Raw genomic sequence first — 55,467 nt, 5'->3', positions numbered from 1 at the left:
CAAGAGTTGGCGTGACGGCGGCGATCGCGAAGCCGCCCACCGCCTCGTGACCTCGCACCTGCGTCTCGTGGCCAAGATCGCCATGGGCTATCGCGGCTACGGCCTGCCGATCAGCGAAGTGGTGTCCGAGGGCAATGTCGGCCTGATGCAGGCCGTCAAGCGCTTCGATCCGGACAAGGGCTTTCGGCTGGCCACCTACGCGATGTGGTGGATCAAGGCGGCGATCCAGGAATACATCCTGCGCTCATGGTCGCTCGTGAAGATGGGCACCACCGCCAACCAGAAGAAGCTGTTCTTCAACCTGCGCAAGGCCAAGGGCCGCATCTCGGCGCTCGACGAGGGCGACCTGCGCCCCGATCAGGTCCAGCAGATCGCGACCTCGCTCGGCGTGCCGACGCAGGACGTGATCGACATGAACCGCCGCCTGTCCGGCGACACCTCGCTCAACGCGCCCCTGCGCGAGGAGGGCGAGGGCGAGTGGCAGGATTGGCTGGTGGACAACAGTCCGAGCCAGGAGACCGTACTCGCCCGCGAGGAGGAGGGGCGCAACCGCCTCTCGGCCCTGCGCGACGCGCTCGGCGTGCTGAATCCGCGCGAGCGCCGCATCTTCGAGGCGCGGCGGCTGGCCGACGATCCGATCACCCTGGAGGATCTATCCGGCGAGTTCGGCGTCTCGCGCGAGCGTGTCCGTCAGATCGAGGTGCGGGCTTTCGAGAAGGTGCAGGAGGCGGTCAAGCGCAACCTCGCAACCCGCGAGCTGCCCCGGACCGAGGCGCGGATCTCGTAAGGCGGCGCGGCAGCGTCCACACTCCTGCTCCTATCCGAGAATGAGAAACCCGGCCCCTCTGGGGGCCGGGTTTTTCCATGTGAGCGACCGTCGGCGCTCCAACGCATCAACCCGAGAGGCGGGTGCAGCCTCTCGGGATCCTGCAAGGTCAGAACATCGAGCTTCAGTCGCGCCACTGCGCGAAGGCGCTCTGCAGCGCCTGGGTGCCGGCCGCGCCCTTTTCGAAGCTGATGACCGCCCGCTGGCCGTTCGCATAGGTCAGGGCCAGATCGAACCAGTTCTTGTGCAGCAACAGCTCAGTGTTGCGGTCCACATCGCTCTTCAGCGACGATAGGCCGATCAGGAACAGGTTCTCGCGCACCCGCACCGGCAGGCCCGAGACCGGTGAGCCGCGGGAGGCTTCCTCGTCCTTGAGCTGGAGCAAGCCAATATTCTGCACCGCGCGCTTGGCGCCGGCCTCCGCGTTGTTGGTGAAGGCGAGTTCGACGGTGTGAGACGCGGGCAGCGTCGCATCCGAATTCTTGCGCATGGTCATCGCCAGCGTCAGCCCCGCCTCCGGGAACTCTACGTTGACGCGAAGCACCGTCTGCAGGGGCTCGCCCTGTTCGCCGTTCACCGCTTCCAGCCGCCAGACCGTATGGCCGTTGGTCGCGATCGGCTGGGCGCGCGTGTCGCTCTGGTTCTCTTCGTAGAGAATCGCCCGCTGTGAGACGGTCACCTCCGGCTGGGCCGGGGTGGTACCGGGAGCGGCGGGCTTCGGCCGGGCTTCGGCCTCGCTGCGCTCGGCTCCGACCCGATCCGAGAACTTCGCATCCGGCTGCTCGGCCGGCGTCTCCCGCTCGGCCGCGCTCTGTTGGAGATCGGAGGGTTGGTCGCGCAGGAAGAAGGCCGCCACCGCGATCAGCGCGATCACCGCCGCGAGCACGCTGCCCACGAACAGGTTACGCAGCAGGCGTGAGCGGCCTGTGGGCGGCGTCACCACGTCGATGCGCGGGCGCTGGCGGCCGTTGCCCGCCTCGTTGGCACCGTTGGTCTCGGGCGACGGATCGGCACTCGCATCGGCCTCTGGCGCGACGGAGGCCAGTTCAGGCTCGGCAACCGGCGGGACAAAGCCGTCCGCTGTCTCCGGCGCAGGCTTGGCGGCCTCGTCGGTCCTCGCCCGGCGGGGCGGCGGCATGAAAGGCACCGTCTCCGCCGGCGGCTTCGGTTCGGCAGGTCCAATGTCCGATCCGATCCCGGCCGGCACCGAGGCCGGGGGCAGAACCAGCGGCTCGTCGGAATGCTGCGGCGGCTCCGGTTCCGGCAGCGTCGGCGGAAGGGGGCCGGGCGAGAGCGGCTCGGGCCGGGTCGGCTCGGCCGGCGGGGGAGGGGGGGCCTCCGGTGCGGCCGCTGCAGGCGCCTCGGCCGGTATCGGCGCCGCGGCGGGCGGCGTCTCGTACTCCGCCTCCAGGCGGCCGATTGCCGTATCGAGCGCTTTGCGTTCGAGGTCGATGTCGGCTTCCGGCACCGGCGGATCGAGCGAGCGGAGCTGCGCGATCAGCGCACTGCGTGCACGGTCGTAGACCGCCCGGCGCAGGGCCGGGGAACGGTCGGGCAGGGCGTCGAGCGCGCGTGCCAGCAACGGATAATAGTCGGCCATCGTGCCCGGATCTGCCTGTCTCTCCCCGTCGTTCCGGGACTTCAATCCTCGAAGGGGTTGTGCATGAGGATGGTGTCGTCGCGCTCCGGCGAGGTGGAGAGCAGCGCCACCGGCGCGCCGATCAGCTCCTCGATCCGGCGCACATACTTGATCGCCTGCGCCGGAAGGTCGGCCCAGGAGCGGGCGCCCGCGGTGGTGCCGCTCCAGCCGGGGATCGTCTCGTAGACCGGAACGGCGCGCTGCTGTGCCGCCTGGCTCGCGGGAAGATGATCGAAGCGCTGCCCGTCGATGTCGTAGGCGGTGCAGACCCGGATCTCGTCGAAGCCGTCGAGCACGTCGAGCTTGGTCAGCGCGATGCCGTCGATGCCTGAGGTCTTCACGGTCTGGCGCACGAGGCAGGCGTCGAACCAGCCGCAACGGCGCTTGCGGCCGGTGACGGTGCCGAATTCATGGCCGCGCTCGCCGATGCGCTGGCCGATTTCATCGTGCAGCTCGGTCGGGAACGGGCCCTCGCCGACGCGGGTGGTGTAAGCCTTGGCGATGCCGAGCACGTAGCCGATGGCGCGCGGGCCGAGGCCCGAACCGGTCGCCGCCTGTCCCGCCACCGTGTTGGAGGAGGTGACGAACGGGTAGGTGCCGTGATCGACGTCGAGCAGCGCGCCCTGTGCGCCCTCGAACAGGATCCGCTTGCCGCCCCGGCGCGCCTCGTCGAGCAAGCGCCAGACCGTGTCCTGATAGGGCAGCACCCGCGCGGCGATCCCCGTCAGCTCATCGAGGATCGCCTGCTCGGAAATTTCCTCGAGCGCGAAGCCGCGGCGCAGAGCGTTGTGATGGGCGAGCAGCCGCTCGATCTTCGGCGGCAGGGTCTCGGGCTCGGCCAGATCCATCAGGCGGATCGCCCGGCGGCCGACCTTGTCCTCGTAGGCCGGGCCGATGCCGCGCTTGGTCGTGCCGATCTTGGTGCCCGGCGCCCCGTCCTCGCGCAAGGCGTCGAGTTCGCGGTGGAGCGAGAGGATCAGGGTGGCGTTGTCGGCCACGCGAAGGTTTTCGCGGGTGACGGTGACGCCCTGGCCGGCGAGTCGGTCGATCTCGGAGGCGAGCGCGTAGGGGTCGAGCACCACGCCGTTGCCGATCACGCCGAGCGTATTCGGGCGGACCACGCCGGAGGGCAGCAGGGAGAGCTTGTAGACAGCCTCGCCGACCACGAGCGTGTGGCCGGCATTGTGACCGCCCTGGAAGCGGACGACGACGTCGGCCTGCTCCGAGAGCCAATCGACGATCTTGCCCTTGCCCTCGTCGCCCCACTGGGCGCCTACGACGACGACGTTCGCCATGCGCGTCTGACCTGTCTCGAACTCGCGGGCGCGGGCGCCAAGCGGTTGCGCCACGCGCGAAAACCCCGGCCATCAGGTCGGGGATCGGGCATACGGGCGCGTCTTCGGCGATCTGAGCAGGCAGGTCAAGCGAAGCGGGCCCGACCTCTGGGGACCGCTCCGCATGGCTGATGTGTGGTCGGGCGTTATCTGGCGTTGCCCGGCGGCTTGATCACGGGAGTCGAGTTCGGTGTCGGCTCGGGTGCGATCGTCTTGATCTCGGGATCGACACCGGCGGGCGGCTTGATCACGCCGTCGGATTTCTCGAGCTTCTCGCTCAGCGTGGCGCCGGAATTGCCGCTTTCGGGTCTGACCTTTTCCGGCACCTGCTCCTGCGGGGCGGGCAGCTTCGGGTCGCTGTCCTGCCCGCGCTGCGGTACCGACGGATCCTGGGCGAAGGCTGCGTTGCTCATCAGGCCGGCGAGCAGGGCGGCAGCGCGTACCGCATTCTTGGATAGTGTCATTGCGTCCTCGGTGGTCCTTCGAGAACCAACGGGTGCGCGCACCTTCGCGTTCCTGTCAGGCCAAGCCAGACTTAAGACTCGGACCGTTCGGCGAAGGCGAAGTACAACTCGCGCAGGCGCCGCGCCACCGGGCCGGGCCGCCCGTCGCCGAGCGGCGTGCCGTCGATCTCCACCACCGGCATCACGAAGGCCGAGGCCGAGGTGTAGAAGGCTTCCGCCGCCTCGGACAACTCGCCGACCTTGATAAGCCGCTCCTCGAAGCTGAGGCCGGTCTCCTCCGCCAGCGCCAGCACCGCCTTGCGGGTGATGCCGGGCAGCACCGCATGGGAGAGCGGGCGCGTCACCAGGGCGCCGCCCTTGGTGACGATGAAGACGGTGGATGACGAGCCCTCTGTCACGACGCCGTCCTCGACCATGAAGGCTTCGGCGACACCCGCCTCCGAGGCCTGCTGCTTGGCGAGAACCTGGGCCAGAAGCGCCACCGACTTGATGTCCCGCCGCTTCCAGCGCAGGTCCGGCACGGTGATCGCCTTTGCCCCGGTCTCGGCCATCGGGTTGTTCACGATGGATTTCTCCTGCGTGAACATCACCACGGTCGGGGCCACGTCCCCCTTGGGGTACGAGAAGTCGCGCTCGGCCACACCCCGCGTCACCTGGATATAGACGAGACCCTCGCGCACCCCGTTCTTGGCGACGAGGTCCGTCTCCAGCCGCTCCCATTCCTCGGCCGTATGAGGATTGCGGATGCCGATCTCGGCGAGCGAGCGGTCGAGCCGGGCGAGATGCCCGGCATTGTCCACGAGGCGGCCGTGCAGCACGGCGGCGACCTCGTAGATCCCGTCGGCGAACAGGAAGCCGCGGTCCATCACCGGCACGCGGGCTTCGTCCAGGGGCAGGAACTGGCCGTTGAGATAGGCGGTGCGGCTCATGGCAGTCCTCGATCGTTCGACGTCGGCGAGCGCGAAGCAGGTTCCGTGCAGGACCGATCAGGCTTCCCCGAACACGCGCGAAAAAATCGTATCGACGTGCTTGAGGTGGTAGCCGAGGTCGAAGCACTCTTCGATCTGTTCCGGCTTGAGCACGGCGGTCACCTCCGCGTCGGCCTTGAGCAGGGTGAGGAAATCGCCCTCTCCGCGCCAGACCGGCATCGCGTTGCGCTGGACCAGCCGATACGAATCCTCGCGCGAGAGGCCGCCCTGCGTCAGCGCCAGCAGCACCCGCTGCGAGTGGACGAGGCCACCGAGCCGGTCGAGGTTCTTCTGCATCTGCTCGGGGTAGATCAGCAGCTTGTCGATCACGCCGGTGAGCCGGGCGAGCGCGAAGTCGAGGGTGACGGTGGCATCCGGGCCGATCATCCGCTCGACCGAGGAATGCGAGATGTCCCGCTCGTGCCAGAGCGCGACGTTCTCCAGCGCCGGGGTGACGTAGCCGCGCACCATGCGCGCGAGCCCGGTGATGTTCTCGGTGAGCACCGGGTTGCGCTTGTGCGGCATGGCCGACGAACCCTTCTGCCCCTCGGAGAAGAACTCCTCCGCCTCCAGCACTTCCGTGCGCTGCAGGTGGCGCACTTCCGTCGCCAGACGCTCCATCGAGCTGGCGATCACGCCGAGCACGGCGAAGAACATCGCGTGGCGGTCGCGCGGGATCACCTGGGTCGAGACCGGCTCCGGTGCGAGGCCCATCTGTTCGGCGACGTATTCCTCCACCCGCGGGTCGATGTTGGCGAAGGTGCCGACCGCGCCCGAGATCGCGCAGGTCGCGACTTCTTTGCGCGCGGCGATGAGCCGGTCCTTGGCTCTGGCGAACTCGGCATAGGCCTGGGCGAGCTTGAGGCCGAAGGTGACGGGCTCGGCGTGGATGCCGTGCGAGCGGCCGATGGTCGGCGTCAGCTTGTGCTCGAAGGCACGCCGCTTCAGCGCAGCGAGCAGCGCATCGAGATCCTTGATGAGGATGTCGGCAGCCTTGGTGAGCTGCACGTTGAGGCAGGTGTCGAGCACGTCCGAAGAGGTCATGCCCTGGTGGACGAAGCGCGCCTCCGGCCCGACGATCTCGGCCAGATGCGTGAGGAAGGCGATGACGTCGTGCTTCGTCACCGCCTCGATCGCGTCGATGCGGGCGACGTCGAAGACCGCGTCGCGGCCCTTCTCCCACACCTTTTCGGCGGCCTCCTTCGGCACGACGCCGATATTGGCCAGGGCCGTGGTGGCGTGGGCCTCGATCTCGAACCAGATCCGGAACCGGCTCTCCGGCGACCAGATCGCGGTCATCTCGGGACGGGAGTAGCGGGGGATCATCGTTGTCAGCGCCTCGGACGTGTCGCGATTCCGCGAAATCGCTCCGCGCGTAGCACGGCGCGGCCCGGCGCCTCAACGCATCGCCCGACCGGGATGTGCATGGCTCCCCCGCGACGTCAGGCAACGGTTGACCCGTGCCAGCCGTGGGACAACATCGGCAGCATGACCAGCGAGCCGACGCCCCGCGCCTTCATCCCCCTTGCCATTGCCGTGCTGACGGTGTCCGACACCCGTGTGCTCGCCGACGACCGGTCCGGCGACACCCTGGTCGCCCGGATCACGGGGGCCGGGCATCGCCTTGCCGCCCGAGACATCGTTCCGGACGAGGCCGTGTCGATTCGCGAGAAGGTCGAGGGCTGGATCCACGATCCCCGCATCGACGTCATCCTGACCACCGGCGGCACCGGCTTTACAGGGCGCGACGTGACGCCGGAGGCCATCGAGCCGCTGTTCGAGAAGCGGATGGACGGCTTCTCTGCGGTGTTCCACCGCATCTCCTACGACAAGATCGGTACCTCGACCCTGCAGTCGCGGGCGACCGCCGGCGTCGCGGGGGCGACCTACATCTTCGTGCTGCCGGGCTCGCCCGGCGCCTGCAAGGACGCCTGGGACGGCATCCTCGCCAGCCAGCTCGATTACCGCCACCGCCCCTGCAACTTCGTCGAGATCATGCCGCGCCTCGACGAGCACCTGCGCCGGGGCGCGGCGGCGACGATCTAAGCCGCCCGGTGCCGCCCTCCGCGACGTGACGCGGGCACGCATGGCTCGCCGCGCAGGTGCTGCGCGTCAGCCAGATCGGCTGCACGGCCCCACGCCCGCGTGATCCAAAAAGACGCGGCGGCACCGTGATTTGGCGGCACTTCGCGTCACGGGTGGCGTTACGATCCGGGACGGCCGGACTTCGAGCCCCTGGATCGCGCCAGGGCGGGTATCCCCCGAAGACAGCGCCGCGCCCTTTTTGTTCACGGAGTCGCTGTCCTTGCCCCCGCTTTCCGTTCGGCTCCTTCTCCTCGCGGCGTTGATGCTGAGCGCGCCGCTCGTGCCGGCTTCCGCCGCACCGCGGGTCGACGCGCGGGCCAAGGCCTGGGTGGCCGGAATCGTCAACCGCATCGGGACGGCGGATCGCGCCGCGGCGCCGGGGCGGGGCGGGCAGGTCACGGTTCGGGTGCGGATCGAGGCCGATGGCGCGCTCGGCGGGATCGTGCTTGAGGAGGGGCCGGCGGTGCTGGGCGAGCGCGCGGCCCGCGCCGTGGAGGCAGCCGCCCCCTTTCCGCCGCCGCCCGCCGGGCTGCTGACCCTCGAAGGTTTCACCGAACTCAGCTTTCCCCTCACGCTGCGGTGACGGCGCTCATCGCCATCATGTCATCGAATCGTCGCGGATGGGCCGGAAAGGCTGGGTTTCCGTTCGTGAGAAGAGCCGCACTCCATGGATTTTCACCGCCGCTTCACCGTGCTGATGTGCACCCCCGCCTTCGATCCGGACGATCTGGAGGGCGCGCGGGTCGATCAGATCGTCGCGGCGGTGGAGAAGCGCGGCTTCGAGGTGGTGCGGGCGCGGCGCGTCGAGGATGCCTCGATCGCGGTGCAGACCGACTCGGCCGTCGGTTGCCTCGTGGTGGATTGGGGCAAGCGCGGACTCGAGGGCAAGGCGGCCGCGCTCATCGACATGATGCGCAAGCGCGGCCTGGAGATGCCGATCGTCATCATGGTCCGCCGCAAGCGGCTGGAGGACATCCCGGTCGAGCTGCTCGATTTCATCGACGGCTACATCTTCCTCGCCGAGGAGACGCCCGAGTTCATCGCCCGCGGCCTTGTTTCCCGCGTGACGCAGTATGCCGACACGCTGAAGACGCCGTTCTTCGGCGCGCTGGTCGATTACGCCGAGGAGGGCAACCAGCTTTGGACCTGCCCCGGCCATAACGGCGGCATCTTCTACAACCGCTCGCCGATCGGCCGCATCTTCGTCGAGCATCTCGGCGAGGCGATCTTTCGCGACGACCTCGACAACTCGGTGCTCGATCTCGGCGACCTGCTAACCCACGAGGGCCCGGCCCTGAAGGCGCAGAAGGAAGCCGCGAAGATCTTCGGGGCGGAGAAGACCTACTTCGTCCTCAATGGCACCTCGGCCTCGAACAAGGTGGTGCTGGGCTCGCTGGTCGCCGAGGACGACCTCGTCCTGTTCGACCGCAACAACCACAAGGCCGCGCATCACGGCGCGCTGCTGCTGGCCGGCGGCATCCCGATCTTCCTCGAGACCGACCGCAACGCCTACGGCCTCATCGGCCCGATCTACCACGAGGCCCTCGACGAGGGCCGCATCCGCGAGAAAATCCGCGACAACCCGCTCGTGAAGGACAAGGAGGCGTGGCGCAAGGAGCGCCCGTTCCGCTGCGCCGTGATCGAGCAATGCACCTATGACGGCACGATCTACGATGCGCAGGCCATCGTCGAGCGCATCGGCCACCTGTGCGACTACATCCTGTTCGACGAGGCCTGGGCGGGCTTCATGAAGTTCCACCCGCTCTACCAGCGCCGCTTCGCCATGGGCCTGACCGGGCTCGACGAGACCTCGCCGGGCATCATCGCCACGCAATCGACCCACAAGCAGCTCGCCAGCTTCTCCCAGGCCTCGCAGATCCACACCCGCGACGGGCATATCCGCGGCCAGACCCGCCGGGTCGAGCACAAGCGGCTCAACGAAAGCTTCCTCGTCCACGCCTCGACCTCGCCGTTCTACCCGATCTTCGCCTCGCTCGATGTCGGCGCGCAGATGATGAAGGGCCGCTCCGGCGTCGTGCTGTGGGACGACACGATCCGGCTGGGCATCGAGTGGCGTAAGAAAGCCCGCGCCATCCGCAAGGAGTTCGAGGAGCGCGAGGCCGACCCGAAGCGGCGCTGGTTCTTCGACCCCTTCGTGCCCGATGTGGTGAAGGGGCCCGACGGCACGGAAATTCCGTGGGAATCCGTGCCTACCGACGCGCTCGCCGCCGACGCCCGCTACTGGGAACTGACGCCGGGCGCGGCGTGGCATGGCTTCACCCATGTCGCGCCGGGCTTCGCCATCACCGACCCCAACAAGCTCACGGTGCTCACCCCCGGCTTCGACCGGAAGACCGGTGCCTATGCTGAACACGGCGTGCCGGCGCCGATCGTCGCGCAATACCTGCGCGAGAACCGGATCGTGCCGGAGAAGAACGACCTCAACTCGCTGCTCTTCCTGCTGACGCCGGGCGTCGAGTCGTCCAAGGCCGGCACGCTCATCTCCGGCCTCGTCGCCTTCAAGCGGCTGCACGACGACAACGTGCCGCTCGAAGAGGCGATGCCGGAATTCGTGGCCCGGCGGCCCAAGCGCTATCGCGGCGTCGGCCTGCGCGATCTTTGCGCCGACTATCACAACTTCCACCGTGAATCGGGCACCTCGGCTCTCCAGCGCAAGCAATTCATGCCCGAGCACCTGCCGGAGATGGTGATGGCGCCCAAGGCCGCCGCGCAGATGCTGACGCGCAACCGGGTCGATTACGTGCCGATCGCGGAAGCGGAGGGGCGCATCGCCACGACCCTGATGCTGGTCTATCCGCCCGGCATCGGCACGGTGCTGCCGGGCGAGCGGCTCGACGAGCGGGCGAAACCCATGCTCGACTACTTCAAGATGTTCGAGGCGGCCGCGAACCTTTTCCCCGGCTTCGAGGCCGAGATTCAGGGCGTCTACCGCGAGACCGACCCGGACGGGCGCATCCGCTTCCACACCTACGTCCTGCGCGAGGGCGCCTGATGGCGGAGGGCGCGGCGGCGATTCCCTCTCACGCGGAGGTGGTGATCCGTCCCTCGTCGGATGCCGACGTGTCGGCGATGATCGCGATCTACGAGCGCCACATCCGCCGTGGCGTCGGCGATACCGGCGACTTCGAGGAGGAACGCCTGCTGCCCGACGAACTGCGGCGGCGGCGGAAGAACATGCGCAGCAAGCGTCTGCCCCATCTCGTCGCCGAGCGGGGCGGGCAGATCGCCGGCTACGCCTACGCCGTGCCGTTCCGAAAGCGCCCGGCTTACCGCTACGCCCTCAAGCACTCGATCTACGTGCACCCGGACCACCTGCATGCCGGCATCGGGCGCCGCCTGCTGCCGGCGCTGATCGAGGCCTGCGCCGCGGGCGGCTACCGGCAGATGATCGGCTACATCGACGCGAGCAACGAGGCCTCGTTGCGCCTGCACGAGGCCTGCGGGTTCGCCCGCGTCGGATACCTTCCGGCAATCGGCTACAAATACGGGCGCTGGAGCGACAGCGTCATCGTGCAGTGTCCGCTCGGCACCGGTGCGGAAGACCAACCCTCCGCCTGGCACCGTTCGGAGCGGCCGCGCGCCTTTCGGTTGTCGTCGACGTCCTGACGTTCTGGCCGAGCCGGCTCGGTGAAATCGGTGACGAATGCCGGCCTGCCCCTATCAGCGCCGGCTCTTTTTGCGTGAAGCCAACGCGCAACTTTCCGTCCGATGCACTAGATCGGGTGAAGGACGCTTCTCCCTCCCAGGACCGCCCGCGGTTTTCGCGGGGCGGCGCCGTGTTCGCTTCGAGCCGTTCCATGACCCTTCTCGCACCCTCGATCCTCGCCGCCGACTTCTCCAAGCTCGGTGAGGAGACGCGGGCGATCGCGCAAGCCGGTGCCGACTGGATCCATCTCGACGTGATGGACGGGCACTTCGTGCCCAACATCAGCTTCGGCCCGGCGGTGGTGAAGGCGCTGCGGCCCTGGACCGACAAGGTCTTCGACGTCCATCTGATGATCGCCCCGGCCGACCCCTACCTCGCCGCCTTCGCCGAGGCGGGAGCCGACGCGATCACGGTCCATGTCGAGGCGGGTCCGCACATCCACCGCTCGCTTCAGACGATCCGATCCTTGGGCAAGCGCGCGGGCGTGGCGCTGAACCCCGGCACGCCGGCCTCCGCCATCGAGCCGCTGCTCGACATGGTCGATCTCGTGATGGTGATGACGGTCAATCCCGGCTTCGGCGGCCAGAGCTTCATCCACTCGTCCCTGGAGACCGTCGCGCGCGTCAAGGCGATGACGGCGGGCCGCTCCATCGACATCTCGGTCGATGGCGGCATCACCCCGGAGACCGCCGGCCCCGCCGCGCAGGCCGGTGCCAACATCCTCGTCGCCGGCTCCGCCGCCTTCAAGGGCGGACCGACCCACTACGAGAAGAACGTCGCGGCGATCCGCGAGGCGGCCGAGGCCGCCACCGGGCGGGACGGCGTGCGATGCTGAAGGCGCTGATCTTCGACGTCGACGGGACGCTCGCCGAGACCGAAGACCTCCACCGCCAGGGCTTCAACAGGGCGTTTCGCGCGCTCGGCCTGCCCTGGCACTGGCCGCCGGACTTCTACGCCGAACTGCTCAAGGTGATGGGCGGCAAGGAGCGGCTCGTCCACTACATCGAGCGATACCACCCCGAGGAGGCGCACGCGCTCAAGCGCCGGATGCCGGAGATCCACGATCTCAAGACGCGCCATTACGGAGAGTTGGCCGAGAGCGGCGGTCTCTCGCTCCGCCCCGGCGTGCGGCGACTCGTGGAAGAGGCGCGCGCGGACAACGTGCGGCTGGCGGTGGCCACCACCACCAGCCGGCCGAACATCGACCTCCTGCTCCGGCTCAATTTTCCGGGCGACGCGCAACCCTTCGGCGTGATTGCCGCCGGCGATGAGGCGGCGCAGAAGAAGCCCGCCCCGGACATCTTCGCGCTCGCCGTCCACCGCCTCGGCATCGACCCCTCCGAGGCGATCGCTTTCGAGGATTCGGCGGCCGGCATCCGCTCGGCGCTCGGCGCCGGCCTGCCGGTGCTCGCCACCCGCAGCCGCTACACGCAGAGCCACCGGCTCGACGGCGCCTTCTCCGCCGTCTCCGATCTCGGCGAGCCGGATGCGCCGCACCAGCATCTTCAGGGTCATGCTTGGCCGGACGGCGTCGTCACCCTCGACGCCCTGCGCCGGTGGCATGCGGGGCACCTGCACGGCGCGGCCTGATCGGTCGTTATCGCGCCCTCGTCACCGAACCACCGCTTCCCAATCCACCACGGCGCGGTCTATCAGGACGGCCGCCTTCCGCTCCGGGTCGCGGGTCCCGGAACGGCGCCGTACCGGCCGCTCTCGCGTGCCGCGCGGGAGGCCGGGACCCTGCCGCTGCGACGTCACACCGCCGGACCGTGGAGCCTGATGCGCGAGCCGAACGCGATCGATTTCTGGCGCGGCTTCGCGCTGATCACGATTTTCATCAACCACATCCCCGGCAACGTCTTCGAGCGCTACACCTTCTCGCAATACGGCATCTCGGATGCCGCCGAGCTGTTCGTGTTCCTCGCCGGCTGGTCGATCGGGCTTGCCACCCGCGGGCGCGACGGCCAGCCGGAGCCGCGTCTCATCACCGTGCTGCGGCTCTTGTCGCGCACGATCGAGGTCTATCGCGCGCAGCTCACCATCATGGCGCTGGCGCTCGCGATGATCGCCGGATGCGCGCTCTACCTCGACAACCCGCTCATCCTCGAATGGCACAATGCCGGCGGCTTCTTCGCCGATCCGATCCAGACCATGGTCGGCGTCGTGGTGCTCACGCATCAACTCGGCTTCTTCAACATCCTGCCGCTCTACGTGGTGCTCATCGCCATCGCCCCGGCCGTGGTGCTGATCGGCCGGGTGAGCCGGCTCCTGCTGCTGGCGCTCTCGCTGTCGCTCTACGGGGCGAGCCTCGTCTTCGAGTGGAACTTCCCCTCCTGGCCGGGCGAGGGCGACTGGTTCTTCGATCCGCTCTGCTGGCAATTGCTGCTGGTGCTCGGCTTCCTCGCGAACGAGGCGACGCGGGGATCGGAGCGGCTGCGGCGCCTCTGGCCGCGCCTGATGCCGCTCGGCGTCGTCATCGTCGCGGTCGGCGTCGTGCTCGCGGTGCTCGAATTGCGGCCCGATCCGATGCTGGCGCCGGAGCCGCGCCTCGTCTTCACCTTCGACAAGACCTACCTCTCGCCCGCCCGGCTGATCCATTTCTGCGGGATGGTGCTGGCCTTCCAGGGTGTCTACGCCCTCATCGCCCCGCATGCCGGGCGACTTGCCCGCTTTCTGTCGGGTTTGGGGCGCAACTCGCTCGCGGTGTTCTCGATGGGATCGCTGTTGAGCCTTGCCGGACAGTTCGTGCGCTTCCAAACCGGTGGCGGTATCTTCGTTGACATTTCGGTCGTAGGCTTCGGCCTGATCGCACTGGGTTTCACCGCATGGTTCGTCGAATGGCGTTCCCGCAGACCGCGGCCGACGCGCAAGGCTCCCGACACCGCCTCGCCCGCCGACTCGCCGTCCTCCTCGGCCTGAGTCTGGCCTCGCCCGCCCTCAGCGAGACCTCGGGCCCCTCGACCGTGCCGGCCGCACCTGCGACCGCGACGGTCGAGGCGCTCGACCTGAGCCTGTCGCCCGAATGCCGGGTGCCGGGCTCGAAGCTCTACACCCTGGCGCGGCTCAAGGCGGTGAAGGCCGCGCTCAAGGAGAAGCGGCCGATCCACGTCCTGTCGATCGGCTCGTCCTCGGCGGGGCTCGGCGCCTCCACGAGCTATCCGGTGAAGCTGGAAAACGCCCTGGAGCAGGCGCTGCCCGACGTTCAGGTCGAGGTCGAGGCCCGGGGCCTGCCCGGCGAGGTCGCGAGCGGGGCGGGCGAGCGGCTGCGCTCCATGGTCGCCGAAATGGAGCCGGACCTCGTCGTCTGGCAGGTCGGCACCAACGACGCGCTGGCCCGCGTCGATATCGAGGCCTTCGGCGAGGCGCTCGACGAGTCGGTGCAGTGGGTGAAATCGCACGGCATCGACATCGTGCTCATCGACCCCGTCTTCACCGAGAGCCTGGCCGACGACGCCTACTACACGCAGATGGTTCGCACCGTGCAGGACGTCGCCCGCCGTGAGGCGGTGCCCCTGGTCCACCGCTACGCGGCGATGCGCTTCCTTTCGACCCAGCGCACCACCGAGGCGCACATGCTGGGCCGCCATTTCCGTCTCAACGATCTCGGCCTGCGCTGCATGGCCGAGCACGCCACACGGGCGATCACCCTGTCGCTGCTCCAGCCGGATGCGGCCAAGGATGCAGGCAAGATCGATCCGAGCAAGATCGATCCGAATAAGACCGATGCGGTGAAGACGGACCACGCCACGTCCGAAACCACGAAGCCCGACCCGGCTCAGACCGGAACGCCGGGCTCCGGACCGATCCCGGCGCCGAAGCAGCCGTAGGGCCGGCGGACATTTTGTGAAGCACTCTTAACCCGCTCGAAATGCCGCGCTTCCTAGGCTGATCGCCGAGCGTGCCGGCCACATCCGCGCCCGGCGCCCGTTCGGATGGCGCGCCCATGGCAGCGGACAAGGTGATCGCGGGCGGCCTCCCGGCATCCATTCTTGAAACCCTTCTCGTCCGGGCTCGGACCGTGCGCGCGACAGCCGCCGTTTCGGCGCTCGGTGTGTTCGCGGTCCGCATCGGCGCGGCCGGGTTCGCCTACGGGGCGCAGGTCCTGATGGCGCGCATGATGGGCGGCGCGGAGTACGGGATCTTCGCCACGATCTGGGTCTGGATCGCCATCCTCGGCCACACCGCGACCTTCGGCCTGTCCCAGGGCGCCTGCCGTTTCCTGCCCGCCGATCAGGCGACGGGCCGGCTCGACAGCGTGCGCGGCTTCCTGCTCGGCGGGGCACTCGTGAGCCTCGGCGGGGGGCTCGCCCTGTCGCTCGGCGGCCTCGCCCTAGCCCTCCTGCAGGGCGGCCTGCTTGCGGGCCCCTACGGCACGCCGATCCTCGTCGCGGCCGTCGTCGTGCCGCTCTTCGCCTTCCAGGACTATCTCGAAGGCGTCGCCCGCAGCCAGGGCTGGCCGCTGCTTGCCATCGCGCCGCCCTACCTGCTGCGCCAAGCTCTCATCATGGTCGCGATGATCGGCGCCGTGCTCGCGGGCGCGCCGGCCGAGGCCTGGGTCGCCATCGCCTGCACGCTCGCCGCGACCGGCCTCGCGGCGGCGGTTCAGGCAGGGCTGCTGCTCGCACGCCTGCGCCGTCACCTGCCGGCTGGCTCGCGCCGTTACCGCTGGCGGCTCTGGCTCACCGCCTGCCTGCCGATCGCGGCCGGCGACCTCGCCGCGAGCGCCTTCGGCTTCGTCGATGTCGTGATCCTCGGCTTCCTCGCAGCCCCGGAGGCCGTCGGCCTCTACTTTGCCGCCACCCGCATCCAGCAATTCGTGGCCTTCGTGCATTACGCGGCCTCGGCCACGACCGCCCAGCGCCTCGCCGCCGCCCGCGCGCGCGGCGACGAGGCCGGCCTCGCGCATCTCGTGCGCATGCAGGCGCGCTGGACCTTCCTGGCAACGGCGGGCGTCGGTCTCGGCATCGTCGCGGTGTCGCCCCTGCTGCTGGGCCTGTTCGGCGAAGGGTTTCGCGCCAGCCTTCCGGTTCTGGCGATCCTCGTCGCCGGCAGCGTCGCGGCGAGCCTGTTCGGCCCGGCCGAGGACGTGCTGACCATGCTCGGCGGCGAGCGGCTCTGCGCCGGAGTCACCCTGGCGATGCTCGTTCTCGCCGCGGGGCTCTGCCTTGCCCTTGTGCCCTGGCTCGGGGTCGTCGGCGCGGCCCTGGCGGTGGGGCTGGCCCAGATACTGCGCGGGCTCATTCTGGCGCTCGGCGCCCGGTCCCTTCACGGCCTCTCGACGCCGGTCGTCGGATTTTCCCAGCGGAGTGCCGCCCGGTGATGCGCGCCCTTTCTCTCTCCGGATCGTCGCGGGCGGCCGTCGAGCCCGTGGCCGCGCTCGCTGCCGAGGCGTCGGCCTGGGACGCTCTGGCGGTCCATGCCGTCCCCTCGCATCCGTTCTACGCGCGGGCGGTCGTCGCGGCCCATTGCGATCATGGCCTGGCTCATCCCCGCCTCTCGGCGGTGGTCGTCCGTGACGGAAGGGGCATCACCGCCCTGCTGCCCTTTACCCTGCGCCCGGACATTGCCGGGCTCGGCGCGGCGATCGCGCAGCCCTTCCTCTCGCCCTACGTGACGGCGAGCGCCCCGCTTGTCGCCGACGGTTCCGGCCTGGCGGAGCAGCTCGACGCCCTGGTCGAAGGCTTGGCACGCGCCTCCGGCGGCCGGCCCTGGCGCTGGCCGCTGCTCGCGACAGAAACCCGCCTCGGACTCGGGCTGCTCGCCGCCATGGAGCGGGCCGGCTGGAAGACCGGCACCGTGGCAGCCTTCGAGCGTCCGGTCCTCGACCGGCGGGCCGATTACGACGCCTTCCTCGCCGGCCACCCGCACAAGAGCCGCCTCAAGGACCTGCGCCGCCGCCGCCGCCGTCTCGAGGAGGCCGGGACGCTCACCGTCGAGCGCGCCACGGAGGGGGCGGCGCTGGAGCAGGCGCTGGAGGATTTCCTGGGCCTCGAGGCCGCCGGCTGGAAGGGCGAGGCCGGCACGGCCCTGCGCAGCCGGCCGCGGACGGAGGCCTTCGCCCGCGCCCTGTTTCGGTCGCAAGGGGGGAGGGAAGTCGGCCCCGTCGCCGTCCGAGCCGATCTGCTGCGCCTCGACGGGCGCGTGGTCGCCGCGAGCCTCGCTCTGGTTTCCGGCGGCACCGCGCATCTGCTCAAGACCGCCTATGCCGAGGACCTGCGTGCCCTGGCCCCCGGCCTCGTGCTGGAAGACGCCATCGTGCGCGCCCTCCACGCGGAGGGTTTCGCCGTGCGGCTCGACTCGGCAACGATGCCGGGCTCGGCGCTGGAAAGCCTCTACCCAGAGCGCGAGACCATCGCCGAGATCATCGCCCAGCCGCCGGGTGCCGGCCTGATCTCGCTGGAACGGCGCCTGCGCCTCGCCCGGTTCGAGCATCGCGCCCGAGCCGAGGCCAAGCGCCTGCTGCGGCGGGGCTGACGCAGGGGCCGTTTGGCCTGCGGGAACCGTTCTCCGCGTGAGACCCTTCACCGGAAACGACCCCCGGAGGCCCCTTTGCCCTCGACCGACGCCACCAGACCTGACGATCCCGTGGAAACTCCGAGCGCCCGGAGCTACGAGCAGCGTCCGGTCTCAAAACCGGTTCTGGAGCATCGTTCTCCGGCGCCGACCGAGCCCGGCGACATCGGTTCCGGGTGGGGCGAGGAGACATCACCGCGCGAAGAGCCGCGCTCCGATGGTGGCCAGGACCCCCCACGGCGGTTGATCCACCCCTATGCGGAGGCGGGAGGAAGGCCTGTGACGATCCACATCTGCCTCACCTGCGGAACCAGCTTCCCCGACGCGCCGAGCCCGCCCGAGCGATGCCCGATCTGCGACGAGGAGCGGCAATACGTGCCCGAATCGGGCCAGCGCTGGACAACGCCCGGCGCACTCGCATCCGCTCACGCCAACGCGTGGCGTCAGGTCGAGCCGGGGCTGTTCGAGATCGAGACCCATCCCCGTTTCGGCATCGGCCAGCGCGCCTTCCTGCTGCGAACGCCACAGGGCAATGTGCTGTGGGACTGCATCGCCCTGCTCGATCCGGCCACGGTCGCGTTGGTGCAGGCGCTCGGCGGCCTTGCCGCCATCGCGATCTCGCATCCGCACTATTACACCACCATGCCCGACTGGGCGGCGGCCTTCGATGCGCCGGTCTACCTCCACGCCCGCGACCGCGACTGGGTGATGCGCCCCGACGACCGCGTGGTGTTCTGGGAAGAGGACGAGCGCACGCTAACCCCCGGCCTGACCCTGCAGCGCCTCGGCGGCCACTTCCCCGGTGGCTCCGTGCTGCACTGGCAGGATGGCGCGGACGGGCGCGGCGCGCTGCTCGCGGGCGACATCGTGCAGGTCGGCGCGGACCGGAAGACCGTCTCCTTCCTATGGAGCTACCCGAACTGGCTGCCGCTCTCCGGCAGCACCGTCACCCGCATCGCGGCCCGGTTGGAGATGAAGGCGTTCGCACGCCTTTACGGCGCCTTCGGCCTGCACATCACGGAAGATGCGCGCGCCGTCGTCAGCCGTTCGGCGGCGCGCTACCGGGCTTTGCTGGAGCAGGATCAGCCTTGAGGCTGGTGCCCAATTTACATTTTTAAGTTGTGCGCTCATCTTGGGCGGATGGACGGTCTCGATCTCGAATGTCTCTCGCTACGATACGGTTGCAGCTTCGACAGAGCGGAACGCGTCGTCGCCGGTGTCAATCGGACCTACAGGCTCAGTAGCGGCGCACAGCACCACTATCTGCGCATGTATCGTCCCACCGGGCGATCCCGCACCGAGATCGCGTTCGAGTTGCGGCTTCTGCGCCAATGCCGCCCAACTCCCGGAATCGATGTGGCACGCCCGATCGCGACGTCCGACGGGGCCGACCTCTAATCTTGAGCTTCGGAAGCCAGCCGCGATACGGATGCCTGTTCACGGCCCTCGAAGGTCGTCCGCTCACGCATGCGTCGGACGACATGAAGCGGTTCGGCTCAGCCATCGCCAAGCTTCACGGCGCCCTGTCCGGTATCGTCGGCAGCGAGATACGGCCGCTCGATCCGCTGACGCTTTGTCGGAGGGCGATCGAGGCATTGGAGAGCATTGCCGACACTGCGCCAACCCGGCGCGCCATCGAAGCGTGGTGCGGGCCGGCATTCGGCGATGCCACTCGATATCATTTGCCGTCCGGGAATTGCCACGGTGACGCCTGGGCCGGCAACGCCGTCGTGCAGGGAAGCGATGTCGGCTTCCTTGATTTCGACGATTGCGGGTATGGTCCCTACGTCATCGATCTCGGGACGGCGGCTTGGCATCTCATCGCCCAAGACGGCCCTGCGGCCGAGGCCCACTTGGCCGCGCTCATCAGCGGATACGAGGAGGTTCGGACCCTCGAGGAAGACGAGCGGCGACGATTGTTCGACTTCGTGAAGCTGGCCGAGGTCCGTTCGATGCTGTTCCTGGCCGCGTTCAACCTGCTGGATGAACAGCAATGGCAGCACACATTCGCCAGGGCTCAGGCGCTTTTTGCGCGCGAACGGCCGTTCTGATCGAGCGATGACGGGCGCGCTTCAATGCGTTCTTAGAGCTTCCGCTCCTTTTGACCCTTAGCCGGACGCGGAAACAGCATTGCCCCGGCCAGCGCGCCGATGAGGGCGGCGAGGCCTAGGCGCCACCGCTTGCCCTGTGTGCCGGCCGTCCCCGTTTCGGTCGTCGGCATCGGATCGTCCTACGCAAGACCTTGAGGAGGGGGCGTCTTTGCCCCCGCCGTTGATCATCCCCGCTGCGAGCCCGGCCACGGACGCCTCCGGACGGATTCGCCCCCACGGAAACGCTCGGGCGGCATCTCGGTGCCCGGTCGATCGGCGGTATCCTCGCGGTCGCGGTCACGGTGGGGGAGGGGGACGCGTTTTGGATCGGGTGTCCGGCCCCGAGGACGATCGAACCCGAGCCGTCACCGCCCCGCGTTGCCTCGGAGTGCTCGCGCGGCCTATAAGCGGAGCCCCCGACACATCCCGCGCGGCGTCGAGGATTCTTCGTTCGTGAAGGAGCCCTCCGCCCGCACGAATGAGAAGACGATCCCGCCATGGCCGGGCATTCCCAGTTCAAGAACATCATGCACCGCAAGGGCCGCGTCGATGCGGTCCGCTCGAAGGTGTTCAGCAAGCTCGCCCGTGAAATCACGGTGGCGGCCAAGCTCGGCACGCCGGACCCCTCGATGAACCCGCGCCTGCGGGCGGCCATCCTCGCGGCCCGGGCGGAAAACATGCCCAAGGACAACATCGAGCGCGCCGTCAAGAAGGCCGTGGGCGGGGACGGCGAGAACTACGAGGAGATCCGCTACGAGGGCTACGGCCCCGGCGGCGCCGCGCTGATCGTCGAGGCGCAGACCGACAACCGCAACCGCACCGCCTCCGACGTGCGCTCGGCCTTCACCAAGTCCGGCGGCAGCCTCGCCGAGACCGGCGCCGTCGCCTTCATGTTCGACCGTGTCGGCGTCATCGCCTTTGCGCCGGACGTGGCCGACGCCGACACGATGCTGGAGGCTGCGATCGAGGCCGGCGCCGACGACGTGCGTTCGGATGGCGAGGGCCACGAAGTCATCTGCGCTCAGGACGCCTACGGCGATGTGTCGAAGGCGCTGGAAGGCCGCTTCGGCGAGCCGCGCCGGACCGGCCTGATCTGGAAGGCGCAGAACACCATCGACGTCGATGACGAGACCGGTGAGAAGCTGATCCGCCTCGTCGAGGTGATCGAGGATCAGGACGACGTGCAGAACGTCTACGTCAACTTCGCGCTGTCCGAAGCGCTGGTGGAGAAGATGGGCGCGTAAGCCGACGCCCGCGCTTTCCGAAGGCTCGCGCCTCTCCGTTGACGGCGGGGAGATATCCGAGCACGGAACCATGCTGCCGATTTGTCGCGCGGAACCGCTGTGGGCCGCGCGCTATATGCCCTGCGATGCTGGCGCTGCGCCGGCAATTGACACTCGCATGGCCTCCCTCTTCGACCGATGCACGACCGCCCGCTTATCCTCGGCATCCACGGCCTCGCCAACAAGCCGCCGAAGGAAGAGAAGCAGGCATGGTGGGCCGAGGCGATCCGTGAGGGTCTCCGGCGCAACCTTGGTGAGGACCGGCGCGACCTCTCCTTTGAGTTCGTCTACTGGGCCGACCTGCGCTACGACGCGCCGCTTTCCGAGGACAGCAACCGGGAGCCCTATTACCGGGCCAGGGGGCGGGGGCCGTTCCCGAGCGTCGACGGCGCCTGCGCCCCGACCCTGACCGACCGGCTCTACCGCATCGTCGAGTGGGCGCAGGAGAAGACCGGACGCCTCGTCCTCGACGATTTCATCATCGAGCACCGGCTCGACGATCTGTGGGGCTACTACGAGGATGCCGCGTTCCGCGAGGCGGCGCGCGAACGCTTGCGGGTGGCGCTGGAGCACCATGCCGGCCGGCCCCTGCTGCTCGCTGCCCATTCCATGGGGTCGCTGATCGCCTACGACGTGCTGCGGCAGCTCGAACGCGACGGGCGCTGTCCGCGGATCGACCACTTCGTCACCATGGGCGCGCCCCTCGGGCTCACCGAGATCAAGCATCGCCTCGCCGACGAGCACGGGGGCTTGCGCGTGCCGTACGCCGTGGCCCGGTGGAGCAATCTCGGCGACCGCGAGGACGTGGCGACCGTCGGCACGACGCTGGCCGAGGCCTATGCCCCGAACGTATCGGGCGTGGGCGTGATCGATCGACCCGTGCGCAACACCTATCGCCGCCCGCGCGGCGGCGTGAACCACCACAAGTCCTACGGCTACCTGCGTACGCCGGAATTTTCGGAGGCTGTCGCGGCGTTTCTCGATAGGGAGGCGGCGGTCGAGCGTGAAGATGTCAGAGCTCCAACCGATACCGTTTCCGGCTGATCACTTCGTTGAGGACTGGGTGTCCCACGCTCCCTGCCCGGTGGGGAGAGGCAGGTCGCCGGCCAGCCGAGCGGATCACCCGGAAAACATCCAAAGTCTCGCGAAGACGGCCGACCTCACGCCAGCCGCCGCCGCCGCTCCACGAGCTGCATGATGATCGGCGTGAGGATGAGCTGCATCGCCAGATCGAGCTTGCCGCCGGGGATGACGATGGAATTGGCCCGGCTCATGAAGCTGTCGTGGATCATCGAGACGAGGTAGGAGAAATCGATCCCCTTCGGATCCTTGAAGCGGATCACCACCAGCGATTCGTCTGCGGTCGGAATCCAGCGGGCGATGAAGGGGTTCGAGGTGTCCACCGTCGGCACCCGCTGGAAGTTGATGTCCGTCCACGAGAATTGCGGGCAGATGGTCTGCACGTAGTCCGGCATCCGCCGCAGGATCACGTCGGTGACGGCATCCGTCGAGTAGCCCCGCGTCGAGCGGTCCCGGTGCAGCTTCTGAATCCATTCGAGGTTGATGACCGGCACCACCCCGATCTTGAGATCGGGATAGCGGGCGAGATCGACGTTCTGATCGACCACGCAGCCGTGCAAGCCTTCGTAGAACAGCAGGTCCGAGCCGGGCTGGAACGGCTCCCAGGGCGTGAAGGCGCCGACGGGCACGCCGTAGCGCGCGGCATCCGCATCGTCGTGGGCGTAATGCCGGGTGCGGCCGGTACCGGATTCGCTGTAGTCGCGAAACACCTCCTCCAGCTCGGGCAGGAGGTTGGCGCGGGGCGCGAAGTGGCTCAGCGTCGGCTCGCGCGCCATCATCGCCCGCATGGTGTCGCGGTCATGCGCGTGGAAGCCGTCGCCCTCGATGTAGACGGCGCTGACATCCTCCCGGCGGAAGATCTGCTCGAAGGTGTTGCGGACGGATGTGGTCCCGGCCCCTGAGGAGCCGGTGACCGAGATGATGGGATGACGCGCCGACATGGGCTTTGATGATGTTGGAGGCGCCGAGAGGTCAGCTGCGCATCAGGCCGCGCTGGCCGAACAGGGGTGAGCGGCCGGCGCTGGGCTGGCGGCCGTCATAGTACTTGGCCACGCACTCGACCTCCTCGGTGGAGCCGAACACCAGCGGCGAGCGCTCGTGGATTTTGGTGGCCACCCGGTCGAGGATGCGGCCCTGGCCGTCGGTGGCGGCACCGCCCGCCTGCTCGATGAGGAAGGCGATCGGAGCGGTCTCGTAGAGGAGGCGCAGGCGCCCTTGCGCGTAGCCCTTCCGGTTGTCGCCCGGATACAGGAACACGCCGCCGCGAATGAGCACCCGCTGCGCGTCCGCCACCAGGGCGGCGGTCCAGCGCATGTTGAAGTCGCGGTCGCGCGGGCCTTCCGTGCCGCGCAGGCAATCCTCGATGAAGGACTTCACCGGCCCGTCCCAATGGCGGACGTTCGAGGCGTTGATCGCGTACTCGTTCGCGCTGGGCACGATCTTCATCGCGTCGTGCGTGAGGCGGAAGACCTTGTCCGTCCGGTCGAGGGTGAAGATGCGGGTGCCGTTGCCGAGCGTGACCACGAAGGTCGTGGCCGGGCCGTAGACGACGAAGCCGGCGGCTGTCTGCGTGGTGCCGGGCGTGAGGAACGAGGCGTTCACGTCCGCACCCGGCGTCACCGGGCGGATGCCGAAGATGGTGCCGACCACCATGCCGACGCCGATGTTGGATGAGCCGTCGAGCGGATCGATCGCGACGGCCAGCGGCGCATCGGCCTTCAGCGTCACCACGTCCTCGGCTTCCTCCGAGGCGACCTGCGCCACGGGGGCTTCTTCGAGCGCCTGCATGAAGCGCTTGTGGGCGATCACGTCGAGCGCCTTCTGCACGTCGCCGTCGCTGTTGTGCTCGCCCTGGGCGGCGAGATCGCCGGCGAGCGAGCCGCGGCCCACGGTCTCGCTCACGTCGATCGCGGCGGCGGCCAGCGCCCGGATCGTGGCGGCGGTGTCGGCCAGCGAAGGGTCCCGCGCGACTTCGGCGTCGAGATGATCGTCGAGGGATGACCCGTAGGGCTTCGTCATCGTTCTGAGGCTCGCTCCCGTCGAAGCCGCGCTTAACATAAGGTCCTGCGCGGCGTCCTTATCGGCCATGCGCGCGCGGAGGCGTGCAAGTCCATCTGCCGCTATGATACGCTGTGGCGAGGCGGCAGCGCCAGACGGCACGAGACGGCTGTCGAAAGATTTCTAAAAAAACTTGTGGTGCCCCGCAAAAAAACTAAAAACGTGGCATGCGCAATCTCTCGCTCAAGCAGCTTCAGGCGGTCGCCGCGGTCGCACGGCTCGGCACCATGACGCGGGCCGCGCAGGAGCTGAACGTCACCTCCGCCGCGCTCTACGCCCGCATCCGCCAACTCGAGGAGGAGGCGGGCCTCCTCCTGTTCGACCGCACGCCGACCGGCCTCAAGCCGACCGATGCCGGCCGCGAGATGCTGTGGGCGATCAACAGCATCAACACCGTTCTGGAAACCTGCACCGACCGCTTGCGCACACTGAAGGGCGGCGGCGGCGGCCGGGTCGGCCTCGGGGTCGTTTCCACGGCGAAGTATTTCGCGCCGCTCGTCATCGCCGGCTTCATGGAAAGCCACCCGAAGGTCGAGATCTCGCTCACCGTCGGCAACCGGCAGGACACGATCGAGGCCCTGCGCAACTACGAGATCGATTTCGCGATCATGGGCCGCCCGCCGCGGGACTTCGCCATCGAGGCGGAGACCTTCGGCCCGCATCCCCTGGTGCTGATCGCCGCCCCCGACCACCCGATGGCCGGGCGGCGCGGCCTGACCAGGGCGGATCTGGCGGAAGAGTCCTTCCTCGTGCGCGAGGAGGGATCGGGCACCCGCTCGGTGTTCGAGGAGTTCATGAGCGGCGTGATGATCCGTCGGGCCAAGCTCGGGATCGATTCCGGCTCGAACGAGACGTTGAAGCAGGCGGTGATGGCGGGCCTCGGCATCGCGCTCCTGTCCGGCCACTCGGTGGCGGCGGAGGTGGCGAGTGGGCGCCTCGTCCTGCTCGACGTGGAGGGTCTGCCGATCCGGCGCGACTGGTACGTCGTGCGCCGCGCCGACAAGGTGCTCGGTCCGGCCTCCGACGCGTTCTGGGACTATCTCGCGCAGGAGGGGCGCCGCTTCCTGCCGAGCATTCCCGGCGATTTCTTTCCGGAGGAACCGGCTGCGGCCCCGCTCAAGGCGGTCCGTAGCCCGGCCGAGGCGGGCGAATGAGCGGGCCGATGGAGACGATCGTCATCGTCGGGGCGGGGCAGGCCGGCTTCCAGGCCGCCGCCTCGCTGCGGGAGGCGGGGTTTTCCGGGCGCCTGACCCTGGTCGGCGAGGAGGCCGCGCTCCCCTATCAGCGCCCGCCGCTCTCGAAGGCCTATCTCGCCGGCAAGACCGATGCCCGCGGTTTGCTGCTGCGGCAGGAGAGCTTTTTCGCCGAGCACCGCATCGATCACCTTCCCGGAATGCGGGTGACGGCGATCGACCGCACCGGGCGCAGCGTCCGGCTCTCGGACGGGGAGCGCCTGTCTTACGACCACCTCATCCTGGCGACGGGCACCCGCAACCGAGCGCTGCCGGTGCCGGGAGCCGATCTCGCGGGGGTACGCCAACTCCGCTCCCTCGGCGATGCCGACGCTCTGCGGAACGCGATCAAGGGCATCGGCCGGATCGTCGTGGTCGGGGCGGGCTTCATCGGCCTCGAATTCGCGGCGGTCTGCGCGGCGCGCGGCCTCTCCGTCACGGTAATCGAGGCGGCCGAGCGGGTGATGGCGCGAGCAGTCTCGCCCGAGACCTCGGCGGCGTTCCGCGCCTTCCACGAGGAGGCCGGCGTCACGTTCCTGTTCGGGACGGGCGTCACAGCCATCGAGGGCGAGGAGGAGGGAAAGGGGGGACGGGTCGCGGCCGTCCGCACCGCCGACGGGCAGAGCCTGCCCGCCGACCTCGTGCTCGTCGGCATCGGCGTGGTGCCGAACCAGGAACTCGCGGCGGAAGCGGGGCTCGCCGTGCGCGACGGCATCGAGATCGACGCCTTTCTGGCGACGCTCGATCCGGCGGTGTCGGCGATCGGCGATTGCGTGCGTTTCCCGAGCCGCTTCGCGTCCGGAATGCCCGGTGGCGACCGGGTGCGGATCGAGTCGGTGCAGAACGCCGTCGATCAGGGTCGCTGCCTCGCCGCGCGGCTTACCGGCCGCCCGGCGGCCTACGACGCGGTGCCGTGGTTCTGGAGCGACCAGGGGCCGCGCAAGCTCCAGATCGCCGGGCTCGCCACGCCGGGGGATGCGAGCGTCCTGCGCCGCACCGGCGCTGGCTTCTCGGTGTTCCGCTTCCGCGAGCACGGGCTCAGCGCCGTCGAATCGGTGGATCGCCCCGCCGACCACATGGCGGCCCGCCGCCTGCTGGCCTCGGGCAAGACGCTGACGCCGGAGCAGGCCGCCGATCCGGGCTTCGACCTCAAGGCCCTGGCCACCGCCTGAGCATTCGCCTCAGCGATCGTTCTCGGTGGTGAGCTGATCGAGCCGCGTGCCCTCGTCGCCGCCCCGCTGCTGCTCGGAGAGCCGCACGCCCGGCGTCGCGCCGTTGGTGAAGACGACGCCGCCCTGCATCAGGGCGCTGCGCAGAGCCTCGACCTGGCCGGAGGCGGGATCGCCCGTGCCGGCCTCGAACCCCTTGATGAAACCTTCGTCCAGTCCCGAACGGCGGGCGAGGTCCATCTCGGACCATCCCAGCAGGCCGCGGGCACCCCGGCACTGGGCCGCGTTCATCGTGTTGGGCGAGGCCCCGCTCGACGCGCCTTCATCCGATCCCGTCAAACCGCTCTCCTCGATCCTTGGCAGATGCTGCCCCGCGCCACGGGGCACGGGATCGTTCAACGGTCCGACGAGCCGGTTCGTTTCGGCGAAGCTTGTGAGAAACGGCGTTTCGCGCGCATCCGAAGACTCGTCGGGCGAGGATTCTTGCCGCACAAGGTTCGCGGCGCATCGAAACGGACGGGATCGCCGCTGAACCGGGGTTCAGGCCGGTCTCGACCATAATTGTGCTTGAATCTGTGCCGATTCCCCCTAGCGCCCAGGACCGGCTGCCGAGAGGGAGCGCGGCCCGAAGGATACGGAGCACGCGCCGGCTCGGCCCACGCGTCGGGCGAAGAGCCGAGCCGCTGGCCGAGGGGGCTCCGGGGTGAAGCAGTCGAGCAGACAGGGGGCTGAACGATGAACAGGATGCTGACCGCCGCGCTGGCCTGCGCGGTTGCCGCGGGCGCGCTCGTGGCCGTGCCGGCTACGGCGCAAATGGGCATGGGCGGCAATTCGTCCGGTTTCGGTGCGGGCAAGCAGCCCGAGAAGAAGCCGCAATACGTCCCCGGCGCGAAGCCGACGGAGAAGATGTTTCCCCTCGGCTCGATGTGGACCGCCGTCAGCATGAACGGCAAGCCGTTCACCGGTGCCGACCGCCCGAGCTTCATCATCGACGCGCAGTACCGGGCGCGCGGCTATGGTGGCTGCAACACCTTCACCGCCACCGCCTTCCCCCTGCGCGAGCAGCACCTTGCCGTCGGCCCCTTGGCCCTCACCAAGAAGACCTGCGACAAAGCGCTGGCGGCCTCCGAGCAGGCCTTCCTCGTCGCCCTGCGCACGGCGGGCAAGTGGGACCTCGACGGTTCGCAGCTCGTGATCCGCAGCCAGAACGGTGAGCTTCGGTTCGATCGGGCCCTGTAGGCGCCCCCTTCTCGAACACCGCGCCGGTTCCTCGGACGAGCCGGCGCGTGATCGTTTTAAGTCCCCGTTGACGACGATTCGCGGACGGGCGTCCAGATTCATCCTCCGTCAGTCTCCCGGGCCGTTTCCTCGCGCTCCCCGGTCGCGCTCCGCGTGGCCGCTCAGGCGGAGAGACGGAATGCGGATCGGCCGGGTTCACCAGCGCGTCGTCCCGAAGGTGCGGCCCGCGGCCCTCCACGCGGCGCGTTACGACTTCGTCCACGCCCACCACGAGGGTGCGGCGACCCTGGCGGCCCTCGCCACCAGTTCGGGAATCGGTATCCTGATCCTCGCCACCCGCTTCCTCGTCGCCTGAATCGCGATCTCGGACCGTAACCGGCCCGTCGATTTTGAGTGACTGAGATGACAATACTGTCGTCCGGCGGGCAAAAAGGAAAATAAAATTCTCTGCTAAAGCTCAGCCGTGCGCAGTCCGTGTAAAGACTGGTATCCGCCCGGCGGGAAGCTCGACGGAGCTTGCGAAATCGGTTACGCGTCGCCGCAGTGGCCCTCGCTTCGGCGGGAGCGCTAAGTTTCTGGTTTCGCATCGGCTTTGTCCCCCTGGCGGTCGTCTTCTCTCAGACCGATGTGAAAGCCTTTCATGTTGGCGCGCGCTCCTGCACCGGGCCGGTGGCCGTTGCGGCGCGGGAGCGCTCAGGGAGCGGACAGACGATGACAGACACCTCGACCCCGGACACCGTGCGCAAGCCCGGACACGGCCGCGTCTACGGCTCGATCACCGAGACCATCGGCAACACCCCGCTCGTGCGCCTCAACCGGCTCACCAAGGAGCGCGGCGTCGATGCCGAGATCCTGCTCAAGCTCGAGTTCTTCAACCCGATCTCGAGCGTGAAGGACCGCATCGGCGTCAACATGATCGACGCGCTGGAAGCTTCCGGCCGGCTCAAGCCCGGCGGCACGCTGGTCGAGCCGACCTCGGGCAACACCGGCATCGCGCTGGCCTTCGTCGCCGCCGCCCGCGGCTACCGCCTGATCCTCGTCATGCCGGAGACGATGTCGGTGGAGCGGCGCAAGATGCTCGCCTTCCTCGGTGCGCAGCTCGAACTGACGCCGGGCGCGCAGGGCATGAAGGGTGCGATCGGCCGCGCCGAAGAGCTGCTGCGCGAGATCGACGGGGCGGTGATGCCGCAGCAATTCTCGAATCCGGCCAACCCGGAGATCCACCGCAAGACCACGGCGGAAGAGATCTGGAACGACACCCACGGCCAGCTCGACGCCTTCGTGGCGGGTGTCGGCACCGGCGGGACGGTGACCGGCGTCGGCGAAGTGCTCAAGCCGCGTCTGCCGGGCCTCAAGGTGTTCGCGGTGGAGCCGGTCGACAGCCCCGTGATCTCCGGCGGCCAGCCCGGCCCCCACAAGATCCAGGGCATCGGCGCCGGCTTCATCCCCGACAACCTGCATACCGACATCCTCGACGGCGTGCTCAAGGTGACGAACCAGCAGGCGATCGACACCGCCCGCGACCTCGCCAAGTTCGAAGGCATTCCCGGCGGCATCTCGACCGGCGGCAACGTCGCGGCGGCGCTGGAGCTGGCGGGCCGCCCCGAGTTCCAGGGCAAGCGCATCGTCACCATCGCCTGCTCGTTTGCCGAGCGCTACATCTCATCGGTGCTGTTCGAGGGCATCGGCTGACACGCGTCGCGCGGTGCGGGTCTGCGACGGACCCGCACCGCAACTCCTCCGGTCCCGGATGGTTGTCCCGGTCAGATCAGGAGGACGAAGAATGACGGAGACTTCCCCCGACCGGCCGTCGCTGAAGGCGTTCGACGCCTATGCGGATCGCAACGGCCAGGATTTCGGCACCGACTCGCCCCTCGACAGGGGCGTGCCCTCGCGGACTCAAGGCGACCTGAAGAGCAATCCCGACGGGACGGCCGAGACGGCGCGCATCGCCTCCGGCACGGACCACCACGGCCAGGACGCGGTGGATCAGACCGAGGCCGAGACGCCCGCGGAAAATCTGCGCCGGATCTCCGATCCGTCCTCCCGCTCCGAGCCCGACGCGACGGCCCAGGAAGCGATCGAGCGCGCCACCGCCGCCGTCGGCCAGGAAGAGCCGCCACGTCATGGAGAGCATCATGGCGAGCGTGATGGGGGATGCCGTGATGGGAAATGAGAACCGGCCCGACGAAGATCTGAGCAATACCGGCACCCGCAAGCCCGACGAGGCGGTCGGCTCACGCGGCCCCCATCCAGCGGGCGGCGGCCACCAGACCGCCGAGCAGGCGGCGATCACCGGGCAGGGCTCCGGTGGGCGCTCCGATGCCGAGCGGCGCGGTGAATGGAGCGAGGGCCAGGACAGTGGAGGGGCCGGGCACACGCCGCCCGCCATCGGCGGTTCGTCCGGCGGCCATTCCGACCGTAAGGCATCGGCCGGTCCACGCGAGGGTGAGCCTGTTGCGGGTGAGCCCGACCGGGCCAAGCATTCCTGAGCCGCTTCGGCCTAGAGCATCGTCCTGGATATCGGATCCGGGACGATGCTCTAGGTTCTTGTCTTGACATCGTCTTCTTCAGAAAGCCGGTGGCCACCTTTCGGGACGATGCTCTAGAGTCTTACTCCTCGAGGAACTCGACCATGGACAAGCAGAACGGCGATGACCGCGAGACGGATCGGGAGCACCGGGACGGGCACAAGCCCGCCAACAGCGCCCCCGATGCGGTCAAGGATCCCAACGAGAAGACCGACGGCAAGCCCGGTGCGCCGGCACAGGGCGACGAGACCGATCCGGGAGCGGGTTGACCGCGCGCACGGCGCGGCCGTCCCGCCTTAGGCGGCCTGCCGGGGTGCCTCGTCCAACAGTTCGTCGGCGGGGCCGAAGAACTCGAACCGGACCCGCTCCGCAGGGACGCCGGCACGGGCCAGCCCGTTCGCCAGAGCCGCCAGGAAGGGCTTGGGCCCGCACAGATAGTAGGTCGCCCGCTCCGAGGGCGTGTTCGCGACGAGCCAATCCGCCGTGATCAACCCCTCGCTGTCGAAATCCTCGCCGGGCCGGTCCTGCGGCTCCGGCTCCGCGTAGAAAGTATGGGCCGACAGGGCCGCTCGGTTCGCGACGAGACTGCGCACATGCGTGCCCATGGCGTGGACCCGCCCATTCAGGGCACCGTGGACGAACCAGGCCGGGCGCTCGGACGCTTCCGCCGCGATGCTCTCCAGCATGCTGACCATCGGGGTCAGGCCGACGCCGCCGCTGACCAGAACCACCGGCTCGGCGCTCGCCCGGTCGAGGAAGAAGTCGCCCGCGGGGGCGGCGACCTTCAGCACGGTTCCGACCTGAGCTTGCGCGTGCAGCCAGTTCGAGACGAGGCCGGCCGGATGCACCGTCGCGGCCTCGCGTTTGACGGTGATGCGGTAGGCGCGCGCGTTCGGTGCGCAGGAGATCGAGTAGTTCCGCTTCAATACGCCCCGACCCGACAGGTCGAGGAGGAAGCCGAGATACTGCCCCGGCTCGTGACGCAGCACCGGGCCGCCGTCGGCGGGAACCAGCACGAACGAGCGGATCGTCTCGCTTTCCGGGGTGACGCTCTCGACCACGAAGTCGCGCCAGCCGTTCCATCCACCGGCCCTGGTCGCCTGATCCCGGTAGATCGTCGCCTCCCGGCCGATCAGCAGTTCCGCCAGGAACCAGTACGCCTCGCCCCAGGCCGTGATGATCTCGGGCGTGACCGCCTCGCCGAGCACATCGCGGATCGCTGCGAGCAGGGCGTCGGCGACGTGGGGGTAGTGCTCCGGCAGGATGTTGAGCGCGACATGCTTCTGGGCGATGCGCTCCACCGCGCCCGTCAACACGCCGAGGTTGTCGATGTTGCGGGCATAGGCCAGAACAGCGAGGGCGAGCGCCTTGGGCTGCGAGCCGGTCTCACCGTGGTGCGACTGGTTGAAGAGATCGCGGATCTCGGCGTTCTGGAACAGGCGCTCATACATGCGCCGGGTGATGGCGAGCCCGTGCGTTTCGAGAGCCGGGACGGTGGCTTTGACGGTGGCGACGGTCTGGGGCGAGAGCGGTGCGGGCATCGTCGGATCCAAAGATTCATTCGACATAAATCTTTTGTCGCGGCTCCCGGAAAGATGCAAGTGAAATGCACCTTATAGGTCGCTCGGACCCGCCATGCGCCTGACCCGCTACACCGACTACGCCCTGCGCACCCTGATCTATGTCGGCCTGCGCGAGCCGAAGCAGAGTTCGATTGCGGAGATCGCGCGCGCCTATGGGATCTCGGAGAGCCACCTCACCAAGGTGGTGCATCAGCTCGGGCGGCTCGGGCTGATCCAGACGATCCGGGGGCGGGGCGGCGGCTTGCGCCTCGCCAAGCCACCGAGGGAGATCGTCGTCGGCGCCGTCGTCCGCGCGACGGAGGACGATCTCGCGCTGGTCGAGTGCTTTTCCGCAGGGTCTTGCGCCATCACCGCGCCCTGTCGCCTGCGGCGGGCGCTGGGTGAGGCGCTGGCCGCCTTCCTGGCGGTTCTCGACCGCTACACCCTCGCCGACCTTCTGGGCGGCGCGGAGGGTGACGAGATCGCGCGGCTGCTCGGCCTGTCTCCCCCCGCCGCGGTCCCGGTGGAGGCGCCGGCTCCCGAGTGAGGTTGCGCCGGCGCTACGCCGCCGCCGCCTCGACCCGGTTCCGGCCGAAGGACTTGGCGCGGTAGAGCGCGGTGTCGGCACGCTTGAGCAGGTCGGCCGGACCCGTATCGGTCGCCCGCCGCACGGAGACGCCGACCGAGACGGTCACGCCGATGTCGCGCGTCCCGCCGTCGATGGTGAAGGGCGTCGCCTCGATCCGGTGGCGGATGCGCTCGGCGATGGCGCGGGCATCGGGCAGTTCGGCGCCGGGCACCACCATCACGATCTCCTCACCGCCGTAGCGGGCGAGGATATCCATCGGCCGCACATACTGGCGGATGCGCTCGGCAAAGGCGCGCAGCACCTCGTCGCCGGCCTCGTGGCCATAGGTGTCGTTGATCAGCTTGAAGCGGTCGATGTCGAGGAGCAGGCAGGCAAGGCCCTTCTGCTGCAGGGCCGCCTCGCCGAAGACCGGCCCGAGATGGCGGTCGAGGTAGCGCCGGTTGTGCAGGCCGGTCAGGTCGTCGGTGATCGCCAGTTCCATCGAGGCGTGGAGGGCGCCGCGCAGCGTCTCGGAAAAGCGGCGCCGCCGCACCTGCGTGCGCACGCGCGCGATCAGCTCGTTGCGGTCGACCGGACGCAGCAGGTAGTCGTTGACGCCGAATTCGAGGCCGCGGGTGATCCGCGCCTTCTCGTGCATCTCGCCGAGCATGATGAGCGCCATGCTGCGGGTCCGCTCCAGCGAGCGGAGCTGGCTGCACAGGCGCAAGCCATCGAAGCCTTCGAGATCGAGGCTCACCAGGGCGAGGTCGAAGCCGCCTTCCGGCGCCCGCACCAGGGCGCGGTGCGGGTCGGTCTCCACGGTGACCTGATGATGCTGAGCGAGCGCCGTGCCGATGCGGTCGATGGCGCTCGCCCGGTCCTCGACGAGGAGAATGCGCGCACCTTCGCCGGTATCGGCCGCAGCGAGAACCAGGGGATCGGGGCCGCCGATCTCGCGCGTCTCCAGGGCGCGCGAGCGCAGCTCGTCCGTCACCGCCTTCAGCCGCACGAGGCTGCGCACCCGCGTCATCAGCGCGGTGTCGTCGATGGGCTTGGTCAGGAAATCGTCGGCGCCCGCATCCAGACCCCGCAGCCGGTCGGCGGGCTGATCGAGGGCGGTGACGATCACCACCGGCAGGTGGGCGGTGGCGGGGTTGGACTTGAGCCGGCGGCAGACCTCGAAGCCGTCCATGCCCGGCATCATCACGTCGAGGAGAACGACGTCGCATTCGCCCTTCTCGCAAATGGCCAGGGCGTCTGGCCCATTCATCGCCACGACCACGTCGAAATATTCGAGAGACAGCTTCGTCTCGAGCAGCCGGACGTTGGGGTAGAGATCATCCACGATCAGGACGCGAGCGGACATCTTTCCTCCGAGGCGCGGCCTTCACGACCGCGACGGCGTTCAGTCCGAAGAGGTCTCAGGGAGCGCCGTCATCGCCAATGTACCGACGGACCGTTGCCAAAAACTTCGCAACCGAGATCGGTTTGGACAAATATGCCTCGCATCCGCCTTCACGAATGCGTTCCTCGTCGCCTTTCATTGCAAAAGCGGTGATGGCGATCACGGGAATGTTACGAAGGTCGTCGTCGTCCTTGAGCCACTTTGTCACCTCCAGGCCCGAGACTTCGGGAAGCTGGATGTCCATGAGGATCAAGTCTGGGTGGTGCGCGCGCGCGAGTTCAATCGCCTCGATACCGTTGGCGGTTTTGAGGGTCGCGTAGCCATGCGCCTCCAGCAGATCGTTGAAGAGCTTCATGTTCAGCTCGTTGTCTTCAACGATGAGAACGGTTTTCTTCATGACCTGCTCCGGCGCGGTCGCGATGGCGTTCCAACCCGTGGCCCGGCCCTCTTACTCTCTTAAACTGCTACTCGTTGATGAAACGCAAACTTGATCATAGTGATGGCCCGAGCGAGCGTCTCGCGGTCGAGGTGCTCGGATGGCTCGCCGCCGACGAGGACCGGTTGTTTCGGTTCATCGCCGCCAGCGGCCTGGAGCCCGGAACGCTGCGCGAAAGCATGCATGACCCCGGCTTTCTCGGCGCCGTACTCGACCACGTCATGAGCGACGAACCGTCGCTTCTCGCCTGCGCCGAGGCGCTGGAGGTGAAGCCGGAGCGGATCGCCTCCGCGTGGCAGCGCCTTCAGCCGCCGCCTTTCGACGAGGGCGGTTGAGGCGCTTTCGTCCAGGCTAGAGCATCATCCCGAAAGGTGGCGTCCGGCTTTCGGAAAAAATGATGTGAAAACAAAATGTTAGACCGTCGTCCTGGATCCGATATCCAGGACGACGGTCTATCGAGCCAGCTCCCGCAGCCCGAGCCGGATCAGAGTCTTGGCCTCCACCGTTCCGGCCTCCTCGCCGAGGCCCTTCAGGGCGGCGGCGATGGCGGCCGAGGCCTGGATCTGGGCGTAGCCGAGATTGACCAGGGCCGAGATCGCGTCCGCGACCGGTTGCGGCGCGGTCCTGTCCTCGACGGCACCGGTCAGGGCGATGAGCGCCGGATCGATGGGACTGAAGGCGGGCGCCTTGTCCTTCAGCTCGGCGACGAGACGGGCCGCAAGCCGCGGGCCGACGCCGGGGGCGCGGGCCACGGCGCCCTTGTCGCCGGTGGCGATGGCGGTGGCGAGCTGGGCCGGCTCCAGCACCGAGAGCACGCCGAGCGCCACGCGGGTGCCGACCCCCTGCACCGTCTGGAGCAGGCGGAACCATTCCCGCTCGGCATCGACGCGGAAACCGTAGAGGCGGATCATGTCCTCGCGCACATGCGTCTCGATGGCCAGATCCGTCGCCTCGCCGGGCTTGGGCAGGCGCTGCAGGGTCCGGGCGGAGCAGTGGACGACGTAGCCGACGCCGTTCACGTCGAGGATGACGAAATCCTCTCCGTAGGAATCGACGATTCCCTTGAGCTTGCCGATCATGTGAACCGTCGATCCTCGAAGGGTCCGTTGCCGCGCTTGGCCTAAGGCCATATCCGTCGTGGCGGCACAACCGACAAGGTGACCGCATGAAGCGCACGCTCGCCCTCGCCGCCCTCCTGCTGGCGGGTTTCGCTCTCGCCGCGCCCGGCTTTGCGCACGCACAGGAGGCCGCCCAGGGAACGGCACCCGCCCTGACCAAGGATCCGGGGCAGGTGAAGGCCGGGCGCTACCGGCTCGATCCGGCGCACGGCAAGATCACGTGGTCGATCAGCCATCTCGGCTTCTCGACCTATTACGGCCAGTTCACGGAGGTGTCCGGCGACCTCGTCCTCGATCCCGCAGCGCCGGCCAAGAGCAGCCTTTCCGTCAAGATCGGCACCGGCAGCGGCAACGGGCTCAACGACCGGCTCAACGCGCACCTGAAGACGCCGGATTTCCTTGACGTCGAGAAGTTTCCCGAGGCGACCTTCCTCAGCACGTCGGTCGAGCCGACGAGCCCAACCACGGCGCGCGTCAACGGCACCCTGACCCTGCGCGGCGTCTCGAAGCCGGTCTCGTTCGATGCCACCTTCAACCAGGCGGGCGTCAACCCGGTCGATAAGCTCTACTCGGTCGGCTTCGACGGCTGGGCGGTGATCAAGCGCTCTGAGTTCGGCGTGAACGCCTTCCTGCCGCTGCTCGGCGATGAGGTGTCCCTCCGGCTGGAGGGCGAGTTCAAGCTCCAGTAAGCCGGGGCGCGGCGGGCCAGCCGCGTTTGCGGCAACGCTTCGTTCACGATATGTGCCGTACCGGATCGATGCTCTGAAGGAGGCCGAGGCCATGACCACGGACGTCCGCATCCTCGGCATCGACCCCGGCCTGCGCCGCACCGGCTGGGGCCTGATCACGGCCCGGGGCAGCAAGCTGTCCTACCTCGCCTGCGGCGTCGTCACGTCCGACGGCGACCTGCCGCTGGCCCTGCGCCTGCGCGAGCTGCACGAGGGCCTGACCCGCATCGTCACGACCTACACGCCCGACGAGGTCTCGGTGGAGGAGACCTTCGTCAACAAGGACGCGCAGGCCACGCTCAAGCTCGGCCATGCCCGCGCCGTGGCGCTGCTGGTGCCCGCGCTCGCCGGCCTGCCGGTGGCGGAGTATGCCGCCAACCTCGTGAAGAAGACCGTGGCCGGGAACGGCCATGCGGAGAAGGTTCAGATCCAGGCGATGGTGAAGTTCCTGCTGCCGAAGGCCGAGTTCAAGGTCGCCGACGCGGCCGACGCGCTCGCCATCGCCATCACCCATGCCAGCCACCGCGGCGCCATCGCCCTCGACCGCCGCCACGCCGTGGCCGCGGGCGGGGGACCGGGCGCGGCCCGGATCGCCGCGGCGCTGGCGCGGCTCGACCGCTGAGGCTGATCGACAACGATCCCGTCCTTCATCGCCGGCTGGCCGGCGTGGCAGAGCGAATTGGCCTCTCCAAATGCGGAAAAGCCGGCCATTGGCCGGCTTCCGTGCATTCTAGGAACGGAACCGCCGAACCGCCTACGCGGCCCTGACGTTGACGAGGAAGCGGGCGACCTCCTGGCGCAGCTGCTCGGCTTGGTCCGACATGTCTGAGGCGGCCTGCAGGACGTGGTCGGCGGCGAAGCCCGTCTGCTCCGCGGCCTCGGCGACCTCCGCGACATGGCCGGTGACGGCGCGGGTGCCCTGCGCGGTCCGGCCGACCCGATGGACGATCTCCCCCGTGGCCGCGCCCTGCTCACCGACGGCGCCGGTGATCGAGGCGGCGACCGTGTCGATCTCGCCGATCCGCGCGGTGATGCCGCCGATCGCCGCCACCGCCTGACCGGTCACCCCCTGGATGCGCGCGATCTGCCCGGTGATCTCGTCGGTCACCCGCGTCGTCTGCGTGGCCAGCGCCTTCACCTCGGAGGCCACCACCGCGAAGCCCCGCCCGGCCGAGCCGGCGCGCGCCGCCTCGATGGTCGCGTTCAGTGCCAGAAGGTTGGTCTGGCTGGCGATGTTCGAGATCAGGGCGACCATCTCGCCGATCTGCCCGGTGGCGGCGCTGAGTTCGCGCACCACGCCGGCCGTCCGGTCGGCCTCCGTCACCGCCCCGCGGGCGAGGTTGGCCGATTCCTGCATCTGACGGCCGATCTCCGAGACCGAGGCACCGAGCTGCTCGGTCGCCGCCGCCACGGCATCGACGTTGGTCGCGGCCTCGCCGGCGGCGGCACTCATCCGGGCGGACCGCTCGGCGGTCTGCCCGGCGGTGGCGCTCATCGTCCGGGCGGTCTCTTTGAGCTGGGCGGCGGAGGTGCCGACCGTGCCGACGATGCGGCCGACCGAGGCCTCGAAGCCGTCGGCGAGGCTGCGCACCATCGCCCGGCGCTCGGCCGCGGCGCCGGCCTGGGCCGTCTCGGCTTCGAGGGTACGGCTGCGGATGAGGTTGTCCTTGAAGACCTGAACGGCGGCGATCATCGCACCGATCTCGTCCTGGCGGTTCGTGGCCGGCAGGGCGACGTCGAGGTCGCCGCCCGCGAGCCGGGTCGTGTCGCCCGCCAGTCTGACGAGCGGCTTCGACAGGGTGCCGGCCAGCCACCACGCCGCGCCGGAACCAGCCGCGATGGTCACGGCAGAAAGGCCGAGCATCAGCCAGATCTTCCACGCCATCGCCGCGCCCGTGGCCTCGATCTGCGCCTGCGCCTCCCGGCCGGCCAGGGCCACGGCCTCATCGAGGTCGCGGCCGATCGCGGTGCTGTGGCGTGCCATCACCGCCAGGGTCGGGATCTCCCGCGCCTTGCGCAGACCCAGCAGGATCTCCGCGCTCGCGCGCCATTGCTGGGCCTCGGCCTCGGCGGTGTTGGACAGGGCGAGCATCCGCTCGGAGAGGGCCGAGGCCTTCAGGCGGCCGAGCCCCGCATCGAGGGCGTCGGCATTCTGGGTGAACTCGCCGCCGATCCGCTTCACGTCGAGAAGGTCGGTCATGGCGGTGACCCGCGCCACCAGGGCTTCGGCCCGGCGGAAACGATCGCGGGCGGTGCGGCTGGCCTCGCTCGCCTCGACCGTGCGCCCGGCGAGATCCGAGAGTTCCCCGAAAGCAGAGAGGCCCGTGAGGCCCGTCACCGCGGACAGGAGCCCGCCGAGCAGCATGAAGCCGAGGAGCGGCAACAGGATCTTGTGGCGAATCGACATTGCGGATTCGTCTCGTCGTTCTTCGGAATGGGGCGTGTGGGCGCGGCGCAGGCCGATCAGTTCGGCAGGTTCGGCAGCGCCGTCTCGGTCTGGTCCGCGGTCAGCGAGCGCAGGAAGGCGATCAGGTCCGCGCGCTCGCCGTCGCTGAGGCTGATCGGCTTCATCAGCGGCGACCGCGAGGGACGCGGCAGGCCGCCATTCTCGTAGTGCGCGATGATCGCTTCGAGATCTGCGAACTGCCCCGCATGCCCGAACGGCGCCCGGTAGCTCAGGTTGCGCAGGCCCGGCGTCTTGAAGGCGTGCTTGGCGTAGCGGTCGTCGGGATCGAAGGCGGCGCGGCCGATATCGTTGGTGTCGATCCCGAGATCGTGGAACTTGTTGTCGGTGAAGTTCCAACCGGTATGGCAGCCGGCGCAGGCGGCCTTGCCGGTGAACAGGGCAAAGCCGCGCTTGGCCTCGCTCGACATCGCCGCCTCGTCGCCGTCGATCCAGCGGTCGAACGGCGCCCAACCGGAGACCACGGTCCGCTCATAGGTGGCGATGGCCGTCAGGATCGTGTCCTGCGTCACGCCCTTGCCGGGAAACAGCGCGTCGAACGACGCCTTGTATTCGGGGATGCGCTTGAGGCGGGCGATGATCTCCGGAAACTTGCCGTCCATCTCGGCGTCGGCGGTGATCGGGCCCATCGCCTGGGTTTCGAGGTCGGGCGCGCGCCCGTCCCAGAACAGGGTCGGGATCCAGGCGGCGTTCAGCACTGAGGGGGCCTTGCGGGCGAGTGGCTTGTTGGTGGCGCCGATCGCGCCGGGAACCGGCACCTCGAACCCGAAGGACGGGTTGTGGCAGCTCGCGCAGCTCAGGTTCTGCTTGCCGCTGAGGCGGGGATCGAAGAACAGCATCTTGCCCATCGTCGCCAGCTGCGGCGAGTAGGGCGCCTCCTCGGGAAACGGGATGTGCGTCGGGCGTTTGTAGGCGGCCTTGAGGGCGTCGAGGCTCTGGGATTCGGCCGCAGCGGATGTAAGGCAACCGACGACGAGCTGCATCGCAACGATGAAGCCGAACTTCAAACGCATGTGATTGACCTGAAAAAAACGGGCCGTGCCGCCTCTTCGATTTATCAATTACAAGTGTTAAAAATCTTATAGTTGTCCCTGCGTCGAAGCTTCCCCGTTGAAGGTGGATTTCCGCGGAGGGCCTGAAAGGCTGGCGGCGGATGCCTCGATACCGGGCCTCGCCAACCACTGGGTTCGAAATGCACGGGGCGAGACCTCCGTGCGCTCTTCTCGGACGCAAGATGTCGGTTCGCTACCGCGGCGCGGAGCCTTGCAGGCCTGCTCCGATCCTCTCCGGCCAAGCCTGGACCTGGAGCATCATCCCGAAAGCTGGTTGCCGGCTTTCGGGATGACGCTCTAGCCCCTGAGGTCGAGCAACACCTTGCCGACCGCCTCGCGGCGGACGAGGACGCCGAGCGCCTCCGCGTAGGCGTCAAGCGGATAGACGCCGTGTACCTTCACGGTGAGTTTGCCCTCGGCCGCCCAGGCGAGCAGTTGGGCTTGGTTTTCCGCATGCGCCTCCGGCTCGCGCTCGACGAAGGCCCCCCAATGGACGCCCTGCACGTCGATGCCCTTGAGCATGATGACGTTGAGGGGAAATTTCGGGATCTCGCCCGCGGCAAAGCCGATCACGAGGAAACGGCCCTTCCAGCCAAGTGACCGCATGGCCGGCTCGGCCAGATCTCCGCCGACTGCGTCGTAGACCACGTCCACACCGCGCTCGCCCGCGAGGCGCCTCAAGGCCTCGCGCAGGTTGTCGGCCCGGTAATCGACGAGGTCGTCGGCGCCGTGGGCGCGGGCGGTTTCGAGCTTTTCGGGCGAGGAGGCGCAGGCGATGACGCGCGCGCCGAGCAGCTTTCCGAGTTCGACCGCGGCGAGCCCGACGCCGCCCGAGGCGCCGAGCACGACGAGGGTTTCGCCCGGCCGGATGCCGGCGCGGTCCCGGAGCGCATGGAGCGTCGTGCCGTAGGTGATCGAGAGCCCGGCGGCGACGGCGTCGGAGACGGCCTCCGGCACCCGCGCGAGGCGCTTCACCGAGACCGCGATCCGCTCCCGAGCGGTGCCGTGGCTGAGATGGACCATCACCCGGTCGCCGACGGAGAAGCCCTCCGCGTCGGGGCCCAGGGCCTCGATCACGCCGCAGGCCTCACCGCCGGGGGAGAATGGCAGTTCGGGCTTCACCTGATAGCGCCCGGCGATGATGAGCGTGTCGAAGAAGTTCAGCGCCGCGACCCGCACCCGCACCAGCGCCTCGCCGGGGCCCGGCACCGGATCGGGCAGGTCCTCGATGCCGAGATCCTCCGGCCCGCCGAGCCGGCTGCACACCAGGGCCTTCATTCCGCGCCGTCTCCCTCACATCGCCGGTCGTCCCGCATCGCCGCGCCCGGCGTGCGGGCGGGCGCAGGCGGGGTGCCGCGTTCAACCAAGGTCATGCCCGCTCGCGCGCGGTGAACGCAAGATACGCACGCCTCAAGACATTCAGGTCCGCTCGTAGGTCCCCGTCAGCAGGCCCTTGGCGATCACGTTGTCCCGGAGCGCGTCGAGCAGGGCGCCGCGGCCCGGCGAGGCGGGCAGATCGGCGGGGCGGGCCAGGGCGAAGACCTGGAACAGGTAATGGTGCGGCCCGTGGCCGGTCGGCGGGTCCGGCGGCAGCCAGCCGTCCTTCTGGAAGGAGTTGCGGCCGAGATCGTGTCGGACGCCCGCACCCGCCGGGCTCGCGAACGCCCCCTCGGGAAGGTTTTGGGCCTCAGGCCTCAGGTTCCAGGCGATGAGGTGGACGAAGGGGTGAGGGGAGGGCGCGTCCGGGTCCTCCACGAACAGGACGAGTGCCGCGGCCCCGTCCGGCACCCCGGCGATGGCGAGCGGCGGCGACAGCCCGTCGCCGTCCGCGGTGTAGCGGCCGGGGATCGGTGCGGTGTCGGCGAAAGCCTCGCTCGTCACGCGGAGCGTGGCGGGGGCCTCGACTGCAACCGTATGGAAGGCGGCTTTCTCCGCGCCGGCCCTCAGGCCGGACAGGGCCTCGCCGACGGCGTGCGGAAGCTTTTCGAGCATGTCCGAGGGTCTCCGTTCTGCCTGGGAGAACCGTCAACGAATGCCCGTCCGCTTCGTTCAGGCGGGGCGGTGCGCCGCCACCATGTAGTTCACCCCCGTGTCGCGGCTCGCGCGCCAGGAATCGCCCAGCGGATTGTAGACCACGCCGGTCGTGTCGGTGACGGTGAGGCCGCTTGCCGTGATGTCGGCGGAGAGTTCCCGCGGCGTTACGAACTTCTCCCAATCGTGAGTGCCCCGCGGCAGCCAGCGCAGCACGTATTCGGCGCCGACGATGGCGAGCGCGAAGGAGCGCATGGTCCGGTTGAGGGTGGCGGCAAACAGCAAGCCGCCGGGCTTCACCGTCGTGCAGCAGGCGCGCAGGAAGCCGGCGCGGTCGGAGACATGCTCGACCACTTCCATGGCGAGCACGATGTCGAAGCGCTCTCCGCGCGCGGCCACCGCCTCGATGGTCTCGTCGCGGTAGTCGATGGTGAGGCCTTCCGCTTCCGCATGGGCGCGGGCCGCCGCGATGTTGCCGGTCGCCGGATCGAGGCCCGTGACCGTGGCGCCGAGCCGGGCCAGCGGCTCCGACAGCACGCCGCCGCCGCAGCCGATATCGATGACCGTCAGGCCCTCAAGGGGGAAGGGCGCGGCCGGGTCGCGGTCGAAGACCCGGCAGGCCTCGTCGCGGATGTAGCCGACCCGGACGGGGTTGAACTTGTGCAGAACCGCCATCGGCCCGCGCTCGTCCCACCAGCGCGCGGCCAGGGCGTCGAAGCGCGCCACTTCGTCCCGGTCGATCGAGGCGCCCGTCATCCGGCTCACTTTCGTATCGTTTGAACCTGCCGTCCGTCCGATTGACACGGCCGGGGGCCCCTTGTACCCGCCGGTCGCATCCCCGGTACAGCCGCGCCGTGTTGTTTTCCGTGTGGCGCGGCGCGTCGGCCTCGCGGCCGGCACCGGAAGGACAAGATGAGCAGACCGGACGCGACATGCCCCGTTTGGTGATGAAATTCGGCGGCACCTCCGTCGCCACCGTCGATCGCATCCGCAACGTGGCGCGCCACGTCGCCCGCGAGGTCGCGGCCGGCTACGAAGTCGCGGTCGTGGTCTCGGCGATGTCGGGCAAGACCAACGAACTGGTCGGCTGGGTCAAGGATGCCGACCCGCTCTACGGCGCGGCGGAGTACGACACGGTCGTGGCCTCGGGCGAGCAGGTCACCTCGGGGTTGCTGGCCATCGCGCTCAACAAGGACGGGATCAAGGCCCGCTCCTGGCAGGGCTGGCAGATCCCGATCCACACCTCCGATGCGCATGGCTCGGCCCGGATCGAGGGCATCGACCCGACGAATCTCGACGAGAGCTTCAAGCGCGGCGAGGTCGCCGTCATTGCCGGCTTCCAGGGCGTGAATGCGCAGACCGGCCGGATCGCGACGCTGGGACGCGGCGGTTCGGACACCTCGGCCGTGGCGATCGCCGCCGCCATCGGCGCCGAGCGCTGCGACATCTACACCGACGTGGACGGGGTCTACACCACCGATCCCCGCGTGGTGCCCAAGGCCCAGCGCATGGAGCGCGTGACCTTCGAGGAGATGCTGGAGATGGCGTCCCTGGGTGCCAAGGTGCTCCAGGTGCGCTCCGTCGAGCTCGCCATGGTGCACCGGGTGCCGACCACCGTGCGCTCCTCCTTCGATCCCCCCGATGCCGCGCGGCCGGGCACCCTCATCTGCGACGAGGACCAAATCGTGGAACAGCAGATCATCACCGGCATCGCCTTCTCGAAGGACGAGGCGCAGATCACCCTGCGCGCCGTGAAGGACAGCCCCGGCATCGCCGCGGCGATCTTCGGCCCGCTGGCGGATGCCAACATCAACGTCGACATGATCATCCAGACCGTGTCGGGCGACCAATCGACCACCGACATGACCTTCACCGTGCCGGCAGCCGATTACGAGCGCTCCCGCGCCATCCTCGACGCCCAGCGCGACACGATCCAGTTCGGCCAGATCGAGGGCGCCACCGATGTCGTGAAGGTTTCGGCGATCGGCGTCGGCATGCGTTCGCATGCAGGCGTTGCAGCCAAGGCCTTCCGGGCGCTGGCTCAGAAGGGTATCAACATTCGCGCGATCACCACCTCCGAGATCAAGTTCTCGGTCCTGATCGACGCTGCCTACACGGAGCTTGCCGTGCGCACGCTCCACTCGCTATACGGCCTCGACCAGGCCTGACCGTTCCCGTCGGCGTCGGCCCCACGGCTCACCAGCCAGGGTTGCGCCGGCCGACCCGGATTGACGACACGATGCCCGCTGCGCCCGGAGGCCCGCGCCTGCTGCTGCGCCGGCTCCGCGAAGCCATGGCGGAGCCGGTCAGTCCGCAGCAGCGTCTTGATCGGATCGTCGTCCTCATCGCGGCGAACGTGATCGCCGAGGTGTGCTCGGTCTACGTGGTGCGCGATGACAACACCCTCGAACTGTTTGCAACCGAGGGTCTGAACCGCGACGCGGTCCACATCACCCGCATGCGCGCCGACGAGGGCCTCGTCGGCCTGATCGCCAAGACTGCCGAACCGCTGGCGCTCTCCGACGCGCAGTCGCACCCCTCGTTCTCGTATCGCCCGGAAACGGGCGAGGAGATCTACCACGCCTTCCTCGGCGTGCCGCTGCTGCGGGCCGGGAATACGCTCGGCGTGCTGGTGGTCCAGAACAAGACCTACCGCGTCTATTCCGAGGAGGAGATCGAGGCGCTCCAGACCACCGCCATGGTGCTGGCGGAGCTGATCGCCTCGGGCGAACTCCAGGCGCTGTCGCCCGGCGCCGGCACCGCGGCGCGGCGCCCGGTGAGCCAGCGCGGCGTCGCGCTCGCCGACGGGATCGGCCTCGGCCACGTCGTGCTGCACGAGCCGCGCATCGTCGTGAAGCTGCTGATCGCCGAAAACGTCGAGCGCGAGATGGAGCGGCTCGAAGAGGCGATCGAGGACGTGCGCTCGGCGATCGACGAGCTGGTCGAACGCGGCGACGGCCTCAGTTCGGGCGAGTCCCGCGAGATCCTCGAGACCGTGCGGATGTTCGCCCACGACAAGGGTTGGCTGCGGCGGATGCGCGAGGCGGTCCAGTCGGGCTTGACCGCTGAGGCCGCGGTCGAGCGGGTGCAGTCGGACAACCGCGCCCGGATGCTGCGCCAGAGCGACCCCTATCTACGTGACCGCCTGCACGATCTCGACGACCTCGCCAACCGTTTGCTGCGCCGCCTCGTCGGCCAGGAGGGGCGGAACGGCGACGGCCTGCCGGAGAACGCGATCCTGGTCGCCCGCTCCATGGGGCCGGCCGCACTCCTCGACTACGACCGGGCGCGCTTACGCGGCGTGGTGCTGGAGGAGGGCGGGCCGACGAGCCACATCGCCATCGTCGCCCGCGCGCTCGGCATCCCGGCGGTCGGCGAGATCGCCAACGCCACGAGCCTGTGCGATGCCGGCGACGCGATCATCGTCGATGGTCTGTCGGGCGAGGTGCAGATCCGGCCGACACCCGAGGTCGAGGCGTCCTACGCCGAGATGGTGCGCCTGCGCGCCCGGCGGCAGGAGCAGTACCGGGCCCTGCGCGACGTGCCCGCCGTCACCCGCGACGGCGTAAAGATCGGCCTGCACCTCAACGCGGGCCTCCTCGTCGACCTGACCCATCTGCACGAGACCGGGGCGGAGGGCGTCGGCCTGTTCCGCACCGAGCTGCAATTCATGATCGCCGAGCGGATGCCCTCGGCGGCCGAGCAGCAGACGCTCTATGAGGCGGTCTATTCGGCGACCGGCGACCTTCCGGTCACGATCCGCACCCTCGACATCGGCGGCGACAAGATCCTCCCCTACATGCCGGCGCTCGAGGAGGAGAACCCGGCGCTCGGCTGGCGGGCGATCCGCATCGGCCTCGACCGGCCGGCTTTGCTGCGAGTGCAGTTGCGCGCGCTGCTGAAGGCTGCGGCCGGGCGCCCGATCAAGATCATGTTCCCGATGGTCGCCACCGTCGAGGAATTCACCCGCGCCCGCGACATCGTCGAGCGCGAGAAGGCGCACTTGCGCCGCCACGGCTACGCCCTGCCGAGCGATTGCCGCCTCGGCGCGATGGTCGAGGTGCCCTCGCTGCTGTTCCAGATCGATGAGATCGCCCGCGAGGCGGATTTCCTCTCGGTCGGCTCGAACGACCTGATGCAGTTCCTGTTCGCGGTCGATCGCGAGAACCGGCGCGTGGCCAACCGCTTCGATCCCCTGTGTGGGGCGGCGATGCGCGCCTTCCGCCTCATCGCCGAGCGCGCCGCGGCGCAGGGATGTCCGGCCACCGTCTGCGGCGAGATCGGCGGGCGCCCGCTCGAGGCGCTGGCGCTGATCGGCCTCGGCTTCCGTGATTTCTCGATGTCGCCGGCCTCGATCGGCCCGGTCAAGGCGATGGTTCTCTCCGCCGATGCCGGCGAGGTCGCCGCGTTGATCCAGGCCGAGCTGACTCGGGTGACCGACGGCGCCTCGGTCCGGCCTGCGCTCGCCGCCTATGCCAAGGCGAGCGGCGTGCCGATTTAGGTCGGAGGATTCTTTGGACTGGCACCTGCACTGGCTGGAGGCCGAGGGCGACCTCGCGCCCTGGCGCGAGCGGATCGCGGCCGAGATCGAGACGGCCCGGCACGCCGTGGCCGGCGTCCTGCCGCCGTTCCGGATGGATATTCTCGTGGAACGCGTGGCCGGGGCGGTCATCCCGGAGGTCGGCACGGCCGGCCGCGCCTATCGTCCGGGTCTGTGCGCGCTCACCGTCGATCCGCTCAATCCGAACTTCGCGGCGAGCCTCGACACCGGCGACATCCGGCGGACGATCGCCCACGAGGTGCACCATTGCCGGCGCTACGCCGGCCCTGGATACGGGCGCACGCTGGGCGAGGCGCTCGTCAGCGAGGGACTGGCCGGACAGTTCGCCGGGACGCTCTTCGCAGGCCCTCCCGAGCCCTGGGAATGCGCCCTGGACGACGCGGCTCTGCGGGACCATCTCCCGAGTGCGGCGGAACTCCGGGCGCCCGATCACGATCACGCCGGCTGGTTCTTCGGAGCCGGCGGGCGCCATCCGCGCTGGCTCGGATACACTCTCGGTTACCGGATCGTCGGCGACTGGCTCGCCGCCAACCCCGCGCCCGACGGCGAGACCTGGGTGAACGTGCCGGCGGAGGTCGTCCTTGCGGCGTCTGCGTGGTCCGCTGCGGCTTGAGCGGCCCGTGAACGACCCCGATGCGCGGCGGACCGGACCCGGCGCATCTTCCCTCCCGGTCGCCGCACGGGTAACGGGTGCCGGTCGGACCGCCATGAACCTTGCCGTTCCGGCGAGCCAGCCGAAGCGGCCGTGCGATCCGCCCCGTCCCCTTCCGATTTGACGCGCACCATCGACGAGTATCCTGACAGGCGATGACCCCCATTCCCTCCGATCGCCTCGACGCCATCCTGGCGCGGCACGACATCGTTACGGCGCAGCTCGCCGACGGTTCGGCCGATGCCGGGAGCATCGTGCAGCTCTCCCGCGAATTGTCCGAACTCGACGGCGTCGTGGCCGCGATCCATCATTATCGTCTGGCTGAGGCCAACCTGGCCGGCATCCGGGCGATGATCGACGAGCCGGGCGGCGATCCGGAGATGCGCGCGCTCGCCGCCGAGGAGAAGCCGGAGGCGGAAGGTGCGCTCGAACAGGCCCACCGTGCGCTGCAACTGATCCTGCTGCCCAAGGATGCGGCCGACGAGAAGAGCGCGATCCTCGAAATCCGCGCCGGCACCGGCGGTGACGAGGCGGCTTTGTTCGCGGGCGACCTGTTTCGCATGTACGCGAAATACGCCGAGTCGAAGGGCTGGCGCGTCGAGGTGATCTCGGAGAGCGAGGGCACGGCCGGCGGCTATCGCGAGGTCGTGGCCGAAGTGAAGGGCCGCTCGGTGTTCTCGCGCCTCAAGTTCGAGAGCGGGGCCCACCGCGTCCAGCGCGTGCCCGACACCGAGACGCAGGGGCGCATCCACACTTCCGCCGCCACGGTCGCCGTGCTGCCGGAGGCGGAAGAGGTCGACATCGTCGTCAACGAGGCCGACCTGAAGATCGACACCATGCGGGCGCAGGGCGCCGGCGGCCAGCACGTCAACAAGACGGAATCGGCGATCCGCATCACCCATATGCCGACCGGCGTGGTGGTGTTCGTCCAGGAGGAGCGCTCGCAGCACAAGAACCGCGCCCGGGCGATGTCCCTCCTGCGTTCGAAGCTGTTCGATGCCGAGCGCACCGCCAAGGATTCGGCGCGGGCCGCCGACCGCAAGGCGCAGGTCGGCTCCGGCGATCGTTCGGAGCGCATCCGCACCTACAATTTCCCGCAAGGCCGCGTCACCGACCACCGCATCAACCTGACTCTCTACAAACTGGAGGAGGTCATGGCCGGCCAGGCGCTCGACGAGGTGATCGACGCGTTGGTGACCGAGCATCAGGCCGAGTTGCTGGCCGCCGAGGGAATGGCGTGACGGCAGGGGCCGGTATGAGCCCCCGCTTTGCTGCGACGCTTCCCCGAGAGGCCGCGCTGCGGCACCTTGTCCGGACCTTCGAGGAGGCCGGGTTGCCGAATGCGCGCTCGGACGCGCGCTTCCTCGCCCTGCACGCCCTTTCGCTCACTCCCCTCGACCTGAGCTTGCGCGGGCGCGAACCGATCGGTGCGGCCGGTGCGGAGGCACTCCGGCATGCGGCGGAACGGCGGCTTGCGGGTGAGCCGGTAGCGCGGATCCTCGGCGCCTGGGAGTTCTGGGGGCTGCCCTTCGCCCTCGGCCCGGAGACGCTGGTGCCGCGGCCCGACACCGAGAGCGTGGTGGAGACGGCCCTCCGCCTGCTGCCCGAGCAGCCGCTGCGCCTGATCGATCTCGGCACCGGATCCGGCTGCATCCTCGTGGCTCTGCTGCACGAGCGGCCGGGGGCGCTCGGCATCGGCCTCGACCGGTCGGCGGCGGCACTGGCGGTCGCCCGGCGGAACGCGGCGGCGAACGGTGTCGCCGATCGGGCCGCCTTCCTGTGCGGCTCCTGGCTCGATGCGCTGAAGGGGCCGTTCGACCTCATCGTCTCGAACCCGCCCTACATTGCCGCCCCCGTCATCGAAACGCTCGAACCGGAGGTGCGCGGGCACGATCCGCGCGCCGCCCTTGATGGCGGGGCCGACGGCCTCGACGCCTACCGGGCGATCCTCGCGGATGTCGCGCGGCGGCCGGGCCTGCTCTCGGCGCACGGCGCGCTCGTGCTGGAGATCGGCTACGATCAGGGAAACGCCCTGACCCCTCTCGCGCAGGAGGCGGGATTCGAGGTCATCGGCGTCGGCCGGGACCTCGCCGGCCACGACCGGGTCGTCACGCTTCGGCCATCCTTGGCGGGCAGGTGACGGATCGAGGGAGCGGATTTCGCGTCGGTCTGTGGCGCGAATGACCGATAGACCCGCACAATTCCGGCATAAGACGCCTCGGACACGAAAAAATGCTTGTTGTCGAGGGCGTCAGTCACTAGCTTAGGGATGCAGGCCGCCAATGGTCCGTTGAGCGTCTCTCACAAAACTCCCGCTGCGCCCCACCGGCCAAAGGGAGCTCCCGAGAACCGGGAGTTTTGTGAGGCACTCTTTCAAACGGTATCGGTAGGATCGGTTTTGACCGTGTCCTCCGGCTTCGGGCGGTCTTCCCACCATCGAGCGGACGCGCTCCGGCAGTCGCGGCTAGGCTCGGTGATATCGAACCTGACAGTCGAGGGATGTCTCGCGGCGCGCCAAAACCGAGCGCAGCCACCAGACGAACGGCAAATATCGCGGAATGAAGCGCGGTCGGGCGCTCTGCGCCCGGCTCGCCCTGTCCGCGAGCCAAGCTCCTGCACTGTCAGTCACGCTGAGCGACAGGTAACGAGGGTCAATCGAGGCCGATGAGACCAAACCAGAATCGACGGATGCGGGGTCGCAATCGGCCCAAGGGTCCGAATCCGCTGACGCGCTCCTACGAGTCGAACGGTCCCGACGTCAAAATTCGCGGCACCGCGCAGCATATCGCCGACAAGTACGCGCAGCTTGCGCGCGACGCTCTCGCGAGCGGCGATCCGGTCGCCGCCGAGAACTACTTCCAGCATGGCGAGCACTATTTCCGGATCATCACCGGCGCTCAGGAGCCCGGCCGTCCGCAGGTCACGCAGGGCTATGCCCGCAACGGCTTCGACGAGGACGAGGAAGGCGACGATGAGACCGGTCAGGGCCAGGGCGCCGAGGGCGGTCGCCAGGGTCTCGGCTACGGCACCGACGAGTACGGCGACCCGACGCAGCAGCCGCAGCCGTTCGAGCGCCACGACTTCGACGGCAGGCCCCAGCGCAACGATCGCAATGATCGCAACCAGCGCTTCCAGCCCCGCGACCAGGGGCGCGAGCGCAACGATCGCAACGACCGGGGCCAGCGCTTCGAGGGAAACCGGCAGGATTATAACCGCGGCGAGCCGCGGCAGGACTTCCGTCAGGATCGCCAAGATCGGCCCGAGCGCCAAGATCGATCCGAGCGCCAGGACCGGCCTGAGCGCCAAGATCGTCAGGACTACCCCCGTCAGGACGGCCCGCGGCAGGATTACCGCCAGGACCGGCGTCAGGACTATCGGCAGGATTTCGGGCAACAGCCCCAAGAAGGCCGTGACAACCAAGGCCGTGACAACCAAGGCCGTGAATCTCAAAGCCGCGACAACCAAGGTCGCGAGCCGCAGGGTCGCGAGAACCGTCGCGACGCTGCCCGCTTCGAGAACGGTCGCGGCGAGTTCCCCGAGGCACCGCGTCAGGAGCCCCGCCAGGAATCGCGGCAAGAAGCACGGCAGGAATCAAGACAAGAGCCGCGTCAGGACACCCGCGCCGAGCCTGCGGCACGGTCCGAGTCGCCCCCGCGTTCCGAAAGCCCGGCGCCGCGGCGTGGGCGGGGTCGTGCGAGCGAGGCCAGCCGCGCCGCTGCGGCCGAGGCCGCCGATCCGTCGGCGCTGCCCGCCTTCCTGATGACAGCGACCCGCAATCCTACGCCGGCCCCCGAGGCCCCGGCCGCGCGATCCGCGCCGGAGCCGCGCGAGGCGGCCCCTGCCGCCGAAGTGCCGTCGTCGGCCGAGGACGCGCCCGCGCCGAAGCCGCGTCGCCGCCGGACCCGCTACAAGGGCCCCGAGGACGAGGCTGCTCCCGAGAAGACCGATACGCCGGACGCGGCCGAGTAAACGAACCAGACGAACGAGCGGCCCGAGGCATCCTCGGGCCGCTTTCGTTTGTGGCTCCGCGCGCGCAGCGTGCAGGGTGAACGATAGAGCATCATCCCGAAAGGCGGCTTCCCGCTTGGATCGAGCGGAAACCGGATCAGCGGAGATAGTTGACGAGGCTCATCTCGGAGAGGATCGAGGTGACCTTGTAGCTCGCCTGCAACTGCGTCTGCAGGCTCAGGAGCTTGGCCGCGACCTCTTCCGTCGAGACCGTATCGACCCCGTCGAGGGAGTCCTGCAGGGTCGCCTTGGTGGTGTTGGCCACCGATTTCGCGTTGGCCATGCTGCTGGCCGCCAGGCCGAAATCGGTGCCGAGCTGCTCCAGGCTCTGCTGGCCGTCGCCCGCGGTGAGCAGGTTCGCCGCCCGGGTGGAGACCGCCTCGAAACGCGCCGTGTCGACCGCGCCGGTCCCGGTGGTGAAGTTCTCCGCTGCCATTGCGGCGATCCCGGCAAGCGTCCGGCGGATCCCCTCCTCGTTGGCCTGCGCGCCGATCTCGACCGTCCGGCTGGTGCCGGCCTGCACGGTCGCCGTCGCCCGCGGGTCGGCGGAGGTGTCGCCCTTGTACCAGATCACGGTCTTGGCGCTTGCCGTCTCGGCGTAGCCGTTGCCGTCCGCCGCGACGCGCCGCGGGCTCAGGCCGGCGGCGGGCGAGCCCTCGAAGAAGTTGAGCGAGGCGCGGCCGGTCGAACTCGCCGAGAGTTCGGTGTTGGCCGCCGTCGTCAGGGCGTTCTGGAGCGAGCGGGAGAGGTTCGCGGTGGTCTCCTCCGGCGTCGCACCGATGGCGAACGTCGTCGCGGAGCCGGAATCGGCGGTCGCGGCGGCGGTCAGGGTGATCGACTTGGTCGTGCCGTCATGCATGCCGAGCTTCAGCGTGATCGTGTCGCCGGCCGAGGGATTGCTGCCGACCGTAAGGGTCGCCGTGGCGGCTCGGCCGTTGGTGAAGGCCGCCGCCACGCCGGGCGGGCTCGCGCTCTGCACGCTGGCGATGTCGGCCCCGCCGAGCGCCCGCTTCAGGTTCGCGGCGGTGTCTTCCTTGGTGGCTCCGATGGAGAAAGCTCCGGCCGCATTGCCCGCCTCGCCCGCACGGGCCGTGAGGTCGAGGGTCTTCTGACTGCCGTCGGCGAGCTGAACCACCACCCGCACCTGAGCGCCCTCGGCAGGCTGCTCGGCAAAGCTCAAGCCGACGTCCGGCTTCGATCCGGCGGCAACGTTCGCGCCGAGCGTGGTGCTGTTAGAACTCGACGCGGCCATGAGGGTGAAGCCGAAATTCGCCCTCGCTTCGGCGCTGGAATCCTCCGACAGACCGATCGTCCGGGGGCCGACGCTCTGTGTCAGGCGGCCGTTGCCCGAGGGGCCGAGATCGGCCTTCTTCTGCTCGGCGATCATGGCTTTGAGGCCGTCGAGGCCCTCCGCCGGAACACCGTTCATGATGGCTTGCTCGGAAACGACCGGCGCCGTGTCGGTCGCCCGCCCCGAGAAGACGTAGACCCCGCCCGCCTGCTGGTTCAGGGCATCGACGGCCGCCGAGAGGTTGTTGGCAGCAAGCTGCACGGTGGTCGCCGGCAGCTTCTCGTTACGGGAAGAGACGATTCCGGTGAGGTTCGAGCGGGTGCTGTCGGAAAGCGACTTGAGCTGCGTGAGGCTGGCGCTCGTCAGTTTCACCCGGGTCTCGGCCGAGCCGATCGCTGCGAGGTAGCCGTCCTGGGCGCTGATCGCCGCGTGCGCGCTCAAGCTCGTCGTGCGCGCCACGCCCAGGCCGCCATAGGTTTCGGCGGTGCGCCCGGTCGAGAGCTGCTGCGCCAGCCCGTCGAGCTGGTTCTTCATGGTGACGAGGCTCGCCGACTGACGGTCGAAGCGGTAGGTGCCGGCGGCGAAAGCGGTGATGGTCATCGGCGGCTCCGTACCTAGAGCATCGTCCCGAAAGCGGGTTGCCGGCTTTCGGAAGAAGATGATGCAAAAACGAAAGGCGAGAGCATCGTCCTGGATCCGGTATCCAGGACGATGCTCTAGATCCTGAGTAGGGTGTCGATCATGTCGCGGGCGGCGGTGAGCACGCGGGCGTTGGCCGCGTAGGCCTGCTGGAGCGCGATCAGGTTCGACATCTCCTCGTCGATGTTGACGCCCGAGGCGGAAGCGAAGCGCCCCTGCGCCGTCGAGAGGGCGATGCTTTGTCCCTCGTCGAGATCCTGCGCCGCCGCCGCCGCCGCGCCCTGCACCGAGATGACGCCCTGGACGAAGTCGGCGACGCTCGACCGCGTCGGGGCGTCGATGCCGCTGATGCCGCTCGACGAGGAGAAGAGACGCTGGGCCCCCGTCAGCGCGGTGAACAGCGCCTGCGGCCGGGTCCCGTCGCCGATTCCGCTCGCCGCGCCCGCCCCGGTGATGCCGACGAGGCTTCCGGCGCTGCCGACCACCGCGGGATTCACGGCGATGCGCTGTGCGAAGCCCGTGAGCTGCGAGCCGCCGTCGAAGGAGCCGGTGTAGAGCGTGGCGGAGGCGCCATCGACGAAGAGCGGAAGCTGCGTGGTGGAGCCCTTGATGTCGCTCGCCGAGGTGACTTGCGTCACGCTGGCGCTCGCCGCGATCAGGGTGGCCCCCCCGCTCGAGAGGATGCGCATCGCGCCGGCCTCGCCGCCCGGCACGCTCGACACCGTGTATCCCCCGCCCAACGCCGCGGTGATCGCGCCGCGGATCTCGTCCGCGGTGCGGGCGGGGGTCGCATCGGGCCGCCGGATCGTGAACGGGATTACCGTGGCGTTCGCGTCGTCTGTGGCGCCGGCGGGAATTGCGGGGGCCGGATTCTGATAGGAGGGCATCAGGATGAGATTGCGCTGCTTGCCGCTCCCGTCCTGTACCGTCAGGGTGATGGCGTTGCCGGCCGAAAGACCGGTCAGGTCGATGTCGAAGCCCCCCTTGGTGCCGTCGGTGGGGGCCGTGCCGGTGGCTAGACGGTCGGACATTGCGCGCGACAGCCCCGCCGCGAGGTCGTCGAGCTGGCGCTGGGCCTGCGGCAACACCGTATCGCGCAGCTCGATTGCAGCGGCGATCGAGCCGGAGCGGATCGCCCCGGAGCCGAGCAGGTCGATCTTGCCGCCACCGGGCGTCGACGCGACGATGGTGCCGACGCCGCTCTGCGACGGGTCGGTGGCATAAAGCGCGTTGGCCGAGAGCGTGCCGCGGGCATCGAAGCGGAGCGAGGCGGCGTTGGAGCGGTCGAGCAGGGTGACGCCGGAGCTGGTCAGCACGCTCACGCTGCCATCACTCTGGGGGACGGCGTTGATGTCGATGAGGCCCGACAGGCTGGTGAGCGCTTGGTCGCGCTGATCCTCCAGTTCGGGGCGGCTCGCGTCGCCGGTCGCAGTCGCGACGATGCGGGTGTTGAGCTTGGCCAGCTGCGCGAGCAGGCCGCTGGCCTTCTCGGTGTCGCTGGCGAGTTGCGATTCCAGCCCCGAGCGCAGGGCCTGCACCCCGTTGGCGGCGCTGCCGATGCGCGTGGCGAGGTCGTTGGCCGCGCTGAGCACCGTCGCCCGTGCGGCCGTCGATGTCGGGTTGGCGGCCAGGGTCTGAAGCGAGAGCGTGAAGTTGTTGAACACCCCGTCGAGCGCCGAGGCGTCTCCGGGTCGCCCGTAGAGCGTGTCGAGCTGCGTGCGGGTCTTCGACATCAGCGAGGTGTAGGCCGCCCCCGAGCTTTCGGCGCGGAGCTGCTTGAGCGCGGCCGCGTCGAGCGCCCGCGCGACCGTGCCGGTGGCGACGCCCGCATTCCCCGAGCCCGACGTGATCGGAGAGAGCGTGCGCCGGACATAGCCGGCGGTGCCGACATTGGCGATGTTCTGCGAGACGACCCCGATCTGAGCCTGCGTGACCCGCAGGCCGGCGGTGGCCGTGCTGAACGCGTCGAGGGCCAAGGCGCTTCTCCTCCCTCAGGGGTTCGTCAGCGGATGACGTTCAAGAGATCGGAGATCATCGTCTGCGCCGTCGACATCACCCGGGTGTTGGCAGAGTAGGCCTGTTGGGTAACGATCATCTTCGAAAATTCCGCGGCAATGTCCGTATTCGACTGCTCGACGTTTGCCCCGACCACGGTCGAATCCTTGAGCCCGCTGATGGCCTCTCCCGAGGCGACGGTCTGCTGGTAGTTGCCCATCGAATCCGGTTTCAGTCCGTCGGGATTGACGAACTGCGCCACTTCGACCCGGGCCAGCCCGATCACCGAGCCGTTGGAATACTTGCCGCTGATGATGCCGTTCTCGCCGACTTCAACGGAGTTCAGCGTGCCGGAGGCGTAGCCGTTCTGCTTGAGGTCGTTGGTCGTCACGGTGCCGGAGGCTGCGGCGTACTGCGTGAGGCCTCCGCTGAGATCGAGGGTGACCTCGCCGACATTGACGCCGTCGACGGTCAGATTGCTGATCGGAACCGTCTTCCCGGTCGGGGCGGTCATCTGCCCGCTGGGGCTGAAGGTGAAGGCCTGGCCGATGTTGGTCCAGCTCGACTGGTTGCCGGTGACGCTGGTCTTGTCGGCGGTGAACAGGTTCCAGGTGTCGCTCGTGCCGGTCGCGGTGTCGGCGGCGGCCACCTTCGCCCACCGGCTCTGAACGCTCACGGGGGCACCCGAGGCGGTGTAGACGGTCAGGGCCGGGCCGGCGATGCTGTTGTCGATGAAGCTCTGCGCATTGGTTTGGGAGACGGTGCCGCCGGTCCGGCCG

Annotated in this window: 53 protein-coding genes (2 of these 53 only partly in view); 33 read left to right on the top strand and 20 right to left on the bottom strand. The window is 69.1% G+C overall.

Going from position 1 to position 55,467, the window contains the following annotated elements:
• Nucleotides 1-787, top strand: partial view of an RNA polymerase sigma factor RpoH gene (gene rpoH, locus MKK50_RS06625; RefSeq protein ID WP_253366986.1) — the 3' portion only. The gene continues 107 nt to the left of window position 1, outside the view; the window shows 787 of its 894 coding nt (coding positions 108-894); the start codon falls outside the window, past its left edge; it ends in the stop codon at nt 785-787.
• Nucleotides 788-950: 163 nt separating this feature from the next.
• Here rpoH and MKK50_RS06620 read toward each other — a convergent pair whose 3' ends face one another.
• The 5 genes from MKK50_RS06620 to purB all read right to left on the bottom strand — a co-directional run bounded on the left by MKK50_RS06620 (nt 951) and on the right by purB (nt 6,557).
• Nucleotides 951-2,426: a histidine kinase gene (locus tag MKK50_RS06620; RefSeq protein WP_499021234.1), complete on the bottom strand. Its 1,476-nt coding sequence runs from the start codon at nt 2,424-2,426 to the stop codon at nt 951-953.
• 41 nt (nt 2,427-2,467) lie between these two features.
• The gene (locus MKK50_RS06615) at nt 2,468-3,760 is read right to left on the bottom strand and encodes an adenylosuccinate synthase (RefSeq protein ID WP_499021250.1); all 1,293 of its coding nucleotides are present in this window, start codon (nt 3,758-3,760) and stop codon (nt 2,468-2,470) included.
• 185 nt (nt 3,761-3,945) lie between these two features.
• Nucleotides 3,946-4,263, bottom strand: coding sequence for a hypothetical protein (locus MKK50_RS06610; RefSeq protein WP_499021247.1), 318 nt, complete (start codon nt 4,261-4,263; stop codon nt 3,946-3,948).
• Between the two features lie 71 nt (nt 4,264-4,334).
• A complete protein-coding gene (locus MKK50_RS06605; RefSeq protein WP_499021232.1) occupies nt 4,335-5,192 on the bottom strand; it encodes a D-amino-acid transaminase in 858 nt (285 codons plus the stop codon).
• A gap of 57 nt (nt 5,193-5,249) precedes the next feature.
• Complete coding sequence (gene purB, locus MKK50_RS06600; RefSeq protein WP_499021231.1) at nt 5,250-6,557, bottom strand: adenylosuccinate lyase; 1,308 nt, start codon at nt 6,555-6,557, stop codon at nt 5,250-5,252.
• Between the two features lie 162 nt (nt 6,558-6,719).
• Here purB and moaB point away from each other — a divergent pair, with 162 nt between their 5' ends.
• The 14 genes from moaB to MKK50_RS06530 all read left to right on the top strand — a co-directional run bounded on the left by moaB (nt 6,720) and on the right by MKK50_RS06530 (nt 21,913).
• Nucleotides 6,720-7,277, top strand: coding sequence for a molybdenum cofactor biosynthesis protein B (gene moaB, locus MKK50_RS06595; protein ID WP_499021230.1), 558 nt, complete (start codon nt 6,720-6,722; stop codon nt 7,275-7,277).
• 259 nt (nt 7,278-7,536) lie between these two features.
• A complete protein-coding gene (locus MKK50_RS06590) occupies nt 7,537-7,899 on the top strand; it encodes a TonB family protein (RefSeq protein WP_499021228.1) in 363 nt (120 codons plus the stop codon).
• Between the two features lie 84 nt (nt 7,900-7,983).
• Nucleotides 7,984-10,329, top strand: coding sequence for an Orn/Lys/Arg family decarboxylase (locus MKK50_RS06585; RefSeq protein WP_499021226.1), 2,346 nt, complete (start codon nt 7,984-7,986; stop codon nt 10,327-10,329).
• Nucleotides 10,329-10,943 carry a GNAT family N-acetyltransferase gene (locus tag MKK50_RS06580; protein WP_499021224.1) on the top strand — a complete coding sequence of 205 codons (615 nt, stop codon included), beginning with the start codon at nt 10,329-10,331 and terminating at the stop codon, nt 10,941-10,943. The genes MKK50_RS06585 and MKK50_RS06580 overlap by 1 nt, the downstream gene beginning before the upstream one ends.
• Nucleotides 10,944-11,134: 191 nt before the next feature.
• Entirely contained in the window at nt 11,135-11,818 is a 684-nt protein-coding gene (gene rpe / locus MKK50_RS06575; protein ID WP_499021222.1) for a ribulose-phosphate 3-epimerase, read from the top strand.
• Entirely contained in the window at nt 11,812-12,573 is a 762-nt protein-coding gene (locus MKK50_RS06570; RefSeq protein ID WP_499021221.1) for an HAD-IA family hydrolase, read from the top strand. The genes rpe and MKK50_RS06570 overlap by 7 nt, the downstream gene beginning before the upstream one ends.
• A gap of 189 nt (nt 12,574-12,762) precedes the next feature.
• On the top strand, nt 12,763-13,902 hold the full coding sequence (locus MKK50_RS06565) for an OpgC family protein (RefSeq protein ID WP_253367013.1): 1,140 nt from the start codon (nt 12,763-12,765) through the stop codon (nt 13,900-13,902).
• Complete coding sequence (locus MKK50_RS06560; protein WP_499021219.1) at nt 13,821-14,810, top strand: SGNH/GDSL hydrolase family protein; 990 nt, start codon at nt 13,821-13,823, stop codon at nt 14,808-14,810. The genes MKK50_RS06565 and MKK50_RS06560 overlap by 82 nt, the downstream gene beginning before the upstream one ends.
• Before the next feature lie 116 nt (nt 14,811-14,926).
• A complete protein-coding gene (locus MKK50_RS06555) occupies nt 14,927-16,303 on the top strand; it encodes a lipopolysaccharide biosynthesis protein (RefSeq protein ID WP_499021217.1) in 1,377 nt (458 codons plus the stop codon).
• Nucleotides 16,303-17,457, top strand: a complete 1,155-nt coding sequence (locus tag MKK50_RS06550; RefSeq protein ID WP_499021216.1) for a GNAT family N-acetyltransferase — start codon at nt 16,303-16,305, stop codon at nt 17,455-17,457. Before MKK50_RS06555 ends, MKK50_RS06550 begins: the two co-directional genes overlap by 1 nt.
• A gap of 318 nt (nt 17,458-17,775) precedes the next feature.
• Nucleotides 17,776-18,588, top strand: a complete 813-nt coding sequence (locus tag MKK50_RS06545; RefSeq protein WP_499021214.1) for an MBL fold metallo-hydrolase — start codon at nt 17,776-17,778, stop codon at nt 18,586-18,588.
• A 239-nt stretch (nt 18,589-18,827) separates the two neighbouring features.
• On the top strand, nt 18,828-19,547 hold the full coding sequence (locus tag MKK50_RS06540) for a phosphotransferase (protein WP_499021213.1): 720 nt from the start codon (nt 18,828-18,830) through the stop codon (nt 19,545-19,547).
• A 536-nt stretch (nt 19,548-20,083) separates the two neighbouring features.
• Nucleotides 20,084-20,830, top strand: coding sequence for a YebC/PmpR family DNA-binding transcriptional regulator (locus MKK50_RS06535; protein WP_253367032.1), 747 nt, complete (start codon nt 20,084-20,086; stop codon nt 20,828-20,830).
• A gap of 177 nt (nt 20,831-21,007) precedes the next feature.
• Complete coding sequence (locus MKK50_RS06530; protein WP_499021211.1) at nt 21,008-21,913, top strand: lipase/acyltransferase domain-containing protein; 906 nt, start codon at nt 21,008-21,010, stop codon at nt 21,911-21,913.
• Nucleotides 21,914-22,029: 116 nt separating this feature from the next.
• Here MKK50_RS06530 and MKK50_RS06525 read toward each other — a convergent pair whose 3' ends face one another.
• Together MKK50_RS06525 and MKK50_RS06520 are read right to left on the bottom strand one after the other, a co-directional pair.
• Nucleotides 22,030-22,890, bottom strand: a complete 861-nt coding sequence (locus tag MKK50_RS06525) for a phosphoribulokinase (RefSeq protein WP_499021209.1) — start codon at nt 22,888-22,890, stop codon at nt 22,030-22,032.
• A 31-nt stretch (nt 22,891-22,921) separates the two neighbouring features.
• Nucleotides 22,922-23,968: a class 1 fructose-bisphosphatase gene (locus MKK50_RS06520; protein WP_499021208.1), complete on the bottom strand. Its 1,047-nt coding sequence runs from the start codon at nt 23,966-23,968 to the stop codon at nt 22,922-22,924.
• Nucleotides 23,969-24,174: 206 nt separating this feature from the next.
• Here MKK50_RS06520 and MKK50_RS06515 point away from each other — a divergent pair, with 206 nt between their 5' ends.
• Together MKK50_RS06515 and MKK50_RS06510 are read left to right on the top strand one after the other, a co-directional pair.
• The gene (locus MKK50_RS06515) at nt 24,175-25,161 is read left to right on the top strand and encodes a LysR family transcriptional regulator (protein WP_499021206.1); all 987 of its coding nucleotides are present in this window, start codon (nt 24,175-24,177) and stop codon (nt 25,159-25,161) included.
• Nucleotides 25,158-26,411, top strand: a complete 1,254-nt coding sequence (locus MKK50_RS06510) for an NAD(P)/FAD-dependent oxidoreductase (RefSeq protein WP_499021204.1) — start codon at nt 25,158-25,160, stop codon at nt 26,409-26,411. Before MKK50_RS06515 ends, MKK50_RS06510 begins: the two co-directional genes overlap by 4 nt.
• A gap of 9 nt (nt 26,412-26,420) precedes the next feature.
• On the opposite strand, the gene MKK50_RS06505 is transcribed toward MKK50_RS06510, so the two are convergent.
• Complete coding sequence (locus MKK50_RS06505) at nt 26,421-26,699, bottom strand: helix-turn-helix domain-containing protein (RefSeq protein WP_499021245.1); 279 nt, start codon at nt 26,697-26,699, stop codon at nt 26,421-26,423.
• A gap of 444 nt (nt 26,700-27,143) precedes the next feature.
• On the opposite strand from MKK50_RS06505, the gene MKK50_RS06500 reads away from it, so the two are divergent.
• From MKK50_RS06500 to MKK50_RS06475, 6 genes are all read left to right on the top strand, one after another.
• Nucleotides 27,144-27,647 carry an META domain-containing protein gene (locus tag MKK50_RS06500; protein WP_253367047.1) on the top strand — a complete coding sequence of 168 codons (504 nt, stop codon included), beginning with the start codon at nt 27,144-27,146 and terminating at the stop codon, nt 27,645-27,647.
• A 178-nt stretch (nt 27,648-27,825) separates the two neighbouring features.
• Nucleotides 27,826-28,002 (top strand): hypothetical protein, encoded by a 177-nt coding sequence (locus MKK50_RS06495; RefSeq protein ID WP_253367048.1) that lies wholly within the window; start codon nt 27,826-27,828, stop codon nt 28,000-28,002.
• A 356-nt stretch (nt 28,003-28,358) separates the two neighbouring features.
• Nucleotides 28,359-29,339 carry a cysteine synthase A gene (cysK, locus tag MKK50_RS06490; RefSeq protein ID WP_253367050.1) on the top strand — a complete coding sequence of 327 codons (981 nt, stop codon included), beginning with the start codon at nt 28,359-28,361 and terminating at the stop codon, nt 29,337-29,339.
• Between the two features lie 91 nt (nt 29,340-29,430).
• Entirely contained in the window at nt 29,431-29,823 is a 393-nt protein-coding gene (locus MKK50_RS06485; RefSeq protein WP_499021201.1) for a hypothetical protein, read from the top strand.
• Nucleotides 29,813-30,139 carry a hypothetical protein gene (locus tag MKK50_RS06480; RefSeq protein ID WP_499021200.1) on the top strand — a complete coding sequence of 109 codons (327 nt, stop codon included), beginning with the start codon at nt 29,813-29,815 and terminating at the stop codon, nt 30,137-30,139. Before MKK50_RS06485 ends, MKK50_RS06480 begins: the two co-directional genes overlap by 11 nt.
• 143 nt (nt 30,140-30,282) lie before the next feature.
• Entirely contained in the window at nt 30,283-30,447 is a 165-nt protein-coding gene (locus MKK50_RS06475; protein ID WP_253367053.1) for a hypothetical protein, read from the top strand.
• Between the two features lie 27 nt (nt 30,448-30,474).
• Here the strand turns inward: MKK50_RS06475 and hmpA are convergent, their stop codons facing one another.
• Nucleotides 30,475-31,719 carry an NO-inducible flavohemoprotein gene (gene hmpA / locus MKK50_RS06470; RefSeq protein ID WP_499021198.1) on the bottom strand — a complete coding sequence of 415 codons (1,245 nt, stop codon included), beginning with the start codon at nt 31,717-31,719 and terminating at the stop codon, nt 30,475-30,477.
• 94 nt (nt 31,720-31,813) lie between these two features.
• Here hmpA and MKK50_RS06465 point away from each other — a divergent pair, with 94 nt between their 5' ends.
• Nucleotides 31,814-32,287, top strand: coding sequence for an Rrf2 family transcriptional regulator (locus tag MKK50_RS06465; RefSeq protein WP_499021196.1), 474 nt, complete (start codon nt 31,814-31,816; stop codon nt 32,285-32,287).
• Between the two features lie 13 nt (nt 32,288-32,300).
• Here the strand turns inward: MKK50_RS06465 and MKK50_RS06460 are convergent, their stop codons facing one another.
• Complete coding sequence (locus tag MKK50_RS06460; RefSeq protein WP_253367059.1) at nt 32,301-33,674, bottom strand: PleD family two-component system response regulator; 1,374 nt, start codon at nt 33,672-33,674, stop codon at nt 32,301-32,303.
• Between the two features lie 55 nt (nt 33,675-33,729).
• Nucleotides 33,730-34,110: a response regulator gene (locus MKK50_RS06455; RefSeq protein ID WP_003599942.1), complete on the bottom strand. Its 381-nt coding sequence runs from the start codon at nt 34,108-34,110 to the stop codon at nt 33,730-33,732.
• A gap of 77 nt (nt 34,111-34,187) precedes the next feature.
• Here MKK50_RS06455 and MKK50_RS06450 point away from each other — a divergent pair, with 77 nt between their 5' ends.
• Entirely contained in the window at nt 34,188-34,484 is a 297-nt protein-coding gene (locus MKK50_RS06450; protein ID WP_003599943.1) for a DUF3572 domain-containing protein, read from the top strand.
• A 117-nt stretch (nt 34,485-34,601) separates the two neighbouring features.
• Here the strand turns inward: MKK50_RS06450 and ruvA are convergent, their stop codons facing one another.
• Complete coding sequence (ruvA, locus tag MKK50_RS06445) at nt 34,602-35,228, bottom strand: Holliday junction branch migration protein RuvA (protein ID WP_060768689.1); 627 nt, start codon at nt 35,226-35,228, stop codon at nt 34,602-34,604.
• An 86-nt stretch (nt 35,229-35,314) separates the two neighbouring features.
• Here ruvA and MKK50_RS06440 point away from each other — a divergent pair, with 86 nt between their 5' ends.
• Both MKK50_RS06440 and ruvC read left to right on the top strand, forming a co-directional pair.
• Complete coding sequence (locus tag MKK50_RS06440) at nt 35,315-35,956, top strand: YceI family protein (protein ID WP_499021194.1); 642 nt, start codon at nt 35,315-35,317, stop codon at nt 35,954-35,956.
• Between the two features lie 91 nt (nt 35,957-36,047).
• Nucleotides 36,048-36,617 (top strand): crossover junction endodeoxyribonuclease RuvC, encoded by a 570-nt coding sequence (gene ruvC / locus MKK50_RS06435; protein ID WP_499021192.1) that lies wholly within the window; start codon nt 36,048-36,050, stop codon nt 36,615-36,617.
• A gap of 132 nt (nt 36,618-36,749) precedes the next feature.
• Here ruvC and MKK50_RS06430 read toward each other — a convergent pair whose 3' ends face one another.
• The 5 genes from MKK50_RS06430 to ubiG form a co-directional block, all read right to left on the bottom strand.
• Nucleotides 36,750-38,402, bottom strand: coding sequence for a methyl-accepting chemotaxis protein (locus MKK50_RS06430; protein ID WP_499021189.1), 1,653 nt, complete (start codon nt 38,400-38,402; stop codon nt 36,750-36,752).
• Between the two features lie 56 nt (nt 38,403-38,458).
• A complete protein-coding gene (locus tag MKK50_RS06425) occupies nt 38,459-39,472 on the bottom strand; it encodes a cytochrome-c peroxidase (RefSeq protein ID WP_499021188.1) in 1,014 nt (337 codons plus the stop codon).
• A gap of 336 nt (nt 39,473-39,808) precedes the next feature.
• Entirely contained in the window at nt 39,809-40,789 is a 981-nt protein-coding gene (locus MKK50_RS06420) for an NADPH:quinone oxidoreductase family protein (RefSeq protein ID WP_499021185.1), read from the bottom strand.
• Nucleotides 40,790-40,930: 141 nt separating this feature from the next.
• On the bottom strand, nt 40,931-41,503 hold the full coding sequence (locus tag MKK50_RS06415) for a YbhB/YbcL family Raf kinase inhibitor-like protein (RefSeq protein ID WP_499021183.1): 573 nt from the start codon (nt 41,501-41,503) through the stop codon (nt 40,931-40,933).
• Between the two features lie 57 nt (nt 41,504-41,560).
• A complete protein-coding gene (ubiG, locus tag MKK50_RS06410) occupies nt 41,561-42,307 on the bottom strand; it encodes a bifunctional 2-polyprenyl-6-hydroxyphenol methylase/3-demethylubiquinol 3-O-methyltransferase UbiG (RefSeq protein WP_499021181.1) in 747 nt (248 codons plus the stop codon).
• A 167-nt stretch (nt 42,308-42,474) separates the two neighbouring features.
• Here ubiG and MKK50_RS06405 point away from each other — a divergent pair, with 167 nt between their 5' ends.
• The 6 genes from MKK50_RS06405 to MKK50_RS06380 all read left to right on the top strand — a co-directional run bounded on the left by MKK50_RS06405 (nt 42,475) and on the right by MKK50_RS06380 (nt 50,724).
• Nucleotides 42,475-43,710: an aspartate kinase gene (locus MKK50_RS06405; protein WP_253367073.1), complete on the top strand. Its 1,236-nt coding sequence runs from the start codon at nt 42,475-42,477 to the stop codon at nt 43,708-43,710.
• Between the two features lie 71 nt (nt 43,711-43,781).
• On the top strand, nt 43,782-46,043 hold the full coding sequence (ptsP, locus tag MKK50_RS06400) for a phosphoenolpyruvate--protein phosphotransferase (protein WP_499021179.1): 2,262 nt from the start codon (nt 43,782-43,784) through the stop codon (nt 46,041-46,043).
• A gap of 13 nt (nt 46,044-46,056) precedes the next feature.
• Entirely contained in the window at nt 46,057-46,716 is a 660-nt protein-coding gene (locus MKK50_RS06395; protein ID WP_499021178.1) for a DUF2268 domain-containing putative Zn-dependent protease, read from the top strand.
• A 194-nt stretch (nt 46,717-46,910) separates the two neighbouring features.
• Entirely contained in the window at nt 46,911-47,996 is a 1,086-nt protein-coding gene (gene prfA, locus MKK50_RS06390; protein ID WP_253367079.1) for a peptide chain release factor 1, read from the top strand.
• A 14-nt stretch (nt 47,997-48,010) separates the two neighbouring features.
• Nucleotides 48,011-48,895 carry a peptide chain release factor N(5)-glutamine methyltransferase gene (gene prmC / locus MKK50_RS06385; protein WP_499021243.1) on the top strand — a complete coding sequence of 295 codons (885 nt, stop codon included), beginning with the start codon at nt 48,011-48,013 and terminating at the stop codon, nt 48,893-48,895.
• Between the two features lie 548 nt (nt 48,896-49,443).
• Nucleotides 49,444-50,724 carry a DUF4167 domain-containing protein gene (locus MKK50_RS06380; protein WP_499021176.1) on the top strand — a complete coding sequence of 427 codons (1,281 nt, stop codon included), beginning with the start codon at nt 49,444-49,446 and terminating at the stop codon, nt 50,722-50,724.
• Nucleotides 50,725-50,860: 136 nt separating this feature from the next.
• On the opposite strand, the gene MKK50_RS06375 is transcribed toward MKK50_RS06380, so the two are convergent.
• From MKK50_RS06375 to MKK50_RS06365, 3 genes are all read right to left on the bottom strand, one after another.
• Nucleotides 50,861-52,654 carry a hypothetical protein gene (locus tag MKK50_RS06375; RefSeq protein ID WP_499021174.1) on the bottom strand — a complete coding sequence of 598 codons (1,794 nt, stop codon included), beginning with the start codon at nt 52,652-52,654 and terminating at the stop codon, nt 50,861-50,863.
• 116 nt (nt 52,655-52,770) lie between these two features.
• On the bottom strand, nt 52,771-54,669 hold the full coding sequence (gene flgK, locus MKK50_RS06370) for a flagellar hook-associated protein FlgK (RefSeq protein ID WP_499021172.1): 1,899 nt from the start codon (nt 54,667-54,669) through the stop codon (nt 52,771-52,773).
• A 26-nt stretch (nt 54,670-54,695) separates the two neighbouring features.
• Nucleotides 54,696-55,467, bottom strand: partial view of a flagellar hook protein FlgE gene (locus MKK50_RS06365; RefSeq protein ID WP_253367083.1) — the 3' portion only. Its footprint extends 611 nt past the window's final position; the window shows 772 of its 1,383 coding nt (coding positions 612-1,383); its start codon lies beyond the right edge, outside the window; its stop codon occupies nt 54,696-54,698.

It is taken from the genome of Methylobacterium sp. J-043, assembly GCF_022829505.1.
Lineage (GTDB): Bacteria > Pseudomonadota > Alphaproteobacteria > Rhizobiales > Beijerinckiaceae > Methylobacterium > Methylobacterium extorquens_A.
This window is presented reverse-complemented; position numbering and strand designations above follow the sequence as displayed.

Coding starts and splice junctions, on each gene's coding strand:
- MKK50_RS06620 (WP_499021234.1), bottom strand. CDS start 2,426: ATGGCCGACTATTATCCGTTGCTGGCACGCGCGCTCGACGCCCTGCCC.
- MKK50_RS06615 (WP_499021250.1), bottom strand. CDS start 3,760: ATGGCGAACGTCGTCGTCGTAGGCGCCCAGTGGGGCGACGAGGGCAAG.
- MKK50_RS06610 (WP_499021247.1), bottom strand. CDS start 4,263: ATGACACTATCCAAGAATGCGGTACGCGCTGCCGCCCTGCTCGCCGGC.
- MKK50_RS06605 (WP_499021232.1), bottom strand. CDS start 5,192: ATGAGCCGCACCGCCTATCTCAACGGCCAGTTCCTGCCCCTGGACGAA.
- purB (WP_499021231.1), bottom strand. CDS start 6,557: ATGATCCCCCGCTACTCCCGTCCCGAGATGACCGCGATCTGGTCGCCG.
- moaB (WP_499021230.1), top strand. CDS start 6,720: ATGACCAGCGAGCCGACGCCCCGCGCCTTCATCCCCCTTGCCATTGCC.
- MKK50_RS06585 (WP_499021226.1), top strand. CDS start 7,984: ATGGATTTTCACCGCCGCTTCACCGTGCTGATGTGCACCCCCGCCTTC.
- MKK50_RS06580 (WP_499021224.1), top strand. CDS start 10,329: ATGGCGGAGGGCGCGGCGGCGATTCCCTCTCACGCGGAGGTGGTGATC.
- rpe (WP_499021222.1), top strand. CDS start 11,135: ATGACCCTTCTCGCACCCTCGATCCTCGCCGCCGACTTCTCCAAGCTC.
- MKK50_RS06570 (WP_499021221.1), top strand. CDS start 11,812: ATGCTGAAGGCGCTGATCTTCGACGTCGACGGGACGCTCGCCGAGACC.
- MKK50_RS06565 (WP_253367013.1), top strand. CDS start 12,763: ATGCGCGAGCCGAACGCGATCGATTTCTGGCGCGGCTTCGCGCTGATC.
- MKK50_RS06560 (WP_499021219.1), top strand. CDS start 13,821: ATGGCGTTCCCGCAGACCGCGGCCGACGCGCAAGGCTCCCGACACCGC.
- MKK50_RS06555 (WP_499021217.1), top strand. CDS start 14,927: ATGGCAGCGGACAAGGTGATCGCGGGCGGCCTCCCGGCATCCATTCTT.
- MKK50_RS06550 (WP_499021216.1), top strand. CDS start 16,303: ATGCGCGCCCTTTCTCTCTCCGGATCGTCGCGGGCGGCCGTCGAGCCC.
- MKK50_RS06540 (WP_499021213.1), top strand. CDS start 18,828: ATGCCGCCCAACTCCCGGAATCGATGTGGCACGCCCGATCGCGACGTC.
- MKK50_RS06535 (WP_253367032.1), top strand. CDS start 20,084: ATGGCCGGGCATTCCCAGTTCAAGAACATCATGCACCGCAAGGGCCGC.
- MKK50_RS06530 (WP_499021211.1), top strand. CDS start 21,008: ATGCACGACCGCCCGCTTATCCTCGGCATCCACGGCCTCGCCAACAAG.
- MKK50_RS06525 (WP_499021209.1), bottom strand. CDS start 22,890: ATGTCGGCGCGTCATCCCATCATCTCGGTCACCGGCTCCTCAGGGGCC.
- MKK50_RS06520 (WP_499021208.1), bottom strand. CDS start 23,968: ATGACGAAGCCCTACGGGTCATCCCTCGACGATCATCTCGACGCCGAA.
- MKK50_RS06515 (WP_499021206.1), top strand. CDS start 24,175: ATGCGCAATCTCTCGCTCAAGCAGCTTCAGGCGGTCGCCGCGGTCGCA.
- MKK50_RS06510 (WP_499021204.1), top strand. CDS start 25,158: ATGAGCGGGCCGATGGAGACGATCGTCATCGTCGGGGCGGGGCAGGCC.
- MKK50_RS06505 (WP_499021245.1), bottom strand. CDS start 26,699: ATGAACGCGGCCCAGTGCCGGGGTGCCCGCGGCCTGCTGGGATGGTCC.
- MKK50_RS06500 (WP_253367047.1), top strand. CDS start 27,144: ATGAACAGGATGCTGACCGCCGCGCTGGCCTGCGCGGTTGCCGCGGGC.
- MKK50_RS06495 (WP_253367048.1), top strand. CDS start 27,826: ATGCGGATCGGCCGGGTTCACCAGCGCGTCGTCCCGAAGGTGCGGCCC.
- cysK (WP_253367050.1), top strand. CDS start 28,359: ATGACAGACACCTCGACCCCGGACACCGTGCGCAAGCCCGGACACGGC.
- MKK50_RS06485 (WP_499021201.1), top strand. CDS start 29,431: ATGACGGAGACTTCCCCCGACCGGCCGTCGCTGAAGGCGTTCGACGCC.
- MKK50_RS06480 (WP_499021200.1), top strand. CDS start 29,813: ATGGGAAATGAGAACCGGCCCGACGAAGATCTGAGCAATACCGGCACC.
- MKK50_RS06475 (WP_253367053.1), top strand. CDS start 30,283: ATGGACAAGCAGAACGGCGATGACCGCGAGACGGATCGGGAGCACCGG.
- hmpA (WP_499021198.1), bottom strand. CDS start 31,719: ATGCCCGCACCGCTCTCGCCCCAGACCGTCGCCACCGTCAAAGCCACC.
- MKK50_RS06465 (WP_499021196.1), top strand. CDS start 31,814: ATGCGCCTGACCCGCTACACCGACTACGCCCTGCGCACCCTGATCTAT.
- MKK50_RS06460 (WP_253367059.1), bottom strand. CDS start 33,674: ATGTCCGCTCGCGTCCTGATCGTGGATGATCTCTACCCCAACGTCCGG.
- MKK50_RS06455 (WP_003599942.1), bottom strand. CDS start 34,110: ATGAAGAAAACCGTTCTCATCGTTGAAGACAACGAGCTGAACATGAAG.
- MKK50_RS06450 (WP_003599943.1), top strand. CDS start 34,188: ATGAAACGCAAACTTGATCATAGTGATGGCCCGAGCGAGCGTCTCGCG.
- ruvA (WP_060768689.1), bottom strand. CDS start 35,228: ATGATCGGCAAGCTCAAGGGAATCGTCGATTCCTACGGAGAGGATTTC.
- MKK50_RS06440 (WP_499021194.1), top strand. CDS start 35,315: ATGAAGCGCACGCTCGCCCTCGCCGCCCTCCTGCTGGCGGGTTTCGCT.
- ruvC (WP_499021192.1), top strand. CDS start 36,048: ATGACCACGGACGTCCGCATCCTCGGCATCGACCCCGGCCTGCGCCGC.
- MKK50_RS06430 (WP_499021189.1), bottom strand. CDS start 38,402: ATGTCGATTCGCCACAAGATCCTGTTGCCGCTCCTCGGCTTCATGCTG.
- MKK50_RS06425 (WP_499021188.1), bottom strand. CDS start 39,472: ATGCGTTTGAAGTTCGGCTTCATCGTTGCGATGCAGCTCGTCGTCGGT.
- MKK50_RS06420 (WP_499021185.1), bottom strand. CDS start 40,789: ATGAAGGCCCTGGTGTGCAGCCGGCTCGGCGGGCCGGAGGATCTCGGC.
- MKK50_RS06415 (WP_499021183.1), bottom strand. CDS start 41,503: ATGCTCGAAAAGCTTCCGCACGCCGTCGGCGAGGCCCTGTCCGGCCTG.
- MKK50_RS06405 (WP_253367073.1), top strand. CDS start 42,475: ATGCCCCGTTTGGTGATGAAATTCGGCGGCACCTCCGTCGCCACCGTC.
- ptsP (WP_499021179.1), top strand. CDS start 43,782: ATGCCCGCTGCGCCCGGAGGCCCGCGCCTGCTGCTGCGCCGGCTCCGC.
- prfA (WP_253367079.1), top strand. CDS start 46,911: ATGACCCCCATTCCCTCCGATCGCCTCGACGCCATCCTGGCGCGGCAC.
- prmC (WP_499021243.1), top strand. CDS start 48,011: ATGAGCCCCCGCTTTGCTGCGACGCTTCCCCGAGAGGCCGCGCTGCGG.
- MKK50_RS06380 (WP_499021176.1), top strand. CDS start 49,444: ATGCGGGGTCGCAATCGGCCCAAGGGTCCGAATCCGCTGACGCGCTCC.
- MKK50_RS06375 (WP_499021174.1), bottom strand. CDS start 52,654: ATGACCATCACCGCTTTCGCCGCCGGCACCTACCGCTTCGACCGTCAG.